Here is a 55,349-nt window from a genome sequence, read left to right as displayed (position 1 = left end):
CCACCGGGCGAATCCACGCGCAGCACGACCGCCTTGACGTCGTTGTCGTCGCGCGCGGCGCGCAGCAGGGCCGACGTCGATTCACCACCAATACGGCCGGCCGGCAGATCGCCGCCGCTGATCTCGCCGGACGCCACCACCACCGCGACCTGCGGACGCGAGTCGACCGGGTTGCGGCGTGCATCGAGCTGGGCCAGGTAGCCGCCGAAATCGATGCTGCGGAAGCCACCCTCGGCGTCTTCATCGGCCACGCCGCGGTCGATCATCAGATCCTCGAATTCCTCGCGGGTCTTCAGTGCGGTCACCAGCTTCTGCTGCAGGGCGAACTTGGCCAGGTCGCCACCGGCAGCGGCTACGCCTTCGGGCAGGGTGTCGATGCCAGCGGCCAGCTGTGCCGGATCCAGGCGACGCGCCTTGGCGATGTCACCCAGGTAACGCTGCCACACGTCGTTCATCCAGAACAGGTCGGCTTCCTTGGATGCCGGCGACGCTGCGTCCAGCACGTACGGTTCGGCCGCCGACTTGTACTCGCCCACCTTGAACAGGTGCACGTCCACGCCGAGCTTGTCCTGCAGGCCGGTGCGGAAGTACTGGCGATAGCGGCCGAGGCCTTCCAGCACCACCGAGCCCATCGGGTCCAGGTAGACCTCATCGGCCTGTGCGGCCAGCAGGTACTGCGACTGGCCCATGCTCTCGCTGAAGGCGACCAGCTGCTTGCCCGAAGCGCGCAGTTCCTGCAGCGCGGCGGCCACTTCCCGCAGCGAAGCGAAGCCGGACGGCTGCAGCTTGTCCAGCTCCAGCACCACCCGCTCGATCTTCTTGTCTTCGCGCGCGGTCTCGATCACCCGGATCAGGTCGCGCAGCTGCACTTCCTCGGCACCGTTGTCACCCACGGCCTTGGCCAGCGCGCGGCTGACCGGATCGGCGCTGTACTGCTCGACCAGGCGGCCTTCGGGCGCGATCACCAGGGTGGTGCGGTCCTGCAGCGACTTGCTGGCACCGGCGCCCATGCCCGCAGCGACGATGAACATCACCAGCACCAGCAGCAACAGGCCGAAGAACACCAGGTTGAGGATCAACCGGCGGGTGAAATTCATCACGTCCCACAGCCCGATGAAGAAGCTGGCGACAGGGTTGCGGTTCGCCGGGGGCAGCGGCGGCACGGGTTGGTTCATGGAGCACTCCGGATGGCTTCTTGCCGTGGTACCAGCATAGCCGGTGCCGTGTGAGGCGGCATCGGACACAAGTCAGGGGATCGCCGGTCACGGTTGCCCGCGACCGGGGGTGAAGTCAGGCCAGCGTGGACTGGCCGATGCGTCTGCTGCTGCGGCTCAGCCGCCAGCCCATCAGGATGGCCGCGGCGGTCAGGCCGACGATCAGGCCGATCCACATGCCCTGCGGACCCATGCCCAGGCCCAGGCCGAGACCGGCCCCCAGCGGCATGCCCAGGCCCCAATAGGCGAACATGGCGATGAACATCGGCACCCGGGTGTCCTTCAGGCCGCGCAGCGCGCCGGCCGACAGCACCTGGATGCCATCGGGGAACTGGAAGGTGGCCGCATACAACAGCAGGGTCGAAGCCAGCCCGGCCACCGCCAGGTCGTTGGTATAGACACCGACAATGGCATCGTGGCCGAACAGCAGCGCTGCCGCCGACAGGGTCTGCGTGCCCATGATGATGGCGTAGCCGGCCCAGGCCGCACGGCGCACGCCGAAACCATCGCCACGGCCCACCGCATGGCCGACACGCACGGTGGTGGCCTCGGCAACGCCCATCGGGATCATGAAGCACAGCTGCGCCACGTTGATCGCGATCTGGTGCGCGGCTGCTTCATTGGCGCCCAGGCGGCCGATCAGCAGCGCGGTAACGATGAACAACCCGCCTTCCATCAGCACGGTGATACCGATCGGCAGGCCGGTACGCAGCAGGTCCCAGATGGCCGACCAGCGCGGGCCCTCGAAGTGCGAGAACAGCTGCAGGTGGGCAAAGCGCTTGGTGAACCACAGGTAGGTGCCGAAGGCAATCGCCTGCAGCCACATCATCACCGCCGAGGCGATACCCAGGCCCTCGGCACCCATTTCCGGGAAACCGAGCTTGCCGTTGGCCAGCACGTAGCCCATCGGCGCCAGCACCAGCAGGCCACCGAAACCGAGCAGCATGGTCGGCAGCGTCCAGTGCATGCCCTCGCTCAGATAGCGCATGCAGAAGTACAGGGTCAGCGCCGGGCCGCCCCAGCGCACCGCATGCAGGAACGCGGTGGCGCCGGGCACGATGTCCGGCGCGATGCCGAAGGCCGGCAACAGCGGCGGCACCACGGTGAGGAAAGTGAACATGATCAGGCCCAGCCCCAGCGCCAGCCACAGCGCCTGCCGGAACAGCGGGCCGATCTCGCGTTCGCGCCCGGCGCCATGCAGCTGCGAGACCGATGCGGTGAGCGAGATCAGGGTGCCGATCGGGATCAGCATCGGCAGCCACAGCAGCGCGGTGCCGATGGTCACTGCGGCCAGCGTGGACGTTGCATGGTGGCCGGCAATGACGTTGTCGACGAAGGAGATCAGGCCGGTGGAGACATGCCCGAGCACAAGCGGCAGGGCAAGCAGACCGGTAGCGCCGACTTCCTTGCTGAAGCCGGGCGTGGAGGTTGCAGTAGACATAAGGTGCTTGACGCGAACTACGGTTGCGCGCGAAGGGCACAGGCACCGGGTTGCGGCCGGTCATCTTACGCGCGCTGGCCCGTCATTCCCATGACTGCCCCATAAAGGGGACGGCGGGGATCAAGTGGTATCCGGCACAGCCGGGCCGGAAGGGACTTGATCCCCTCCGTCTCCTTTTCGCTTACTGGCCGGCCTGGCGCTTGAGCCAGGTGTCACGCTCGGCCGCAGGCACCGCCAGGAATGCGCTGCGCACGCTGTCACGCTGCTGGGGCGGGGTGCGCTGGGAGACCAGGGCCAGCTGCGTCAGCTGCGCCGGGCTGAGCTGGCGCAGGACGGCCAACGCAGCGTCGCGCTGCTCAGGCGGCACGAAGCCGAACAGGCCATGCAGCTTGGGGAACTCAGCACCCAGCTGCGGACCCAACCGCCAGCCTTCACGGAACGCCTGGTCCTGCGCGAGGAACTGCGTGCGCAGGCGCTGCTGCTGGTCAGCCGGCAGGGCGGCAAAGCGCGCAGCCGCCTGACGGATGCGCTCACGCTCGCCTTCGGGCAGCGCTTTCCATGCCGCGTAGTCCGCGCGACGCTGGCGCTGTTGTGCCGGCGCCATCTGGGCGAAGGCAGCAGGCATGCCCGCAACATCCGTCGACGGTGTCGCCGGCGACGGCAAGGGCACGTTCAACGACGGCGGGGCGGCGGCCAAGCTCAGTGGCAGGGCCAGCAGCAGGGTGGCAAGAACGGGCTTATTCATCGGCTGCAGAGGTTTCCAGCGCGGCACCTACCGGCTCGGGGTGGGTCGGCTTGGGTTGGGATTCGTCCACGGGCAGCGGACCGCCCGCTGCGCTCCACGCGTGCATGTCCCCTTCGGCCAGCAACGGGTAATCGCGGTCGGCCAGCATGGCGGCATCGTCGGCGGCCAGCGCATCGGTACCGGCGGCAGGGCGGACATCGGTGGCCGGCAATGCTTCCACCGTGACCGGTCCCGCCTCGCCCACCACACCTTCGGGCAGTGGCGCGTCGCTGCCCAGGCGCTGGCCCTGCCAATGGCGCCAACCCAGCGCAGCGGCCAGCAGCACCACCACGGTGATCAACAGGATGACCGGGCCACGCCAGCGTGGCTTGGCATTGGGACGCCGCCGCTTACCCGCCGGAGCGGCGCGCTCATCGCGCTGCGGCGCACGCCAGCCCGGCGCCGGCGCTTGGCTGTTGGATGCTGGTGCAGCCGGTTGCTGCAGCTGCTGCAGGCGCTTGGCCGGCAGATCGCGGATGCGCAGCTGCACCTGTTCGGCCAGCGCGCGCCAGGCCGCGGCATCGGGCTGGCCATGGGCATCGCGGGGACAGGCTGCGGCCAGCAACCGCTGGTAGCCGTCCTCGTCGACATCCAGCACGCGGGTGGTGATGCCCTCGTCCAGGCTGCCACCGACCCGCAGCAGCAGCGCCAGCCGCGGCATCGGCTCCATCGCGCCCAGTGCGGCCAGGGCCGGCGGCCACTGCCCGGCCGCGGGCTCGCGCAGCGCCTGCCGCTGGCCCAGCAGTGTCCAGAAGCGGCCCGGCCACTGCGCCATGGGAAGGTCGCTGGCAACCGCAGCGAAGGCGCGCATCACCGCCACCAGTGTCTGCTCGGCACGGGCGGGGTCACCGCACTGCAGTTCGGCCACGACCAGGGCACGGCGCTCGACGCCACGCAGAAATGCCGACAGCGCGCCGGCCGCGGTCGAGGAAACAGGGGCGGGCACAGCCGTCATCGGTCACTCCAAAGGTCTGCCGGCATGATAGCGGCAGCCCATCGCTGCCCGGCAGGACTTGCGGCCCAAGGCACTTCGTGCTGCAGGTTGTGCACAGCACCAAGCGCCCGCCGGGCGATTACTTCATGAACCGGTGAATTCACCCTGTTTCAGCAATGTTTCACACGCATGTTATTGATTTAAAAGACATTTAAAGTATGGCTATTTTTTGACCAACCAGAGGACGAGGCAGTCGCTATCTGCCTCATGCGGTGTCGTGAGCGGCTAACGCACAGACTTATCCACAGAAGATGTGGATAAGACTGAATCTCCAATGGACACCGATATTTAGGTGACATTTATGATTCGCGCGGCGGCCATCGCCTGCTTCCTTCACACGCCATCCGCCCGCGCATGGGCCGTTACACTGCCCCGATGCTTGCCCCTGAATCCGGCCCTGTTCCGACCCTGCAGGTTGCCCTGCCCGTCCCCCTGCCGCGCTTGTTCGACTACCTGCCCCCGCAGGGCGTCGCCCCGGCCGAGGCGATCGGCTGCCGCCTGAAGGTGCCGTTCGGCAACCGTGAACTGATAGGTGTGGTGGCCGGCCATGGGCAGGCCGACGACAGCCAGGGCCTGCGCCAGGCCCAGGCGTGGTGCGACCCGTCCCCCTTGCTGCAGGGCGAGCTGTGGCAGAGCCTGCAATGGCTGGCGCGCTACACCCATGCACCATTGGGTGAAGTGCTGAGCTCGGCCTTGCCCGGCCCGCTGCGGCATGGCGAGCCTCTGGCCGATACCCACCACTGGGGTTGGCAGCTGACACCCGAAGGCCAGGCCCAGCGCGAAAAGCTGCGCGCCGGCAGTCGCCCGCGGCAACTGGCTGAACTGCTGGCCGATGCCGTGGTGGACGAACACGTGCTGGGCGCGCGGATGGACGACTGGCGCAGCGCCGCGCGCAGTCTGGCCAAGCGTGGCCTGGCAGAGCGCGTTGCATTGAGCGTGGCACCGCAGCATGCCCAGCCCCTGCCCGGCCCCACCCTCAACCCGGACCAGGCCGACGCCGTTGCGGCGGTCACCAGCGCCGAGGGCTTCCAGCCGTTCCTGCTGGACGGGGTGACCGGCAGCGGCAAGACCGAGGTCTACCTGCAGGCGATCATCCATTGCCTGGCCCAGGGCAAGCAGGCGCTGGTACTGGTACCGGAGATCGGCCTGACCCCGCAGACCCTGGCGCGCTTCCGCGGCCGGTTGGGCATTGCGGTCCACGCCCTGCATTCGGGCTTGAACGACAGCGAACGCGCGCGTACCTGGGCCGCCGCCTCGCGTGGCGAAGCGCGGGTGATCGTGGGGACACGTTCTGCGGTGTTCACGCCGTTGCCGCAGGCCGGCCTGCTGATCGTCGACGAAGAGCACGATGGCAGCTACAAGCAGCAGGATGGCATCCGCTACCACGCACGCGATTTCGCCCTGGTACGGGCCAAGGCACTGGGCATCCCGGTGCTGCTGGGCAGCGCCACACCGTCGCTGGAAACGCTGCACAACACCTATGCCGGCCGCTACACGCACCTGCGCCTGAAACAGCGGGCCGGTGATGCGCGCCCACCGCGCGTGCGCATCCTGGATGTACGCAAGCGGCCGCTGCGCGATGGCCTTTCCGCCGACGTGCTGGCCGGCATCGGCGAACACCTGCAGCGTGGCCAGCAGGTGCTGGTGTTCAAGAACCGGCGCGGCTATGCGCCGGTGCTGCTGTGCCACGACTGCGGCTGGACCGCACCGTGCAATCGCTGCGATGCACCGATGACCGTGCATGGCGGTGGCCGTCGCCTGCAATGCCATCACTGTGGTGCGCGGCAGCCGGCACCGTTGGCCTGCCCTGCGTGCGGCAGCCTGGCACTGCAGCCGCAGGGCATCGGTACCGAGCGGCTGGAAGAACATCTGGTCAGCGCATTCGCCGATTTCCCGGTGGTGCGCATCGATCGTGGCACCACCTCACGGCGCGATGCGCTGGAGCAGCAGCTGGCGAAGCTCGGCGATCAACCCGGCATCCTGGTGGGCACGCAGATCCTGGCCAAGGGCCACGACCTGCCCAAGCTGACCCTGGTGGTGGTGGTGGGTATCGACGAAGGTCTGTTCTCGGCAGACTTCCGCGCCAGCGAAAAACTGGCACAGCAGCTGATCCAGGTCGCCGGTCGAGCCGGTCGCGCGCGCGATCCGGGCGAGGTCTGGCTGCAGACCCATCACCCGGGGCATCCGTTGCTGGAAACGCTGGTCAATGGTGGTTACCACCCCTTCGCGCAGGCCGAGTTGAACCAGCGCCAGGCCGCAGGCTTCCCCCCCTTCGCACACCTTGCATTGATGCGTGCCGAAGCCCAGCAGGTGGAGCACGCCAATGCGTTCCTGCTGGCCGCGCGGCAGTTGCTGGGCGAGCAGACCGTGGTGGAAGCCTATGGACCGATGCCGGCACCGATGCCGCGCCGCGCCGGTTACCAGCGTACGCAGCTGCTGTTGTCGGCCAACCAGCGGCCGCCGCTGCATGGCGTGCTGGCGCAGCTGGTGCCGCAGCTGTATGCGCTGCCCGAAGCACGCAAGGTGCGCTGGTCGCTGGATGTGGATCCGACGGATCTGTACTGAGAACACGGGGACGGTCGCGCCGGGCCATGCCCGGCGCCCCCGTTGCGCTTACGTCATCGGTGACATCACGCCACGCTGGTACGCCGGGCGTTCGCGCAGCCGTTCATACCACGCCTGCAGATGCGGCAGGTCCGGGCGCTGGATCGGCAGTTCGAACCAGGCATAGATCAGCGAGCCCAGCGCGATGTCGCCCATCGCGAAGGTTTCGCCCGACAGCCAGGGCTGCGTGGCCAGTGCCGCGTTGGGCAGTGCCAGGTAGTCACCCGCGCGCACGATTGCCGCATTGATGCGCGCTTCATCGCGGTCGGCCGGCGCGGTGCGCATGATGCCCCAGATCAGTTCGGAGTACAGCGGCGCCATGCGCGAAGTGCTCCAGTCCATCCACTTCTCGGCCTGCGCACGTTCCATGGGATCCTCGGCGTACAGCGTACCCAGCGCGTAGCGGGCACTGAGGTAGCGCACGATCGTGTTCGATTCCCAAAGCGGCAGGCCGTGGTCTTCGATCACCGGAACCAACCCGTTCGGATTCATCGCCACATATTCCGGCGACTGCGTGCCACCGTGGCTGCCACCGACCTCGATGGACTCGTAGGGCAGGCCGATTTCTTCGGCACACCACAGCACTTTGCGGACGTTGCTGGAATTGCGACGGCCCCAGATCTTCAACATGCGGGTTTCCTTGCTGGCAATGCGAGCGGCAACGATACGCCTGATCGGGCGGGGCGTGTGCGTGCCGCTGCGTCGCGCTACCGGTTCTTCTTCGGCAGTGCGCGCACGTAGGACGATTTACCGTCCTTCTTCAGCTCGAACAAGCCGATCGCGGCCAGCAGATCGCTGAGCTTGCCGTAACCGTAGTTGCGCGGGTCGAACGAAGCCTGGTTGCCGATCTGGCTGCCGACCGGGCCAAGGTGCGACCAGCCATCCTCGCCTTCGGCCGAGGACACCGCACGCCGCAGCATCTTCACCAGCCGGGTGTCGCTGCGCATTTCCGCCCCGCTCTTGCGCGGGCGTGCATCGTCGCCGGCCACCTGCTCACTGGGTGCCTGCTCGCTGGAAGCCTGTTCGCTCGACGCCTGCTCGACATCCTGCACGCTGGCATGGGTCTGTCCCAGTGCTTCCAGGTAGGTGAATTTCGAACACGCATTGACGAATGGTTCCGGCGTCTTCTTCTCGCCGAAGCCATAGACCTTCACGCCGTCGGTCAGCAGGCGCATCACCATCGGGGTGAAGTCGGCATCGCTGGACACGATCGCGAACCCATCGAGGTTGCGCGCGTACAGCAGGTCCATCGCGTCGATCACCATCGCCATGTCCGAGGCGTTCTTGCCCTTGCTGTAGGCGAACTGCTGGATCGGCCGGATCGCGTATTCGTGCAGCACCGCCTCCCAGCCCTTCAAGCGGGGGCTCTTCCAGTTGCCGTAGGCACGCCGCACGTTGGCCACGCCATAGCGGGCCACTTCGGCCAGGACTTCGTCGATCTTCGAGGCCGGCGCGTTGTCGGCGTCGATCAACAGGGCGATGCGCTTTTCCGGTTCGCTCATGGGCTGCTCGCGGGTGGTTGCCTGAACCCGAGTATCGCCGATCCGGACACACGCTGACGTGACAACGACCGGCCATGCGAAGATGCCAGTCACTTTCCCCATGCCCCCCTGGAGTGAGTCGATGAGTCGTGATCGCGTCCCCCACCTGGTCGTTGTCGGCGGCGGTTTTGCCGGCCTGTGGGCTACCCGTGCGCTGGCCCGCGAACGCATACGCATCACCCTGGTCGACCGCCGCAACCACCACCTGTTCCAGCCGCTGCTGTACCAGGTGGCCACCGCTGGACTGTCTGCGCCGGATATCGCTGCGCCGCTGCGCCATATCCTCGGCCATCAGCGCAATGTGGAAGTGCGCCTTGGCGAAGTGGTGGCCATCGACAAGGACGCACGCCAGGTGCGCATGGCCGATGGCAGCGCGCTGGACTACGACAGCCTGCTGCTGGCCACCGGTGCGACCCATGCCTACTTCGGCAATGACCAGTGGGCCGACGATGCGCCCGGCCTGAAGACGCTGGACGATGCCATCGCGCTGCGCCGCAAGCTGCTGCTGGCCTTCGAGCGCGCCGAGGCCGAACCGGACCCGGCGAAGAAGGCCGCGTGGCTGAGTTTTGCCGTGGTCGGCGGCGGCCCCACCGGTGTGGAACTTGCCGGCACCCTGGCCGAAATCGCCCGGCACACGCTGCGCAATGAATTCCGGCATATCGATCCGGCCAGCGCCAAGGTACGGCTGGTCGAAGCCGGCCCGCGCGTGCTGTCCACCTTCCCCGAAGTGCTTTCGCTGAAGGCGCGCCGGCAGCTGGAAAAGCTGGGCGTGGAAGTGATGACCGGCACGCCGGTAAGCGATATCGACAGCCAGGGGTTCAAGCTGGGCGACCAGTTCGTGCCGGCGCGCACCGTGGTCTGGGCCGCCGGTGTAGCCGCCTCACCGCTGGCGCGAACACTGGATGTACCGCTGGACCGCGCCGGTCGCGTGCAGGTGCAACCCGACCTGACCCTGCCCGGCCATCCCGAACTGTTCGTGGCAGGCGACCTGGCCGCACTGAACCAGGCCAACGGCAAGCCGGTACCCGGCGTTGCGCCCGCCGCCAAGCAGATGGGCAAGTACGTGGCCGATACCCTGCGCGCACGCCTGCATGACAAGCCGGCACCGGGGCCGTTCAAGTACGCCGATTTCGGCAACCTGGCCACCATCGGCCGCATGGCCGCGATCGTGCATCTGGGCAGGCTGCAGCTGTCGGGCGTGCTGGCCTGGTGGTTCTGGCTGGCCGCGCACGTGTTCTTCCTGATCGGCTTCCGCAACCGCGTCGTGGTGCTGCTGAACTGGGCGGTGGCGTACTGGAGCTACCAGCGCAGCGCGCGCATCATTTTTGGTGATGATCAGGACGACCGGCGGCCGAAGCGGTAGGGTCCACGCGCGGCGTGCCCCTGTAGAGCCGAGCCCATGCTCGGCTTCTGCAATCCGAACGAAGTGCAGCCGAGCATGGGCTCGGCTCTACGGCACCTTCGGTTTCGGATACCACAGCGCGTTGACGATGACCCAGCGCTGGTCGAAGCGGCCCATGTGGAAGTAGTCGACGAACCACGGGGTTTCCAGCCGTACCGAGGCGGCGTTGCCGGTCACGTCCAGCACCGTGCAACGACGGTCCCATTGATCCTTCGGCGTTTTCAGCGCGCCCTGCCTGGTCAACGAGACCAGTTCCTCCTTCGACATCCGGCGCAGGCCCAGGCGCTCGTCGGGTGTATCGCCAAGCACCGCGCGCTTGGCCAGGTCCGGATGCAGGGAGCGGGCGACGCGCTGCGGGTCGGCTTCCAGCTGACCGTCGACGTAGTCGTGGCAGGTGGCTTCGATGGCCGCGATCGTGGCCGGGTCGGCAGCGGGGCTCGTTGCTGCGGATAGTGCGAGCAGCAGGGCAATCGTGGACATCCGGGTCTCCAGCTCTGGGCGCGGGGCGATCATCGCATGGGCCGGGTAGCCCATCCACGCATGGCGTGGATCTACAGAAGTGTTTCGGCTGGCGCCTGCAACCAGGCCAGCTTGCGTTCGCGCGGCTGCCGCTTGAGCTCCCATTCGGCGCGCGAGGCGGCGGAGCGGTCCGGGTACGCACGCACCGCCAGGATCCGCAGCGGCGGGCGGGACCGGGTGTAGCGCGCGCCCTTGCCGGCCAGGTGGGCGGCAAAGCGCGCCTCCACATCGGTGCTGATGCCCGCGTAATAGCTGCCGTCGCGGCATTCGAGCAGGTACAGGAACCAGGGAGCGGAGGGGCGGGCCATGGCCGGATTATGCCGTGCTGCACTGCAGCGGATATACTGGCGCCCGAATGCAGGAGAGAGGCGCCGCGCTGGCGCCCGCCGAAGGCGCAGGCTCCCATGATCGCTCAGGCCGGTGGGCTGGAATCCCACCAACCATGCATTCGACTCGCCGAGCTGGAGAGAGGTCACCGGGCATGCCCGGGACGATCCGCCGAAGGGGCACGCGGCCCATGCCGCTGAACTCTCAGGCAAAAGGACAGCGGGAGCGGCACCGGTCATCGTCATCCCGTCATTGCGCAGGCAGTGGCGGTATACGCGCATGGCCGGCCACACCGCGCCCGGAGCCTGTCCCATGTTGTTGTCCATCATCTACCTGATCGCCATTTCCGCCGAAGCCATGACCGGCGCCCTGTCCGCCGGCCGCCGCCGCATGGACCTGTTCGGCGTGGTCATGATCGCCTGTGTCACCGCACTTGGCGGTGGTTCGCTGCGCGACATCCTGCTCGGCCACTATCCGCTGGGCTGGGTGAAGCATCCCGAGTACCTGGGCTTCACCGTGTGTGCGGCGCTGATCGCCACCTGGGTCGCACGCTGGATGCACCACTTCCGCCGCACCTTCCTGGTGCTCGATGGCCTGGGCCTGATCGCCTTCACCCTGATCGGCTGCTCGATCGCGCGCGAGGCCGGACATGCGCTGCCGATCGTGCTGATTGCCGGCATGCTGACCGGCGCCTTCGGCGGCGTGCTGCGCGACATCCTCTGCAACGAGGTGCCGCTGATCTTCCAGAAAGAGCTGTACGCGATCATCTCACTGCTGACCGGCGCGGTGTATCTGCTGTTGCTGCATTGGGGCGTGGCCGATGCCACCGCGATCCTGTGCTGCCTGGGCGGCGGCTTCGCGCTGCGCCTGCTGGCGATCCATTACCGCTGGGAAATGCCGAAGTTCGTGTACCACGACGAGGTGCATTGAGCCATTGCGGATCGTGCGGTTGCCTGCCAGCGGCCGGCACTACCGTTTGCGCTGCATGACGTTGGTCATGCGGTAATCGCCGGCCTGATTGGCTACCATTGTCGCCCCGTCGCACGCGCGACGGCATCCAGCCACGCCGCGCCCGCGGCCCCGCCAGACACCCCCTCCCCCGCTGCCCGTGGCACATGCCGTGCCGACGGGCCCGCATGTCCCTGCCCGCGCAGGGCGCAGGATGCCGCATGTCTGTCGCCGAAAATTCCCGCTTCCGTCGCGCCCGCCCGTTGCTGGCGCTAGCCAGTCTCGCCCTCGTTGCCGCCCTGGCCGCGTGGCTGTGGCCGCGCACCGAGGTGGCCAGCAAGGGCGAAGGCAGCGGCAAGACGGTGCCGGTGCGCATCGCCCGGGCCAGCGCCGAGCCGCTGGTGCTGCGGTTGAAGGCGGTCGGTACGGTAACGCCCCTGCACAGCGTGGTGGTGCGCAGCCGCGTGGATGGCGAGCTGCTGCGCCTGCATTTCCAGGAAGGGCAGCAGGTGAAAGCGGGCGACCTGTTGGCGCAGATCGACCCTCGGCCGTATGAAGTGAAACTGGCGCAGGCACAAGGCACCCAGCAGCAGAACCTGGCTGAGCTGGAGAACGCCGAACGACAGCTGCAGCGCTACCGTGAACTGCAGCGCCAGAACTACGTTTCGGCACAGGAACTGAGCGACCAGCAGAGCAAGGTGCGGCAGCTGCAGGGACGCCGCCTCAGTGACCAGGCCACAGTAGACGAAGCCAAACTGCAGCTGCAGTACACCCGCATCGTCGCGCCTGTCAGTGGGCGCATCGGCCTGCGCCGCCTGGATGTGGGCAACTTGGTACATGCCAGCGATACCGAAGGCCTGGTGACGCTCGCGCAGACTGCACCGATCAGCGTGCTGTTCACCGTACCCGAGCCGGAACTGCCCGCGCTGCTCGAGGCCGTGCAGGCGCAGCCGGCGTTGGCAGTGGAAACCTGGGACCGCGAAGAACGCAGGCAGTTGGCCAACGGCACCCTGTCCAGCGTCGACAACCGCATCGACACCGCCACTGGCACGCTGAAGCTGCGTGCACAGTTCGACAATGCGGACCAGGGGCTGTTCCCCAACCAGTTCGTCAATGTGCGCCTGCAGCTGGGCACGCAACCGGCACTGCTGATTCCCGATGCCGCCGTGCAGTTCGGCAGCCAGGGCAATTACGTGCACATCGTCGACAAGGACAACAAGGCGCAACGCCGCAACGTGGTGCTCGGCCCTGCCGATGATGGACGCGTGGCCGTGCGCTCCGGCCTGGCGGCCGGCGACAAGGTGGTGATCGAAGGCATCGATGGACTGGAAGACGGCACCGCGGTGGAGATCATCAGCGAGGAGGCGGCAACCCGGGCCGGCGCATGAATCTCTCCCGCGCGTTCATCCTGCGCCCGGTCGCCACCACGCTGTTGATGGTGGCACTGCTGTTGTCGGGCATGCTGGCCTATCGACTGTTGCCGGTGGCCGCGCTGCCGCAGGTCGACTACCCGATCATCCAGATCACCACGCTGTATCCCGGCGCCAGTCCCGAACTGACCACGCGCACCATCACCGCACCGCTGGAACGCCAGCTCGGCCAGATTCCCGGCCTGAAGCAACTGTCGTCCACCAGTTCCGGGGGCGCCTCGGTGATCACCCTGCAGTTCGGGCTGGAGGTATCGCTGGGCGTGGCCGAACAGGATGTGCAGGCCGCCATCAACGCAGCGGGCAGCTTCCTGCCCGGCGATCTGCCGGTGCCGCCGGTGTACCGCAAGGTCAACCCGGCCGATACGCCGATCCTGACGCTGGCCGTGACCTCGCAGGGCCTCTCGCTGCCGCAGGTGCACGATCTGGTCGATACGCGCATCGCACAGCGCCTGGCGCAGCTGCCCGGCGTGGGCCTGGTCAGCCTGGCCGGTGGCCAGCGGCCCGCCGTGCGCATCCAGGTCAATCCCGCCGCGCTGGCCGCCAATGGCCTGGGCATGGACCACATCCGCACCGCGATCGCCGCCGCCAACGTCAACCTGCCCAAGGGCAGCTTCGATGGCCCGATCCGCGCGGTGATGCTCGATGCCAACGACCAGATGCGCAGCGTGGCCGAGTACCGCGCACTGGTGCTGGCCTGGCGCGAGGGCGCACCGCTGCGCCTGGGTGACGTGGCCACCATCAGCGACGGCGCCGAGAACCGGCAGCTGGCAGCATGGCGCGGCACCACCCCGGCGGTGCTGGTGAACATCCAGCGCCAACCCGGCGCGAATGTGATCGCCGTGGTCGAGCAGGTGCGCGCGCTGCTGCCGCAGTTGCAGGCCACCTTGCCGGCCGGCGTGCAGATGACCGTGCTCAGCGACCGCACCGAATCGATCCGCGCCTCGGTGCGCGGCGTGCAGAAGGAACTGGTGCTGGCCATCGCACTGGTGGTGCTGGTCACCTGGGTGTTCCTGCGCAACCTGCCGGCCACGCTGATCCCCAGCGTTGCAGTGCCGCTGTCGCTGGTCGGCACCTTCGCGGTGATGCTGCTGGCCGGCTATTCGCTCAACAACCTCACCCTGATGGCGCTGACCATCGCCACCGGTTTCGTGGTGGACGATGCGATCGTGATGCTGGAGAACATCGCCCGCCATCTGGAGGAAGGGGAAAGCCCACGCGACGCCGCACTGAAGGGCGCCAGTGAGATTGGTTTCACCCTGGTCTCGCTGACGGTCTCGTTGATCGCGGTACTGATCCCGCTGCTGTTCATGGCCGACCTGGTGGGCGCACTGTTCCACGAGTTCGCGGTAACGCTGGCGGTGGCGATCGGCATCTCGCTGCTGGTCTCGCTGACGCTGACGCCGATGCTGTGCGCGCGCTTCCTGAAGCCGCACGCCAGGCAGGCCGATGCAGCTGATGTCTTCGATCGCATCATTGCGCTCTACGACCGCCAGCTGCGCTGGGTGCTGCAACGGCAACCGCTGATGCTGTTGGCGACGGTGGCCACCCTCGCCCTGACCGTAGCGCTGTACTTCGCCGTGCCCAAGGGCTTCTTCCCGGTGCAGGATGCCGGCCTGGTGCAGGGCATCAGCGAGGCACCGCAGGCGATCTCGTTCCAGGCCATGCGCGAGCGCCAGCTGGCGTTGGCCAGCGCCATCGAGCAGGACCCGGCCGTGGCCAGCCTGTCGTCGTACATCGGCGTTGACGGCAACAACGCCACGCTCAACACCGGCCGCCTGCTGATCGAGCTGAAGCCACATGGCGAACGGGACAGCGCCGAGGTGGTGATGGCACGCCTGCAGCAGCGCGTGGCGAAGATTCCCGGCATCACCCTGTACCTGCAACCGGTGCAGGAACTGGGCATCGAAGACCGCATAAGCCGCAATCAATACCAGTTCACCCTGACCACGCCGGATCTGGAAACGCTGGAAACCTGGACACCGAAGCTGCTGCAGGCCCTGCGCCAGTCGCCTGCGTTGCGTGATGTCGCCAGCGATCTGCAGATGCAGGGTCGGCAGGCGCGCGTTGCAATCGACCGCGATGCGGCGGCGCGCCTGGGCGTAAGCGTGGAGGCCGTGGCCGATGCCCTGTACGACGCCTATGGGCAACGCCAGATTTCGACCATCTTCACCCAGGCCAGCCAGTACCGGGTGGTGCTGGAAGCCGATCCCACGCGCCAGCCGGGACCGGACGCCATCACCGTCCTACGCGTGCGCAACAGCGCCGGGCAGACCGTGCCGCTGGGTTCGGTAGCGCGGGTGGAAGTGGGCCCCTCTGCGCTGCTGCGCAATCATGTGGGCCAGTTCCCGGCGGCCACGCTGTCGTTCAACCTTGCCCCGGGCGCATCGCTGGGCGAAGCGGTGGATGCCGTGCACGCCGCGCGCGCGCAGGTGAACCTGCCGCAGAGCATCGAACTTCGCCTGCAGGGCGCGGCGGCGGCCTTCAGCAGCTCGCTGTCGTCCACCTTGTGGCTGATCCTGGCGGCCGTGGTGGTGATGTACATCGTGCTGGGCGTGCTGTACGAAAGCTTCATCCATCCCATCACCATCCTGTCCACCCTGCCATCGGCCACGGTCGGCGCGCTGGCTGCGCTGTGGGTCAGCGGACGCAGCCTGGATCTGATCGCCGTGATCGGCATCGTGCTGCTGATCGGGCTGGTGAAGAAGAACGCGATCATGATGATCGACTTCGCGCTGGACGCGCAGCGCACCCGCGGCATGACCCCGCGCGAGGCGATCCACCAAGCCGCGCTGCTGCGCTTCCGGCCGATCCTGATGACCACGCTGGCTGCACTGTTCGGCGCGGTGCCGCTGATGCTGGCCAGTGGTTCCGGCGCCGAGCTGCGGCAGCCGCTGGGCTGGGTGATGGTGGGCGGGCTGCTGGTCAGCCAGGTGCTGACCCTGTTCACCACACCGGTGATCTACCTGGCATTTGATCGCCTGCAGCGCGGTCGCGCAGCGGCAACGACCGCCGTAGATGAGGCCCGCGCGTGACCCCTGTCGCGCGCCTGGCGCAGGCCTGCGTGCAGCGCCCGGTGGCCACGATCCTGCTGGCGGTGGCACTGGTGCTGGCCGGCCTGCTGGCGCTGCGGCTGCTGCCGGTGGCGCCGCTGCCACAGGTGGACTACCCGGCCATTGAAGTCAGTGCCAGCCTGCCCGGCGCGTCGCCCGAATCGATGGCCGCCACCGTGGCCACTCCGCTGGAGCGCGCACTGGGCAGCCTGCCCGGTATCTCGCGCATCGACTCGGCCAGCACCCAGGGCCAGACCCAGATCGAACTGAAGTTCGTGCTGGGCCGCGATATCGACGAGGCCGCGCGCGAGGTCCAGGCCGCGATCAACCTCGCACGCGGCCAGTTGCCCAGTGGCATGCCGGGCATGCCGCAGTACCGCAAGGTGAATCCCTCGCAGGCGCCGATCCTGGCCTTGGCACTGACCTCGGACACGCTGTCACCGGGCCAGCTGTACGACCTGGCATCCACCGTGTTGGCGCAGAAGCTGTCGCAGGTGCCAGGCGTGGGCGAAGTGCAGGTGGGCGGCAGTGCCTTGCCGGCGGTGCGCGTGTCGCTGGATCCGAACGCCCTGAACCATGCCGGCCTGGCACTGGAAGATGTGGCACAGGCGATTGGACGCGCCAACGCGGTACGGCCGTTGGGCGCGGTGGGCGATGCGCGCCAGCAATGGCAGCTGAAAGCGCCGCTGCAGCTGCGCCAGGCCGCGCAGTACCGCGAGCTGGCGCTGAAGGTGAGCGACGACCGCACGCTGCGGCTGGGCGATGTCGCCGCAGTTACCGATGGCGTGGAGGACCGCTATTCCAGCGGCTTCCACAATGAACGCCCGGCCGTGCTGCTGATTGTCAGCCGCCAGCCCGGCGCCAACATCATCGCCACGGTCGATGCGATCCAGGCGCAGCTGCCGCAGCTGCATGCCTTGTTGCCGGGCACGGTGGACATGCGGCTGGTGATGGACCGCTCGCCGGTGATCCGCGCCACCCTGCACGAAGCCGAGCTGACCCTGCTGCTGGCGATCGTGCTGGTGGTGCTGGTGGTGCTCGGCTTCCTCGGCCACTGGCGTGCGGCCCTGGTACCCAGCGTGGCGATTCCGGTGGTGCTGTTCGGCACGCTGGCACTGATCGCGCTGATGGGCTTCTCGCTCAACACGCTTTCGTTGATGGCCCTGATCGTCGCCGCCGTGCTGGTGGTGGACGATGCCATCGTGGTGCTGGAGAACATTGCCCGCCATCGCGAACTCGGTGCCGACCGCTGGCAGGCGGCGGTGCGCGGTGCTGCGGAAGTGGGCGCGACACTGCTGTCGATGAACCTGGCGCTGGCAGTGGTGTTCATCTCCATCCTGTTCCTGGATGACTTCGTCGAGCGCCTGTTCCGCGAATTCTCGTTGACCCTGGTGGCGGCGATGGCGGTATCGGTGCTGGTGGCGTTGAGCCTGGTGCCGATGCTGTGCGCGCGCCTGTTCGTCGATGCCACGCAGACGCCTTCCCGCTGGCAGCGTGGCAGCAATGCGCTGTTCGAACGCGTGCGAGGTGCCTACCTGCGCACACTGCAGGCCAGCCTGCGTCATCTTCGTTGGCCGCTGCTGGCCTTCGTGGCGGTGATCGCACTCAACGCCTGGCTGTTCCAACAGGTGCCCAAGGGCATCGTGCCGCAGCAGGACACCGCGCAGCTGCGTGGCTTCGCCCGCGGTGACGACGGCCTGTCGTTCCAGGCGATGCAGCCCAAGATCGACGCCTACCGCACGCTGCTGCTGTCCGACCCGGCCATCGAGGACATCATTGGCTACATCGGCGGCAGCAACGGGGTGAACAATGCCTTCATCATGATCAAGATGAAGCCGCTGGCCGAGCGCAAAGTGTCCAGCCAGCAGGTGATCGACCGCCTGCGCGCGCGGCTGCCCAAGCTGCCCGGCGGCAACCTCTATCTGTGGGTGGACCAGGACATCCGCCTGGAGGGCGCTGGCAGCAGTGGCAAGTACGAGTTCCAGCTGCTGTCGGCCGATACCGCGCCGCTGCGCGAATGGGCGCCGAAGGTGGCTGCCGCCCTGCGTGGCCTGCCCGAACTGGTGGACGTGGAAGCGCAGGGCGAAGCCGGCATGCGCCAGGTGATGCTGGACATCGACCGCGAAGCCGCCGCACGCCACGGCGTGGATCTGCGCACCGTGGCCAACATGCTCAACAACTCCTTCAGCCAGCGCCAGGTGGCCACCCTCTACGACAGCCTCAACCAGTACCGGGTGGTCATGGAACTGGATCCCAGGCATACCCAGGATCCGGGCACGCTGGCACGCCTGCAGGTGATCGATGGCAGCGGCCAGCGCATTCCGCTGTCGAGCATCGCCAGCTGGCGCTACGGCATGGCACCGGACCGGGTGTACCACAGCGAGCAGTTCGCCTCGATCTGGATCGAGTTCGCGCTGGCGCCGGGCGTAGGGCTGGAGCAGGCCACGCAGGCGATCAACGGTGCGATGGCCAAACTGATGCTGCCGCGTTCGGTGCAGGGAAAACTGTCCGGTGAAGCCGGTGGCCTGGACCAGCTGCGCTCGCGCCAGCTGTGGCTGGTGCTGGGTGCCACGTTGGCGGTCTACCTGGTGCTGGGCATTCTCTACGAGAGCTTCCTGCAGCCGCTGGTGATCCTGTCCACCCTGCCCTCGGCCGGTATCGGTGCGTTGCTGGCGCTGTGGCTGTTCGGCAACGAACTGAACCTGATCGCGTTGCTGGGCTTGTTCCTGCTGGTCGGTGTGGTGATGAAGAACACGATCCTGCTGGTGGACTTCGCGCTGGCCGGCGAGCGGCATGGCCTGAGCCCGCATGAGGCGGTGATGGAAGCAGCACGATTGCGCCTGCGGCCGATCCTGATGACTTCGCTGGCGGCGCTGCTGGGCACGTTGCCGCTGATGCTGGCCAATGGCGAAGGCTGGGAGCTGCGGCAACCGCTGGGCATCGCCATTGTCGGCGGATTGCTGGTCAGCCAATGGCTGACGCTGTACACCACCCCGGCGATGTATCTGGCGTTGGCGAGGGTTCGGGCGAAGCGGTGAATTCGGAGATGCCATCCACGCATGGCGTGGATCTACTTTAGAGCCGAGCCATGCTCGGCCTGGATCGGTTGTCAGTGGCGTACGACAAACCCGCCTGACCGACCGCTGGTTGGCGCCTGCACTTCCTCATTGAAGGCTGCCTTGATGGCCTGGAGTGCCACATCACGGTCCATGCCCTGGCTGGTCGCCAGCGCGTCGGCCACGTGCTGGGCAACGTCGGCAAGGACGCGTCCCCAGGCACATTCTTCGCGGATACCGGGGCGATCCTCGTAGAGGCCCACTTTCAGCGATGTGTGCAGTCCGCGTTCGGCGATCCATACACGGATCATCTCGACGGAGGATTCGTCGCGTTGTGCAGCGTCAGGGACGATCAGTTCTTTCATGCCGGCAGCCGCAAGGACAGGGTGTCGCATTGTGGACCACATCCACGCATGGCGTGCGGGGCCATGTAGAGCCGAGCGATGCTCGACGCTACAGAAGAACGGCATTCACCACCCCGGCGATGTACCTGGCGCTGTCGCACATACGCAGCGCCAGGCGCATCGCCGGTGCGGACGGGTCGGCCTCCAACTCCGGCTGACCCTGATCGCGGCCGCACCCCCGCAGGTGCTGGCCGCCATCCACACGCGTGCCGCCCGCAGGCGGCTTGATTCACGCCGCTTCGGACACCTTCACTTCACGACGGGCGCGCACGGCCGCAGCCAGTCGCTCCAGCACCGTCACGGTGGTGTCCCAGTCGATGCAACCATCAGTGATGCTCTGCCCGTAGACCAGCGGCTGGCCCTCCACCAGTTCCTGGCGACCACCGACCAGATGGCTCTCGATCATCACACCGACAATGCGCTGTTCACCCTCTTCCATCTGCAGCGCGATGTCCTCGATCACCTGCGGCTGGTTGTCGGGGTTTTTCAGGCTGTTGGCGTGGCTGGCGTCGATCATCAGGCGCGTCGGCAGCTTGGCCTTGGCCAGCGCCTGGCAGGCATCGGCGACGCTGGCCGCATCGTAGTTGGGCTGCTTGCCGCCACGCAGGATCACGTGGCAATCCGGATTGCCGGTGGTCGACACGATGGCGGTGCCGCCCTGCTTGGTGACGGACAGGAAATGGTGCGGATTGGAGGCGGCGCCCACCGCATCGGCAGCGATCTTGACGTTGCCGTCGGTGCCGTTCTTGAAGCCCACCGGGCACGACAGGCCCGAGGCCAGCTCGCGGTGCACCTGGCTCTCGGTGGTACGCGCGCCGATGGCGCCCCAGGCGACCAGATCGGCGATGTACTGCGGTGAGATCACATCGAGGAATTCAACACCGGCCGGCAGACCGAGCTTGTTGATATCACGCAGCAGCCCGCGGGCGATGCGCAGGCCCTTGTCGATCTTGAAGCTGCCATCCAGGTCTGGATCGTTGATCAGGCCCTTCCAGCCCACCGTGGTACGCGGCTTTTCGAAGTACACGCGCATCACGATTTCCAGCTCACCGGCCAGCGCATCGCGCAATGGCTTCAAGCGCTGGGCGTACTCGATGGCGGCCTTGGGGTCATGGATCGAGCACGGGCCGACCACCACCGCCAGGCGGTCATCGCGCCCATGCAGGATCTGGTGCAACGCCGCGCGCGAGGCGCTGACGGTGTCGGAGGCTTCATCGTCGCAGGGCAGCATCGCCAGCAGCTGGGCAGGCGGTGTGAGCGGCTCGATGGTGCGGATGCGCAGGTCGTCGGTATGGGGGGGCATGGGGTAGATCTCCGGAACGATGGGGGGTCCCCAGCGTGGCGGCATGAAAAAAGCCGCCAGGTTCGCTGGCGGCTTTCGGGAATGCGTCTGAAGCTTTCTTCAGGGTGAGCGCAATCCTTCCTCCGCCAGTGGCTTCGGAAAGTAATACCAGTAAAAGCTGGTGTGGGCTGCGTTCATGGATCTATTGATAACACAGGGTTTTGCGACGTGCCAACTGTTTCATTCGCAACTGCGGGCGCGGTTCAGGGGACCTGCACTGCCTAACGCTTGCCGTGTACTTCCACATCCAGCAGCAGCGCCTCGTGGATATCGACCCAGCGCTCCACCACCCGGTCCAGTTCCTGCCTGGCCTCATCCAACTGCTCGGGGTTGAGCATGGAGCGGGCGGTATAGAGATCGGAGACCAGCCGCCGCAGGGTCGATTCCGGGATGGCCACCGACGGTTCCTCCTGCTCCGGCAACTGCAGCGCAGGGGTGTCACCAAGGGTTCCGTACAGCGTTACCTGGAGCTTGCTCTGCATGATCGGCAATCCTGCGCATGGACACGGGCAATGCACTGTTTACCGTGTCTGGGTGACAGGCGCATGTGCCGAGGCGTGATCGGCGCTGCCCCTTCCAGTGCCTGCCAGATCGGCCAGGTGCTGGGCCATGTTGTCCACCGCACCGATTGCGTTGGTGGTGGTGAAGTACGCATGCCAGCCGGTGGCGGCAATGCCGGCCACCAATGCATCGGCGTCCTCGCGACTGGCGCACTGCCAGACCGCGTAGAACTGCTCATCGCTGCCCTGCGGTACTCCCGTGGCGATGCGGCCCATGGCCATCGGCGTGATGCGGGCAGGATCGAACTGCTGCATACCCGCGCCGATGCGGGCGAAGAACGCCGTGCGTTGATCGAGCGGGAGTGCGCTCCAGGCAGGCGTGGCGGTATAGAGCTCGATGAGGGTGTGGGACATGAAGGTTCTTCCTTGGGGGTTGGTTGCTATCCGACGGGCATGGCCCGGCGCTATTGTGGGTGCAGCGAGCGCAGTGCGAGCTTGCGGATGCCGGCGTTGGCGGTGCCGCTGCGTTCCCGCTGCCAGCGGGCGCAGAGCGCGCGGACCCAGTCCGGCTGCGTCTTGCCGGCATCGTTGAGCCAGTTGCCGACCGAGTCCTGCACGTAGCGTTCGGGATCATCGGCCAGCGCCTCCAGCATGGGCAGTGCATGCTCCGGGCGCTGCTTGAACAGTGCGATATGCGTGGCCCATACACCGCGCGGACGCAGCGCCTCGCAGGCGAAGCGGCGCAGCATCGGCGATGCCTCCTGCAGCCACGGTTGCAGGCATTCCAGCGCCTGCATGGGTGCCGCAACGATGTCCGCGCGCAACGCCAGCCACGCCCATTCGCGCACGCCGAAGTGTGGGTCATCGGCAAGGGGGCGCATCGCCTGCAGCTTCGCTGCCAGAGATGTGGTGGCGTCACTGCCGATCAGGTAGCAGGCCCAACCACGCACGGTGTCGGAGCTGTGGTCCCGCCAACGCATGGGATTGCCCTGGCCTGCCTCGCGCAGCAACGCAGCGGCCAGGGCCATTCGCTGGGTAATGCCCTTGCCCGCAGCGTCGCGCATGCGTTGCAGCGCGTCCGGTCCAAGCGTGGGGGCTACCACCTGCAGCAGCGCAGCGAAGTCCACTGCAAGGCACTCGGCCAGATGCGTTGCGGCAACGCTGCCACCGTTGAGCGCACGCAGGCGTTCTGCAGCGATGGCACGGCTCATGCCGCAGTCTCACGCCCGGCATCGGTGTGCTGCCAGACCTTGAGCAGCAGCTGTGAAAGCTGCCGCTGCTCGCCCGCATCGAGCCCGTTGAACAGGCCACCTATCCACTGCGTGTGCTGGTCGAACAATGCCTCGGCCAGGCGCGCGCCCTTTGCGGTCAGCACGATCTGCAGGCGGCGGCCATCTTCGGTATCGCTGCGACGCTGCACCAGGCCTTCGCGCTGCAGGCCATCCAACAGGCCGCTGATGGTGGCGCGGGTGACCCCTGCACGCTCTGCCAGCTCATGCGGCGGCAGCGTACCGCCTGCACCGCGCAGCAGGAACAGCACGATGAAGCGGCCTTCGCTGAGACCGTGTGGCGCCAGCCGCGTGGCGCAGTCGCGATCGATCGACGCGGACAGCGAAAGCAGCTGGAAGCAGAGCCGCAGCGGCGCGACGGTGGCGTGGCCGCGTCGCTGCGCCTCTTCCAGCAACGCACTGTGCTTGGTCTCCAGCATCATCCATTTCCATATGATTAGGCGCCTAATCATATGCCATGGTTCAGGCCACGGCTACCAGTCCATTACTCTCGGTGCCGGCCCGGAATGCGAGGGAAACAACGGCAGCACTTCTTCGGCCAGCTCCTGCAGCACCTCCCCGGCGGGACGGTCGGCGAACTGGATGCCCAGCGCGGCGTGGTTGACGCCGGCGTGCTGCCACGCCTGCAGCAGGTCGATCAGCCCCTTGCGACCGGTGCGCAGGATGAAGCCACCACGCAGCGGCGTGCGTGGGTAGTCGGGGTCGTCCACCAGGTCGATCCAGTCGTTGGTCATGTGCGGACGGAAGCCGCCGTCCGGAATCAGCGCGCGCCAGGCCCGGATCTTCGCCGCAAGACGCTGCGGACCGGCATCGTCATGCGTGGACTCTGGATAGGTGAGCCAGCCGTCGGCATGCTCGCCGATCCATTCCAGCGGTTGGCGCGCGCCACCGGTGACGATCAGCGGAACGCGACCGCTGACCGTGGCCGGCAGCAGCTGCACGCCCTGCCCGGCCCAGGCATGCGTCATCCGGCCATCGCCGCCCGGCTGCAGCCAGCGGCGGATCTCGCCTACCGCACTGGTGAACCGTTCTCCGCGCGCAGCATGCTCCAAACCGTAGGCGGGAAATTCCAAGGGGCGATCGCCGGAGGCAACGCCCATCACCAGGCGCCCGCCGGACAGCTGATCCACCGAGGCGGCGGATTTTGCCAGGTCGATCGGATGGCGCAGCGGCAGCACCACGCTGCCGGTAGCCAGTGCCACGCGCTGCGTGCGCGCCGCCAGCCATGCAAGGTAGTTGAACGGATCGAACAGCTGGCCCGCATCGCCGAACATCGGGTCGTACAGCGGTACATCGCGCACCCACACCGCAGCGAAGCCGTGACGGTCGATGTCCTCGACCAACCTTGCCTGCCCCTGTAGTACGGCCATGTCGCCCTGGTAGAAGCGCAATGGCAGGTAGATACCCAGGGTCAGTGCATCGGCGCGGAACATGCGCTGGTAGCCCGGGTGCGTAGCAAAGGCCGGCGCCGATGCGCCCGGCATCGCAACAGATTCATTCATGTGCATCGCCTCCTTACGGGCCGGTGGCCGGTTCGGGCAGCTGCACACCGCGCTGTACCGCAGGGCGTGCGGCAACGCGCGCATGCCATGCGCTGAGATGGCGGTGCTGCGAGAAGTCGATGTCGATGATGCGGGCGATATGCAGCCAGCCGAAGTGCGCGATATCAGCGATGGAGTACTGGCCACCCGCCAGCCACTCACGCTCCTGCAGGCGCTGGTCGAGTACGGCGAACAGGTCGTCGCTCAGCCTGCGGTAACGCTCGAGTGCGACGGCGTCGGGGTGCTGTGCGAAGTGCTCGAAATGCACGCGCTGGCCCAGGATCGGGCCGACGCTGGCGGCATGGAACATCAACCAGGTCAGCGTCTCCCAGCGCGCAACCGCGTCGATGGGCAGCAGAGCGTTGGCCTGTTCGGCCAGATACATCAGGATCGCCGCCGATTCGAAGATGACGATGCCACGCGCACGATCCTCCAGCACCGGGATGCGGCCATGCGGGTTGAGCTGCAGGAAATCGGGATGGCGATGCTCGCCTTCGGTGATGCGGACGTGGTGCAGCCGATAGGGCAGGCCGAGTTCTTCCAGCGCGATGGTGGCCTTGAAGCCATTGGGCGAGCTGTCGGTGTACAGGTGCAGCGAAGGTTCGTTCACGAAAATTCCTGGACGGCAGGGAGCGACGGCACACGCCGGCCTTCAGGAAGCAAGACCGTGCGATGCGGAAACAGGCGCTGCAGCAGCCGTGCATGCAGTCTAGGAAGGACCGGCGCAGGAGAGAAACGATGCCTTCTGCCCGGGGAGTTGAGCGTGGCTCAACTTCAACGACGCGGCAGGACAGCACAGGGTGCGGCCGATATGCTGTTGCCGCGCGGCCGATGCCGGCGTCGTGACTGGAGAACGGAATGGGGGCGGTTTTGCCGTTGCTGGGCTTGCGGGCCTTTGTTGAAACCGGCCGCCATGGCAGCCTGACCGCCGCCGCCGAGGTGATGGGAGTGACCCCGGGTGCCATCAGCCTGCAGCTGCGGCAGCTGCAGGAGCGCCTGGGCGTGAGCCTGTTCGATCGCACCCGGCATGGCGTGGTGCTCAGCGCAGCCGGCGCACGCGTGCACCTGGAACTGCAGCAGGCGTTCGACCAGATTGCCCACAGCGTGCAGACACTGGAACGGTGGCAAACGCGGGGCACACTGCGCATCAGTGCTGCTCCCAGTTTCGCTGCGCAGTGGCTGGCACCCCGCCTGGGCGAGTTCAGCGCGCTGCACCCGCAGGTGGACGTGCAGCTCGATGCCCGTGCAGCGTTGGTCGACCTGCGCCGCGACGGCGTGGACATCGCGATTCGCCATGGATTGGGGTACTACCCCGGCCTGCAGGCAGAGCACCTGCTGGCACCGGTGCTGCTGCCGGTGGCCAGCCCGGCACTGCTGGCCACCGCACCTGCCATGGCCTCGGTGCAGGACTGCCTGCAGCTGCCCTTGCTGCAGGATGCCGACCGCAGTGACTGGCGGTTGTGGTTCCAGGCATTGGGCCTGCTGCCCGACGCGCGCCTGGAACGCGGGCCCGCATTCGATGACGACTTGCTGCTGATCCGCGCGGCAGTGGCCGGGCAAGGCATCGCGCTGGTGCGCGACATCCACGTGGCCGAGGAACTGGCCAGCGGCCGGCTGCAGGTGGTGATCGAGCAGCCATGGCCGCAGGCATTCGCCTACTACGCAGTGACCTGCGGCGATGATGTGGAGAATGCGGCGGTGCCCGCGTTTCTCGCTTGGTTGCGCACAGCGTTGGCGTCTTCGCGCGATGCGGAGCCGCCTTACGCGGAACATGGATAGAGGCCCCGCCCTGCGGCGATATTCACGCATGGCGTGGATCTACTGCGAGAAACGCGTGGCCCCGTAGATCCACGCCATGCGCGGATCGGGCCGGCACCCACAAAAAAACCCCGCCTTGCGGCGGGGTTTTTTGTATTACAGCAGCGCAGCGGACCTTAGAAGTCCATGCCGCCCATGCCACCCATGCCGCCCATGCCACCGGCGCCGCCCATGGCCGGCTCGTCCTTCTTCGGAGCTTCGGCAACCATGGCTTCGGTGGTGATCATCAGACCAGCGATCGAAGCAGCGTTCTGCAGCGCCGAACGGGTCACCTTGGTCGGGTCCAGGATGCCGAACTGCAGCATGTCACCGAACTCGCCGGTGGCGGCGTTGTAGCCGAAGCTGCCGGTGCCTTCCTTGACCTTGTTGACGATGACCGACGGCTCTTCGCCGGCGTTGGCGACGATCTCGCGCAGCGGGGCTTCCATCGCGCGCAGGGCAATCTGGATGCCGTGGTTCTGGTCTTCGTTGGCACCCTTCAGGCCAGCCAGGGCCGACACTGCACGCACCAGGGCAACGCCGCCGCCCGGGACCACGCCTTCTTCAACGGCTGCACGGGTCGCGTGCAGGGCGTCGTCGACGCGGTCCTTCTTTTCCTTCATTTCGATTTCGGTCGAAGCGCCGACCTTGATCACCGCAACGCCGCCGGCCAGCTTGGCCACGCGTTCCTGCAGCTTCTCGCGGTCGTAATCCGAGGAAGTGTCTTCGATCTGGGTCTTGATCTGCGCAACGCGCGAATCGACCGCAGCCTTGTCACCCACGCCATCGATGATGGTGGTGTTTTCCTTGGAGACCTGCACCTTCTTGGCGCGGCCGAGGTCCTTGATGGTGGCCTTTTCCAGCGACAGGCCCACTTCTTCGGAGATCACGGTGCCGCCGGTCAGCACGGCCATGTCTTCCAGCATCGCCTTGCGACGATCGCCGAAGCCCGGCGCCTTGACGGCCACGACCTTGACGATGCCGCGGATGGTGTTGACCACCAGGGTCGCCAGCGCTTCGCCTTCCACTTCTTCGGCGACGATCAGCAGCGGCTTGCCTGCCTTGGCGACGCCTTCCAGCACCGGCAGCAGGTCACGCACGTTGGAGATCTTCTTGTCGTGCAGCAGGATGTACGGGTCATCCAGGTCAGCGGTCTGCGACTGCTGGTTGTTGATGAAGTACGGGGACAGGTAGCCGCGGTCGAACTGCATGCCCTTGACCACGTCCAGCTCGTTGTCCAGGCCCGAGCCTTCTTCAACGGTGATCACGCCTTCCTTGCCGACTTCCTTCATCGCATTGGCGATGATCTGGCCGATCGACTCGTCCGAGTTGGCCGAGATCGTGCCGACCTGGGCGATCGCCTTGTCGTCAGCGGTCGGCTTGGAGATGTTCTTCAGCTCGGCGACGGCAGCCACGACGGCCTTGTCGATGCCGCGCTTGAGGTCCATCGGGTTCATGCCGGCGGCCACAGCCTTGGCGCCTTCGCGGATCAGGGCCTGGGCCAGCACGGTGGCGGTGGTGGTGCCGTCGCCAGCGTCGTCGTTGGTGCGGGAAGCAACTTCCTTCACCATCTGCGCGCCCATGTTCTCGAACTTGTCAGCCAGTTCGATTTCCTTGGCGACGGAGACGCCGTCCTTGGTGATGGTCGGGGCGCCGAAGCTCTTCTCGAGCACGACGTTGCGGCCCTTCGGGCCCAGGGTGGCCTTGACGGCATTGGCGAGAACGTTGACGCCGCGCACCATGCGCGAACGGGCGTCTTCACCGAAACGAATATCCTTGGCAGCCATGTGCAGTTACCTCATTGGTAGCGCCGGGCCATGCCCGGCAGCTGGGTGTTGGAATCAGGGGATGAAGCAGGTCGCGCTTACGCTCAGCCGATGACGGCGAGCACGTCGTCTTCGCGCAGGACCTTGTATTCGACGCCTTCGCTCTTGTACGAGCTGCCGGCGTACTGGCCGTAGATGACCTTGTCGCCGACCTTCAGCGAAGGAGCGCGCACGGTGCCGTTGTCCAGCGGCTTGCCCGGGCCCACGGCAACGACTTCACCCTTGGTGGACTTTTCCTTGGCGGAGTCCGGGATCAGAATGCCACCGGCGGAAACTTCGTCGGCTTCGATCGGCTTGACCACAACGCGGTCGTGCAGCGGCTTGATGCTCATGTGGGACCTCTTAAGTTATTGATTGGTCTGAAAAAGTCCGGCGATGTTAGCACTCGCACCAAGCGACTGCCAGCAACGCGCGTGAAAAAGCCCGACAGGTCGGGAGCACGACAGAGATGGAGCTGGCGCCGGGCCTTTCAAGGCCGCCCGGGCAAAAATTTTTGCGGCGACGGTTGCGCGCGGATCCACGCCTGGCAGCCGTGCCTTCACGCGGCTGGCGCGCGGCTCGCCCTTGGCGCGCCCTCGCTTTTAGTGACCGCCGTCTCAGTGTCAGATATCTGGCGTTCATTTACGACAAAGTGTCACTGGATCGGCCTTACGGTGGCCCGGCATTCCCAATCACAAGGAGTAGTCGATGCGATTGCTGTCCCCGCTCGCCGCCGCCTGCCTGCTGGCGCTGGCCGCCGCACCGGCCCAGGCCGAGGTCTTCATCAACGAACTGCACTACGACGACAGCACCGCTGCCGGTGACGTCGGCGAAGCCATCGAAGTGGTCGCCACCGCCGGCGAGGACCTGTCCGGCTACCGCCTTTACCTCTACAACGGCAGCAACCCGTCGGCTGCGACCGTCTACGCCAACAATGCCGTTCCCGCCGGCACCGCTGCCGGCTGCGGCAGCGCCACCCTGGCCGTGGTGACCTACCCCACCAACGGCCTGCAGAACGGTCCCAATGATGGCATTGCCCTGGTCGACGCCAGCGGCAAGGTGGTGCAGTTCCTCAGCTATGAAGGCGCGATCACCGCCTCCGGTGGCCCCGCCGCCGGCATGACCAGCCAGAACATCCCGGTTGCCGAGACCAACAGCACCGCCGCCGGTACCTCCCTGCAGCTGACCGGCAGTGGCAGCCAGTACACCCACTTCACCTGGGCCGAATCGGCCAGACAGACCTTCGGCAGCTGCAACAACAGCCAAACCTTCAGTGGCGGCGGCACCCCCGGCCCGAACACCCCGCCCTCGGTCTCCACCACCACCCCGGCGCAGGGCAGCAGCACGTTCCCGGCAGCGGCCGATCTGGAAGTGGTGTTCAGCGAGACCGTCAGCCTGGCCAGTGGCGCCTTCGCGCTCACCTGCGGCACCTCCGGCAGCGTCCCGCTGACCTGGCCTGCCAGCGGCAAGAGCGTGAAGCTTTCCACCAACACCGCGCTGGTGGCCGGTGAAGCCTGCCGCTTCGACATCCGCGCCGCGCGCATCGCCGATTCGCAGGGCGCCCGCCCGGCGGCCGACAGCCGCATCGCCTTTACCGTGGCCACCACCACCGGCAACCCGGACCCAGGCAACCCCGGCGGCCCGGCCGGTTACTACGCGAAGGTGAACACCTCCAGCCCCAGCCAGCTGCGCTGCTCGCTGCACGAGACGATCAAGGGTCACACCGCCTATCCCTACAGCGGCTCGGGCACCAGCACCTGGACCATCCTGGAGATCGCCGACGAGGATCCCAACAACGCCGGCAAGATCCTCGATGCCTACCGCAACCGCAGCTACACCAAGGTGACCGACCGCGCCGGCAGCGGCGGCGGCCTGAAGTACAACCGTGAGCACACCTGGCCGAACTCGCTGGGCTTTGCCAGCACCACCGGCGACAAGGGCCTGCCGTACGCCCCGTACACCGACACCCACATGCTCTACCTGACCGACGCACAGTGGAACGCCGACCGCGGCAACAAGCCGTTCGGCAAGTGCGACGCCAACTGCGGCGAGCGCGCCACCGAGGCCAACAACGGCCAGGGCGGTGGCAGCGGCGGTTACCCGGGCAATTCGAACTGGGTACGTACACCGGACGGCAACGGCGGCACCTTCGAGGTGTGGGGTGCGCGCAAGGGCGACATGGCGCGTGCGGTGCTGTACATGGCCATCCGCTATGAGGGCGGCAAGGATGCGGCTACCGGCCAGTCCGAGCCGGACCTGGAGCTGACCGACGACCGCAGCAAGATCGTCAAGACCAGCAGTTCGCCGGCCTACATGGGCCTGCTGTCGACGTTGATCGACTGGCACCTGGCCGACCCGCCGAGTGCTGCAGAGCGTGCCCGCAATGACGTGATCTACAGCTTCCAGGGCAACCGCAACCCGTTCATCGACCACCCCGAGTGGGCCACCCCGGGCCTGTTCACCTCCGCCAAGCCGGCCACCTGCCAGCTGGCCAACTGATCGCGCAACGCTGCGGTCCACTGCCGCCGCCGGGCCTTGTCCCGGCGGCGGCCCTATACTCGACGGTCATGTCGACCGTCGATCCCGTCCTGCTGTTGTTGACCACCTGCCCGGACCGGGCCAGTGCCGAGCGCATCGCGCACGCGCTGGTCGCCGAGCGACTGGCAGCGTGCGTCACCCGCCTGGACGGCGCGCAGTCGACCTACCGCTGGCAGGGCGAGGTCACCACCGACGCCGAACTGCAGTTGCTGGTGAAAACCACCGCGAGCCGCGTCGATGACGCAATCGCCCGGATCGTCGAACTGCATCCGTATGAACTCCCGGAGTGCATCGCGGTCGAAACCCGGGCCGGCCTGCCGGCGTATCTGGACTGGATCCGGGCACAGACCCGGGAGGACACTGATTGAAGACTCTGTTTGCGCGTGGCGCCGCCCTGTGCGCCCTGTTGTGGCTTTCACTGCCAGCCTTCGCGCTGGATGAGAAGGATCTGTTGCCGGTGGACCAGGCGTTCGCGCTGACCGCCAGTGCCCCCGAGCGGGGCCAGATCCAGCTGCGGTTCAAGATTGCCCCGGGCTATTACCTGTACCGGCACCGCACGACGGTGAAGGCCGACCCGGCGTTCAATGCCGCTGCACTGCAGATGCCGGCGGGCAAGAAGCACCACGACGATTTCTTCGGCGAGGTGGAAACCTACCGCGAGCGCCTGCAGGCCACCCTGCCTGGTGCACCCACCGATGCCGCCGGCACCATCAGCCTGGAAGTGCGTTACCAGGGCTGCGCCGACGCCGGCGTCTGCTACCCGCCGCAGAAGCGCGTGATCCAGGTCGCCCTGCCCGGTGCCGGTGGCACGCCAGCGGCCCTGCCAACTGCACGCGCCACCGGCACCAGTGCGTTCAACAACCCGCTGGCCGGCGCCGGTGGTGGGCTGCGCCTGCCAGGTACGAGCAACACCCAGGCATTGCCGCTGCCCTCGGAACAGGCCTTTGGCTTTGATGCCATCGCCAGTGATGGCAACACCCTGCTGCTGCGCTTCAGTCCGGCACCCGGCTATTACCTGTATCGCGACCGCACCTCGCTGAAGCTGGAAGGCAGTGCCGGCGTGCTGGCTGACAAGCCGCGCTGGCCGGCCGCGCAGTCGCATCGCGACGAGCACTTCGGTGATGTGGCGGTCTATTTCAACCAGGTGGAAGTGCCGGTGCCGCTGCGCCGCAGCCGCGCCGACGCGGTGGACAGCACGCTGGTGGTGACCTTCCAGGGTTGCCAGACCGATGGCATCTGCTACCCGCCGATGACGCGCCGGGTGAAACTGGCAATTCCGGCCGGCAAGGCCACCCCTTCCGGCACAGCACCGGCGGCGCGCGACGAGGTGATCCGCTCGCTGCCTGCCGCGGCTGTCGGCAGCACCCGCGAAGGTGCCAACGGTACGCCGCTGCGCCTGCTGCCAACCGTACCCAACGCCCCCGCGGCGGCTGAAAGCGCCGGCGTTGAGGGTGCAGGCAGCGACGCGTTCGCCGCTGATGCCCGGCAGGACAACGCGCTGCGCACCAAGGCACCGACCAGCGTGCCGAAGACCGACACCTCGCTGCTGTGGGTGCTGCTGCTGGCGCTGGGCGGTGGCCTGGTGCTGAACCTGATGCCGTGCGTGCTGCCGATCCTGTCGCTGAAGGTACTGAGCCTGGCCCAGAGCGGCGAAAGTGCCGAGCGCGCCCGCAGCCATGCCATGTGGTACACGCTGGGCGTGCTGGTGGCCTTTGCGGTGATCGGCGCGCTGATGGTCGGCCTGCGCATGCTCGGCAACGCGGTCGGCATCGGCTTCCAGCTGCAGCATCCCGGCGTGGTGGCGGCGTTGGCCTACATCATGTTCGCGGTGGGCCTGAGCCTGTCCGGCGTGTTCACCATGGGCGGCGGCATCGGCAATTTCGGCCAGTCGCTGGCCCGCCGCAGTGGCCCGGCCGGTGATTTCTTCACCGGTGTGCTGGCCTGTGTGGTCGGCAGCGCCTGCGTCGGCCCGTTCTTCGGCCCGGCGGTGGCCTATGCCTTCGTCGCCCCGCCAGTGGCGGCGATGCTGGTCTTCCTGTTCCTCGGCCTGGGCCTGGCGCTGCCGTTCCTGCTGATCGGCTTCGTGCCGGCGCTGGCCCGCCGCCTGCCCAAGCCCGGCCCGTGGATGGAAACGCTGAAGCACGTGCTGGCCTTCCCGATGTACGCGGCCGCGTTGTGGCTGTTGTGGGTGCTGGGCAAGCAGCGCGGTGTGGACGGCATGGCACTGGCGCTGGGTGGCCTGCTGCTGCTGACCGGCGGCCTGTGGCTGTTCGAACGCAGCCGCTGGCGCAGCCAGCGCGCAGCCGGGTTGCTGGGCGTGCTGCTGGCGATCGCCGCGCTGGTGCCGGTCTGGGGCGTCACCCAGTTGGCACCGCCGGCGCGCGCCGCACAGGCGAACAGCGAGAACGTGGTCGAGTATTCACCGCAGATGCTGGACCGCCTGCGCGCCGACAACCGTGTGGTGTTCGTCAACATGACCGCCGACTGGTGCGTGAGCTGCAAGGCCAACGAACGTGCGGTGCTGTCGCGCCCGGAGTTCAAGGAACTGCTCAAGCGCACCAACGCGGTGTACATGCGCGGTGACTACACCAACGTCGATCCGCAGATCACCGCGTTCCTGGATGAGCACAAGGCGGTAGGCGTGCCGCTGTATGTGGTGTACGGCCCCGGCGCGCCGCCGACGGTGCTGCCGACCCTGCTGACCCAGGCGCTGGTGGAAGAAGCCCTGCTGCGCACCGCGCGATGAAATGGCAACGGCCAGCGCTGCTGTGGACAGCAGTGCTGGCTGCCGGGCTTGGCCTGTGGGCCGGCAGCCGGCTGACGCCGGCGCCCGAGGCACCCGCACCCGCACCACCCTCGCCACCGATGCTGCGCCCCGGTGATGCATTGCCAGCATTGGTGCTGCCCGGCATCGACGGCCAGGTGCTGGATGTCCGCCAGCATTTCGCAGGGCGGCCGTTGCTGGTGAATGTATGGGCCAGCTGGTGCGGTCCATGCGTGGAAGAAATGCCCGAACTGGCGCGTTTTGCCGAGAAGCAGGGAACACGCGGCGTGCAGGTGCTGGGCCTGGCCCTGGACACCCCCGAAGACGTGCGCCGCTTCCTGCAGCGCGTGCCGGTGGACTACCCGATCGTGATCGAGACCCCGGGGCCACGCGATGCCAGCGTGCAGCTGGGCAATACGCAGGGCCTGCTGCCCTACAGCGTGCTGTTCGATGCGCAGGGGCGGCTGGTGAAAGCCAAGCTCGGACCGTTCGCCCACGGCGAGATCGACAGCTGGGTGAAGTGAGGTTTTCTGCAGGGCTGCGCCCTGCACCTGCAGAGGCCGGAGCCGAAGCCGGAGCCGGAGCAAGATCAAAGGCGACGCTGGTTTGCTGCTGGTTGGGCGGGGGGGGGGGGGGGGGGGGGGGGGGGGGGGGGGGCAGCGCAGCCGCCCGGCGAGGGGCGGGGGGGGGGCGCGGCGCGCCCCGCCCCGCGCCGCCCTCCTTGACCGCAGCCGCCCGCGACCGGGAGAATTGCGAGATTAATTCTCATTTGCTGTTACGCAGGATGCGGGCGGCAGCCTCGACGGCCCTCGATCCCGATGTTCAAGAACGTCCTGTTCCAACTGCACTGGCTGCTGGGCATCAGCGCGGGTGCCATCCTGGCCGTGATGGGCCTGAGCGGGGCGACCCTGTCGTTCGAGGATGAGCTGCTGCGCGCAGCCAACCCCGGCTTTGCCGCGATCGCCGAGCACCATGCCGACAACCAGCAGCCGCTGCCCCTGAGCGAGCTGGTGCCGTTGCTGCAGGCGAGCAACGAACGATCGCTGCAACGCCTACGGGTGGATGCCACCGGCCAACGCCCTTCGGTGGCCCGCTTTGCCGGTGGCAAGGACCACTGGGTGTATTTCGATCCGTACAGTGGCGAGCGCTTCAGCGCGCTGCGCGGGCAGGCGCTGTTCGATTTCGTGGAAGACCTGCACCGCCACCTGGTGGCCGGCGAGCGTGGCAAGTGGATCACCGGCAGCTGTGCGATCGCCCTGCTGTTCTTCACCTTGTCCGGGTTGTACCTGCGCTGGCCCCGGCGCTGGTGGCACTGGCGCAGCTGGCTGGCGGTGGAGTGGGCACGCACAGGCCGTGGCTTCCTCTGGAGCCTGCACTCGGTGATCGGCACCTGGGTACTGCTGATCTACCTGATGAGCGCACTGACCGGTCTGTGGTGGTCGTTCGACTGGTACCGCAACGGGCTGAACCAGGTGCTGGGTGTCGCACCGCCGGCCAAACACAAGGTCGCCATGGACGCGCGCCTGGACCTGCGCAGCATCGAGACCACACTGTACGCATTGCCGGGGGTGCGCCAGGGCTTCATCGACCTGCGCCTGCCTGAAAAGCCAGGGCAGGCACTGAACGTGCGGGTGATGTCAGGCGATCCTGCGCAGCGCGGCGGCCATCATGATCGCGCGCATGACCTGCTGCAGCTTGATCCCGCCAGTGGCGCGATTCTGGATGCGCGCCCGTATGCACGGCAGAACGCCGGCAGCCAGCTCGCCACCAGCATGTTCGCGCTGCACTCCGGCAGCTTCTTCGGCGTGCCCGGGCGCATCGTGGTGATGCTCAGCAGCCTGGGCATGAGCCTGTTCTTCATCACCGGCTGGCTGTTGTACCTGGACCGTCGGCGCGGCCAGCGCGCGGCGCGTGCACTGCGGGGGTCGCTTGCCGTGGATGCATCGCCGGCCGCAGGCAGGCCGTGGCTGGTGGTACATGCCAGCCAGAGCGGACTGGCCGAGCAGTTGGCCTGGCGCGCGGCAGCACAGCTGCAGGCAGCCGGCCATGCGGTGCAGGTGTTGCCGCTGGCACGGGTAACGTCCATGCAGCTGCAGACCACCTCCCAGGCCTTGTTCGTGCTCAGCACGTTCGGCGATGGCGAGCCACCGGACAGTGCACGCCGCAGCGCACGCCTCCTGCTGGCACAGCAGCCGGACCTGGGTGGACTCCGCTACGGCATGCTCGCACTGGGCGACCACCAGTACGCGCGGTACTGCGGGTTCGGCATCCAGATCGAGGACTGGCTTGCCAGCGCGGGCGCGCAGCCGCTGTTCTCGCGCATCGATGTCGATGCGGCCTCGGTGGCGGCGCTGCGCCAATGGCAGCTGCAGCTGGCGGTGCTGACCGGTATCAGCACCGACGACAGTGTGTTGCCGGCGGCCACGGTGATGCACGACTGGCGTCTGCTCGGCCGCACCCTGCTCAATGTCGGCAGCGTGGGAGGCGAGATCTGGCAGGTGCGCCTGGCGCCGCCAGCCGACATCGGCTGGCAGGCCGGCGACATCCTGCATGTCGCGCCCCGGCACGAGGCCGCGCATGCGGCCGCAGTGCTACGCGCGCACGGCCTGGATCCGCTGCAACCGGTGCTGGTCGATGGCGGCGCCAGGACCTTGCTGGAACTGGCCAGCGAGCGCGTGTTGCCCGATCCCGGCAATGCGCTTCCGGTGCAGGATGCCTGCCTGTGGCTGTCGGGCCTGTCGTCGCTGCCGGGGCGCGAGTACTCGATCGCATCATGCGGTGCCGATGGCGAAGTGGAGCTGGTGGTGCGCCTGGTGCACGACGCGCAAGGTCGCGCCGGCCTGGGCTCGGGATGGCTTTCATTGCACGCACCGGTAGGCGCGGCCATTGCCGCACGCGTGCATCGCAACCCGGGCTTCCATCGCCAGCGGGGCGCCCCCATGCTGCTGATCGGCAACGGCACCGGCATTGCCGGCCTGCGCAGCCTGCTGCGCGAGGCGGCACAACAGGGAGAGCATGGCCATTGGCTGCTGTTCGGCGAGCGCCAGCGTGCGCACGATTTCCTGTTTGCCGACGAGATCACCCGATGGCAGGCCGGCGGGCACTTGATGCGCGTGGACCTGGCATTCTCCCGCGATGCCGACGATGGCAGCTACGTGCAGCACCGGTTGCGCGCTGCCGCCGCTGAACTGCCGCTGTGGCTGGCACGGGGTGCGGTGATCCACGTGTGCGGATCACTGCATGGCATGGCGGAAGGCGTGGACCAGGTGCTGCGCGAGGCGCTGGGTGATGAAGCAGTGGAACTGCTGCTTGAGAACGGACGCTACCGGCGCGACGTGTACTGAGGTCGTACGCCGGGCAGGGCCCGGCGCCACCGTTTCATCACACAGCGGCATCCTGCACCTTCATCCCACACCGGCCGGCATGCTCACGCGGCCACGCGCGTGTGTTGCTCCGGTTGCAGGCGGAACAGCGCCACGGCCTCGGCCAGTGCCCTTACCTGGGCCTGCATCTGCGCGGTGGATGCACCCGCCTCCTCGACCAGGCTGGCGTTGCGTTGCGTACTGGCCTCCATCTGCACGACCGTCTGGTTCACCTGGGCGATGCCGGCATGCTGCTCCTGCGACGCGTCGCGGATGCCCGCCAGCAGCGCGGCCAACTGCTGCACGCTGCCGACGATTTCACCCATCGTGGTACCGGCCTGTTCGGCCTGTGCATTGCCCTGGCCAACACGCATCACCGAATCCTCGATCAGCCCCTTGATCTGCTTGGCCGCGTCCGCACTGCGCTGGGCCAGCAACCTCACTTCGGCGGCGACCACAGCGAAACTGCGCCCCTGCTCGCCGGCCCGTGCAGCCTCCACCGCCGCGTTCAGGGCCAGGATGTTGGTCTGGAAGGCGATTCCGTCGATCAGCTGGATGATGTCACCGATCCGCCGCGACGCGGCGCTGATGCCCTGCATGGTCGCCACCACCTGGCCGACCGCCGCACCGCCGCGCCCGGCAACCTGCGCGGCATCGCGCACCAGGCCATCAGCACGCCCGGCCGCATCGGCATTGCGGCCAACGGTGTCGGTCAGTTCGTGCATGGATGCTGCGGTCTCCTCCAGATTGGCGGCCTGCTGTTCGGTGCGCTGCGAGAGATCGTGGTGGCCGGCAACAATCCCGGCCACGCCGACATCCAGGTGTGCGGTGGCCTGCTGGATGCGGGTGACGATCTGTCCCAGCTGCGCGACGGTCGCGTTGGCGTCGTCGCGCATGCGTGCGAACACGCCCTGCAGATCGCCCTCCATGCGTACGCTCAGGTCACCGCGCGCCAGTGCGGCCAGCAACGCCTGCAGGTCCGCCAGGTTGGTCTCGAAGGTGGCCAACAGGCGGTTGATGCTGGTGGACAGCGTGCGCACGAAGCCCTGTTTTCCTTCCAGCACGATTCGCCCGTGCAGGTCACCGTGGGCAGCGGCATCGACCAGCGCAGCCACCTCGGTTTCGAGCAGGGTTTCCAGCGCGCGGCTGTGCCATTCCACGGCGACACCGAGGAACTGTTCGTCCTCGATGATGGCGTTTGAAATCAGCTGGTAGCGGGTGCCAGCGTGGACAATCTCACGCTCCCCGCGCTGGCGGATGCCGCTCAGGCCTGCCAACGCAGCATGCAGGCGAACGGCATCACTGCCGATCAGGGCATCGGCGGAAACATCGAGCAGCTGCAGCAGCGCCGGGTTGGCATAGGCCACCTGCCCTTCGGCGTCGACCACCATCAGGCCGGCCTGCGCGCTGTCCAGTGCCTGCCGTACACGGGCGTTGCCACGTGCCACCGCACGTTCGGTTTCAATACGGGCGCGCAGGCGCTGCTGCATGTCGACCAGGCGTTGCGCCAGTTGGCCGATTTCATCGTTGGCGTTATGCACGCGCAGCGTGGTGTCGAGCCGGTCGTCGGCGATGTCGCTGGCAAAGCGCAGGGTGTCCTGGATCGGTCGGCGCACCGCGCGCAGCACCAGCACCAGACTGGTGATGAGTACGCCCGCCACCAGCAGCACGGTCGCCACGAACAGCACGCTGGCCGCACGTGCACCCGCCTGCTGGCGTAGTTGCGCCTGTCCCAGCGCCGCCGCCTGGGCCTGCTGGAAGGCAGCCAGTGCCGGCCCGACCGCGGCGGCTGTATCAAGCAGCGACTGCGCCTCGACATCCAGGCCGACACGTGCGGCGGTGTAGCCCAGCAATGCGGCCTGGTAGGACTCCATGCCGCTGCGCAGACGCTCCTGTTCGTCCGCCGACAGGCCAGCCAATGCCAGATCGAAGGGCAGCTTCTCTTCGCTGGCACGGTCGGCATGGGTGGAATCACCATCGAGCAGCAGCAACGCCTCCTGGCGGCGCATCCGCTGCACGTGCAGGGCCAGCACCGGGCGCTCCAGCGCATCCACCTGCGCCTGCAGGGCGTCTGCAGCCTGCTGCAGCTGCGCAGCCAGGCCGGCTTCACCGCGCCCCATCTCATCCACCCGTTCAAAGAGCGCGGCAATGCCCTGCGAGAACGCATCGACAGTGCCGGTCATCGCCTGCAGCACCTTGCGCCGGCCTGCATCCATGGGCAATGCGCGCAGGGCCTGCAGATCCTGCTTCAGTGCCTGCTGGGCGGCCAGCAACCGGGTCCGGTCCGCATCATCGAAGCTGCGTGCATACTGGGTCTGCAGGCGCCGGGCCTCGGCCACCCGCGCAGCCAGCGAAGCGACCAGATCGCTGCCACGCTGGTAGCTGGCCTGGTCGCGTGCGGCCTGCACGTTGGCGTGGCTGGTCCAGGCGTGGACGGCAACGATGGCCATCAGGCCCAGGCCACAGACCAGCAGGGTCGCCTTGAGCTTGTCGGCGACACTGAGGCGATGGGGCTGCAGCCAGCGCAGCAGGCCAGTGGACAGCGCGCGCGGCCAGGACATGCGGGCGCGCAGGGACCGAAGGCGGGGAACAACGGTCGACATGACAGACTCCAGGCGGAAGGACGCACCTGTATCGGCCTGTAGCGCGGGAACTTTAGCGCCATCGGGAAACATTTCCGTTGAGCGGCGCAGTCGTCGCTTTTGTACCGGCAGAAGGCGACCGGGGCGTGACACCGGCGGGACGGACTTGACCTCAACCCCTGTTGCGGTTGCACAGTGGGCCTCCCCGCCTGCGATGACCGCCATGCCCATCGACGTCGACCGTTACCTGCAGCGCCTGCAGCTGGACGCCCCACCGCCGCTCACGCTGGCCGGATTGACCCTGCTGCAGCAGCGCCACAACGCCCTCCTGCCCTTCGAAACCCTGACCTCGCTGCTGCGCGACGCGGTGCCGATCGACCTGGAAAGCGTGCAGTTCAAGCTGCTGCATGCCCAGCGCGGCGGCTATTGCTTCGAACTCAACGGCGCATTCCTGGCCCTGCTGCAGGCCTTGGGCTTCAACGCGCAGCCACTGAGCGCACGCGTACTGCTGTCGGCCACCGATGGCGAGCTGACCGCGCGTACGCACCTGCTCATGCGCGTGCGCCTGCTGGACGACGACTGGCTGGTGGATACCGGCTTCGGCGGCCTGACCCCCACCATTCCGCTGCGGCTGCATGAGACCGCCGTGCAGGACACTCCGCATGAGCGCTATCGCCTGGCGCGACTGGACAATGGCGACTTCATGCTTGCCGCCGAAGCCGGGGATGACTGGCGCCCGCTGTACCGCTTCGACCTGCAGGCACCCGCGCCGATCGATAACGAGGTTGGAAACTGGTACGTGTGCACCCATCCGCAGTCGAGCTTTCCCGGCCAACTGCGTGCATCACTGACCGGCCCGGACTGGCGCCGCACCATCGGCAGCGGCAACTACACCGAGTACCGGCCCGGCCAGGCGCCGGACAGGCGTCCGCTGCGAGATGTGCAGGACGTGCGCGAGGTACTGCAGCAGCGCTTCGGCATGCGCCTGCCCGATGACCCAAGGCTGGACCCGGCGATCTCCGACTGGCTGCAGCGGTCGCAGACAGAAGCCCGATAGAGCAGGACCAGGCTCGACACTACGCAGGCATCGGCGCCTGCACGGCGATCCGGTTGCCTTCGCTGTCGCGGATCTCGGCCACCCGCCAGTCACCTGCCACGTCCGGGCCGAAGCAGAGCTCGGCGCCGGCCTGCAGGGCACGCTGCAGGCTGTCATCCAGGTCATCCACGCCCACATAGATGCGCGCGCCCTGCTCCGAAGGCAGATAGCTGTCACCCTGCACCAACGCCATGCTGGCGCCACCGGCCACATCATCGAAGGGCAGATAGGCCATCCGGCAATCATGCACGACCACCGGTGCATCGATCCTCACCTGCAGCCACCGCTGGTAGAAGGCAATGGCACGTGCCAGGTCGGTGACGGGGACTTCAACGTGCAGGATCGGATTCATGGGGTTCGGCCGAGGGGTATGCAGGGTGCAGGCATGGCGGCCATTCATGCCGCCACTGTGCCTGTGGTGCATGCGCGGCGCGAACACCGCGCACAGGGGACGGTGGCATGCTGGCCGCCCACCTGTGCCGGAGTGTCTCATGCCCCTGTCCGATCATCGCCATGCGCTGGCACCGTCTGGATTCCTGCGCGTTGCAATCAACCTGGGCAATCCGGTGCTGGCGCAGGGCGATGCCGATGCGCCACACGGCCCTTCGGTGGAACTGGCCACGGCCTTGGCGCAGCGGCTGGGTGTGCAGGCGCGCTTCAACTGCCACGACGCCGCCGCATCGGTGGTGGCGGCGGCCGCCACCGACGCGTGGGACCTGGCCTTCCTGGCGGTGGACCCGGCGCGCGCCGACCGTATCGCCTTCAGTGCGCCGTACGTTGAGATCGAAGGCACTTATCTGGTGCGCGATGACAGTGCGGCGCAGCAGGTTGCCGATCTTGACCGGGCCGGCCTGCGCATCGCAGTGGGACGCGGGGCGGCCTACGACCTGTTCCTCAGCCGTGATCTGCGACAGGCGACGATCGAGCGCGCCGATACCTCTGCAGCTGCGATCACGCTCTTCGATCAGCAGCGACTGGATGCAGCGGCCGGCGTACGCCAACCGCTGCAGGCCTGGGCACAAGCGCACCCGGGTCATCGCGTGCTGGACGATCGATTCACGGTGATACAGCAGGCCGTGGCGGCGCCTGCGGCACGCCCGGCGGCGGCGTTGCGGGCGCTGTTTGCCGAAGTGGAGGCGATCAAGCAGGGGCCGCTGCTGGAACAGGCCTTCGCACGCGCCGGGCAGGCGGTCACCCTGGTGCGGTGATGCGGGCCCACGCAGGCGCAGCGCCGGGCATCAGGTCGTGCGTGCTTCAGCCGGCGTCTGCCGCCTGCATGTGCCGCACGTGCTCGGTGGCCTGCGCATGCAGCCATTCGCGGAAGGCAAGGAAGCCCCGGTGGCGGGCCGAGCGCTGCGGGTAGACCAGCCAGTGCGGCCATGCGGTTTTCAGGCGACGGTCGGACAACGCAACCAGCTGGCCGGAATCGAGCAGCAGCCGCGCGCGCGTTACCCGGCCCAGGGCAACGCCCACGCCGTCCAGTGCGGCGCGATGGTGGGCTTCGGAGTCATCCAGCACCACCACGAACCGCGAGGGCGGGCGCTGCCCGATCAGCGCGAACCACGCCCCCCACGCACCATCCGGGTCACCCAGCAATGGCCATTGCGCCAACGGCACCCGATCGATGCCGCCCATGCGCTCGATCAATGCCGGGCTGGCCATGGGCAGCAGCCATTCGTCGAACAACGGTTCCACCACCAGCCCCGGCCATTGACCGGTGCCCAGCCGCAGCGCTGCGTCGAACTGCAGCTGCCGATCGAAGTCGATCAGCCGCTCGCTCGACTGCAGGTTGATTTCGATCTGCGGATGGGTGGCCACGAAGTTGCCGAGCCGCGGCACCAGCCACGCGCTGGCCATGGAAGGCACGGCGCTGATGGTGAGTACATGTTCGGGGCGTGCAGCGTAGGGCTGGAAGGCGTCGTTGATCGCATCCAGATGGGGACCCACCTGCTCCAGCAGCCGCTGCCCTTCCAGGGTCAGCGCGACTCCGCGCGCCTGCCGTATCAGCAGCGGCTGGCCCAGGCGCTCCTCCAGCTGGCGCATCTGGTGGCTGAGTGCGCTGACCGTCAGGTTCATCGATGCAGCGGCACGGGACAGGTTTCCAAGTCGCGCAGCAGCGATGAAACCCTGCAGGGCGTGCAGCGGTGGGCGTGACATAAGGCTTGAATTCATCTCAAGTCGACCTTGCGGAAATGTCGCTTTTTGCGCCCCCATGCTGCCCGTATCGTGCATTCCACTCAAGTGGAGGCGCGATCATGAACATCTTCAGCGGTCTGTTGTTCCTGCAGGGCCATGTGACCAATGTTGCCCTGGCGCAGCGGCTGGCCAGCCCGGTCCCCGCGGCCCCGGACACGCCGCAGGTGCCGCAGCCGGTCCCCAACTGCAAGCAGGCAACACCTGCCCCGTAGATGGCGCGACACAGCGCTTCAGTACCAGCGCTGCACATGCCCGGGCAGCCAGGGCATCGGGTCGATATCAAGCGCGAGATGGGCATCGAGGGCGTTGCGCAGCGCGGCACTGCCGCTTGCAGAACGAAGGCTCTCTTCTTCCGGCAGCTGCACTGCCGCCCAGTCATGCAGCCGGTCCAGGCGCTGGACCATCACGGCCTGCAGCCAGGGCCGCAGTGGATAGGTGCGGTACCCCTGCGCTGCCAGCCCGCGTACCGCCTCGGCCAATGCCGCGTTGGCACCACGTACCCACTCGGTATGGCCGCCGGCCGTGTCCTCGACCGTCATCGGGGCCGGCGCGCGGTGCAGTTTGAACGGACGCCTCAACTGCAGCTCCAGGTCACGTGCATCGCGCTCGGTTTCCGCTTCCACCAGCGCACCGGCGTGGAGATCGAAGAAGTCGAACCAGCGCCGGTGCAGGGCGCTGATCCGACCCAGCGGATCGCGCGAGAACCCGACCTTGGCGTAGTCCTCCCACGCACAGGGAAAGACATAGGCGAACACACGGCCGTCGATGCGGATATCAGGCTCCATTGCAGCAGCATGGCAGCACCGGCATGTGCTGCACGTGCATTGCGCGGATCCGGCCTCGGCGGTGATCACGATGGGCTATCCTCGCCCGGCCGTCAGTCGCTCCCTCCAGCACATGCCACCGTCTCCTGCCCCTTCATGGATCACCATCGATGCCCACACGCTGCAGATCCTGGCGTCACACGATGCCTATGTACGGCGCCCGCCGGCGTCGCTGACCAAGCTGATGACGGCCTACGTGGCCTGTGAAGCCGTCGCTGCAGGTGCACACGCCTGGGCCGATGCGATCGTCGTCGACGCGCGTGATGTGCAGGCGGTGGCCGACGATGAGACCCGCATGGGCCTGGTGCCCGGCGAGACCGTCACGCTGCGCAGATTGCTGGAAGGCCTGATGATTGTCTCCGGCAATGATGCCGCGCTCGCCCTGGCCCGCCACCTGGCGGGTTCGCAGGCGGCTTTCGCGCAACGCATGAACGACTGCGCGCGGGCACTCGATCTGCGCGATACCCACTTCATCTCGGTATCGGGCATCACCACGCCGGGCCACCACTCCACCGCGCGCGACATGGCGATGATGGCGGCCAGGCTGATCGGTCGCCATCCGGGCCTGTTGGCGATCACCGCCCAGCGCAGGTTCGTGCACGGTGCAGTGGACAAGGCCAACCAGAACGCCCTGCTGGGCGAGGATGGCGTGGACGGCCTGAAAACCGGCTACACGCAGGCAGCGGGTTTCTGCCTGGCGGCAACCGCGGGCAGGCACGCGCACGGCGACGCCTCGCTGAAGCGCCTGATCACCGTGGTGCTCGGTGCCGGATCGCGCGCGGCACGCGATGATCAGGTGCGCGCGGAACTGGCGGCAGGCTTCGCTGCGACGATGGAACACGCACCGCACGCGTGATGGGCGCGTCGTGCAGACAGCGCGGGCGAAGCGCTCTATAGTCCAGCGCCCTGCCGAGTACACCACCGATGGATCGACGCGCCCTGTGCTGGATGCTTGCCCTGTGCTGCGCACTGGGTGCGTTCCATGCCAACGCCGGCGAGCTCAACCGCGCCGAGAGCGAGTCACTGCGGCAGGACGTGCAGTCGTTGCTGTCCACCCTCACCCGTGGCGACGTGGATGCGATGATCGACCGCAGCCACGCCAGCGTGAAGCGCTTTGCCGGCGGCGATGCCGCGTATGCGAAGGCCGCGCGTGATGCGCTGAAGGTGCTTGATGACATGGGGGTGATCGTCATCAGCGATGAGGCCGGCACCCCGACCCGCACCTATGCCGCCGGCCCCGAAGAGGTGTGCTTCGTGCCGCGCACCACCGTGTTCACCGTCGACGGACAGACCGTGAAGAGTCTCACCTTCATGGTGGCCATCCGTCCGCGCGGCGGTTCGCCGTGGCGCTACATCGACGGTGCCGTGATGCAGGCGATGCCCGAGCTGCTGCGACAACTGCTGCCTGAGCTGGAGCCGGATGTGCCGCTGCCGCCAGTCGTCGTCGAACCGCAGTAAGGCGCTTGCGCTGCGCGCATCACGTACTGCGCCTGACCATGGAAACAATCACCCGCTGCAGTTCAGCTTCGGCGTCGGCCTGCTCGACCGCTGCGGCCGCAACCGCTTCGGACAGCGCTTCGGCTGCACCCAGGATGGCCCACAGCCCGCTGTTTGGCACGGCATCATCGGCTGCGAACGGGCCCAGCCACTGCGCGCACTTGTCGATGAATTCCTGCTGGTAGCGGCGGCGCACAGCCCGCAGTTCCGGCGAGCCTGCCAACGCCGCGAGGATGTCCTGGATCTCGCTGCCCTGCGATAGCACGCAATCGATGTAGCCCGATGCGATGGCCTGCGCGCGTTCCTTCAGCTTTGCCTTCGCGCTGGCAATGCGCTCATCGAAGACGACCGTCTGCCTCTGGTCGTAGTCTTCATACAGCGCGGCCAACAGGCCGTTGCGGGTCTGGAAATGATCGTAGGCAATCGGCTTGGTGACGCCGGCCGCTTCGGCCAGGCGCCCCAGTGTGAGCGCGTCGGTGCCCTCCTCACCCACCAGCGCCCACGCCACGGCCAACAGCTGGCGCGCACGTTGTTGGCGTGACAGGCGGCGGCGGACGGGCTCGCGCGTAACGGGTGTGGAAGACAAGCGGCAACCATCAGGGCAGGCGGCTTCCGATCTTACGTCCGATGTCCGCTGCCGTCTGCAGATGGGCCTCGGCCATGCCACTGTCGGCGTCCAGCAGCAGTGTCGAAGACAGTACCGGCGCGCCGCAGTAATCGAAGATGCCCTGGTCGATCTGTGTCTTCATTGCCGCACCATAGCCACGGCGGTCGATCATCTGCTGGCCAGCGCCGCCCAATGCCACCAGGTGTACCTGCAACCGCTGCAGCTTCTTTTCCACCTTGCCGTCAGCGCCTTCGTCATAGGCCCAGCCCTGGGTGAACACGCGGTCGATCCAGCCCTTCAGCACGGCAGGAAACGACCACCAGTACAACGGATAGACCAGCACCAGGGTATCGGCGGCGTCCAGGCGCGCGTGCTCGGCGGCCACGTCGGCCGGCACTCCCGCCGTGCGCCGGAACAGTGCGTGGTCGGCCCGGCTGAAGCGCGGGTCGAAGCCTTCGGCCATCAGGTCGGTGGTGGCAACCGTGTTGCCTGCATCGGCGTTGACGATGGCCTCGGCGATGCGCGCGGCAACGGCATGGGTAAGCGAGGTCGACTCGGGATGTGCCACGACGATCCGGGTATGCATGGTGGGGGCTCTGATGTTCATTAGTTACCAATAGTAACTAGCAGGACCACCGACACCAGCACCACGCATGGAACGCTGTCGCGCAGGGCATCGCGCCGGTGCGCGTCACAACCGCGCCTTCGCGCCGAAAGCACGCCGGGCTGCCACGGCCTTGATGCCCGCAGGCGGATGCTTGCCAGACCCACGCAGCATTCACCTGACAGCACACCATGCAAAGCCGCAACGAACGTTCCACCCCACTACCGCGCCTGCTCCTTGTGGAAGACCAGCTCGATCTGGCCGATCTGATGGAGCAGGCCCTGACCGACGAAGGAAATGAGATTGCCCATGCCAACAGCGTCTTCGAGGCGTTGGGCATGCTCGACAACGGCCACTTCGATGGCGCCGTGCTGGACGTGGAACTTCGCGACGGCGTGGTGTTTCCCGTAGCAGATCGCCTGCTCGAACTCGGCATCCCCTACCTGTTTGCTTCGGCGGTCTACGACCAGCTGGTTCCGGTCAGGCACCAGCGTGCGCCCTTCCTGGCCAAGCCTTTCCATGTGCAGGGCCTGCAGCGCGCGGTGCGCGAAGCGCTCGGCGGCATGCGCTGCTCCCCCGTGCCTCCCCGCCCGCCTGTACGCAACTAGGGCTTGAACATCCCGTTGAGCTCGGCGCCTGACGGGGTGCGGGGCAGCGCATCGAATGAGCCGCTGTCCAGCATCTGCGCGGCGGCCTGCAGGAAGCCGGCCCACGCACTGCGCGCCAGCGCGCCGCCGACACTGACCCGCCGTACCCCGAGGTTCGCCGCCTGCTGCATGCTCATCTGGCCCGGTGCGGCGATCAACAGGTTGACCGGCTTGCCGGCCGCGGCAGCCACCACCGCGCGGATCTGTTCGGCCGTGGCGATCCCCGGTGCGTACAGACAGTCGGCACCGGCCTGCGCATAGGCACGGATGCGCGCCAGCGTATCGTCCAGGTCGGGGCGCCCGACGAAGAAGTTCTCCGCTCGGCCCACCAGCATCACATCCTGGCCACTGGCGTCGATGGCAGTGCGTGCGGCCTTCAGGCGCGCGACGCTGTCCTCGATGCTGTACTGGGGCTGGTCCGCATTGCCGGTGGAATCCTCGATCGACAGGCCGGCCACGCCGGTGTCGACCGCCATCCGCACGCTCTGCTGCACCGCCTCGGGATCGGCACCGAAACCGTTCTCGAAATCGGCGTTCACCGGAAGATCGGTCGCCGCCACCATCGTGCGCAGATGGGCCAGGATTTCGGCACGACCCATCGTCCCATCCGCCTGCCCATGCGCCCAGGCATGGCCGGAACTGGTGGTGGCCAGCGCCTGCGCGCCCAGTCGCGCCAGCGCCACGGCACTGCCAACGTCCCAGGGATTGGGCAGCAGGAAGCAACCGGATGCATGAAGCGCCCTGAAGATGGCGCGGCGGTTGTGGATGGCGTGGGCGGTCATTGCGGACTCCTGGTCGATGCGCCGTCCCGACGGGCGATGGCGGTGGTTTTAGCGGGTGACGGGCGTGGGCGTGCCAGCGCCGGCAGGGGCTGTCTTCTGCAATCCCTGCAATACGGCCTTGTCCATCTTCGCTGCCACGCCAACACTGCGACCGGCCAGGTTGGCCACCTGGAACTGCACCGCCACGCCCAGTACCTGGGTCGCCTCGGACAACGTAAGGCCATAGGCCTGGCGCAGCCACTGCAGCATGCCCGAAGTGGCGATGCGCAGCGCGTCATCGCTTGATCCGCCCTGGCCCAGCGTCATGATCTGCGTTGTCGATTCAACACGCGGGGTATTGATCGCGTGCTGCTTCAGCAAGTTGACCGTCACCACCACATCCAGCGATGTTTCCAGCGCCCACTGCGTGGTTTCACCATCTCCCTGCAGCGCATGGCCATCGCCCAGGTACATCAGGGCACCGGGCTGCTGTACCGGCAGGTAGACCGTATTGCCTTCGACCGCCGCGTTGAAATCCATGTTGCCGCCGAAGTCGCCGGTGTCGCCGGTTGACTGCGGCGGGTAGCCGAAGCCGGGTGCCAGCGCCAGGCCGCCGAGCATCGGCCTCACCGGCACCTCGAAATGGCGCAGGCCAGCGCTGGCCCCCAGCGGGCGGGCAACGCCCTTGCTGCGGTCCAGCTGCCAGCGCACCGGCTTGCCCAGCCCGGTGGTTTCAGCCGCCACCCGCGGCGTCTTCAGGCGGCCCACTACCCCATCCAGGCTGTCGGCGTAGTCGCGGTTGAGCTTCAGCGAGGTCAGGGTGATCGCCAGCGTGTCGCCGGGCTCGGCGCCGACCACGAAGAACGGGCCGACCTGTGGATTGCCGAACAACGCGCGGGTGACACCCTTCTCGTCCACGCCACCGGAATCCAGTGTGCGGGTCTGCACCGAATCCCCCGGCCAGACCAGCAGAACCGGTGCGCGGTCTGCGCTGAAGGTATTGGAGTAGTCGCTGGGCATGAACACGTGCCGCTGTGGCGCGGCGGTGGTCCGCGCGGGCACCTTCCAGGCGCTGAAGGCGTGCACGGCGCGTGCCTCGCGGTTGTTGGTGTCCGGCTGTTCGCTCTGCCCCTGCATGTGCATTCCCTGCAGGCGGCCGTTGAACTGATAGCGCTGGCCCTGGCTGTCGGTTGCAACGAACGCCACCTGATCGCCCTTCATCGTGCCGGTTACCGGGTCGGCATCCAGCCGGCCTTCGATGCGCCCGTCCTGCACGTCCAGGTGCAGCGTCTGGTAGTTGTGGTTGCCCCACAGATCGGTGGCCACGATCCACTGGTCGGCGGCCAGGGCATCCAGGGGCAGCAGGGCCAGCAGCAGGGCAGGCAATCGAAGAGAGATGGGCACGGCAGGGACATCCATGAATGCCGACTCGGCAGGTAAGCGCAGTGTAGGAATGCGCTGGCAAGCTCCGCAGTGTCGAATGTAATGTGGCCTGGCGGCATCCCCCCGGCACCCACCCGCCCGTTGCCGAGGCGATACCGGCACTTTTCAAACAAACGATTTAAACACCACTAATTTCGCCGAACTGGACAGCATCCTCAGCTTCCGCCAGACTGCCGCCCTTTCCCGTCAATCGGATCCCATGGCGAAGCTGCTGGTCCTGCATGGCCCCAACCTCAACCTGCTCGGCACCCGCGAGCCGGAGGTCTACGGCCACACCACGCTGGCGGACATCGACCAGGCACTGGTCGCCCAGGCCGCCGATGCCGGTCACGCCGTGGAAAGCCTGCAGTCCAATGCCGAGCACGTGCTGGTGGACCGCGTGCAGGCCGCGCGCACTGACGGCACCGGCTTCATCCTGATCAATCCGGCCGCCTTCACCCATACATCGGTTGCCCTGCGCGATGCGCTGGCAGCGGTGGCGGTGCCGTTCATCGAGATCCACCTGTCCAACCCGCACACCCGCGAGCCCTTCCGCCAGCACAGCTATTTCAGCGACAAGGCGGTCGGTGTGGTCTGTGGCTTCGGTGCCGACAGCTATCGCTATGCGATGGATGCGGCCTTGGCCCGCGTGCAGGCTGCCGTCGCGTGATGAGCCTGTCGCGCGTCCTCGCCAGCGTCGTGCTGTGGGCCGCTGTGTGCGGCGGCGCCGCCGCGTTCGACCGCAAGGACGAAGGCATCGACTGCGCCCACCCGACCACCACGATGGAGAGCGACCTGTGCGCCTCGGACGTGGCCACCGCTGCCGACGCGGAACTCAACGTGGTGTACGCGCAGGCGCGCCGCCAGCTGCGCACGCCGGCCAACGGTGGCAGCTGCAGCTATTGCGGCAACGCCGAGCAGGAACTGGTGCTGGCCCAGCGCGCCTGGATCCAGCTGCGCGACCATGACTGCAATGCCGTGTATGCCCTCAACTCCGATGGCACCGCGCGCAACGGCGCACAGATGCGCTGCCTGATCACCCTCGCGCGCGACCGTACGCGGCAGCTGCGCGATTTCTACGAACTGCTTTGACCCGAGCGCAACGCGCTTCCCACCACACTGACATCCAGAACAAAGAGGCCACCATGGATCTCCGCAAAATCAAGAAGCTGATCGACCTGCTGGAAGAGTCGAACCTGGCTGAAATCGAAATCAAGGAAGGCGAAGAGTCGGTGCGCCTGTCGCGCGCACCGGTCGGCACCTTCGCGCAGATGGCCGCTCCGGCCGCACCGGTGTATGCCGCTCCGGCCGCCACCGCGCAGGCGATGCCGATGCAGTCGCCCACCGAAGCCTCCACCGGCGGCACTGCCAAGCCGGGCAACGCGCTGCCGGAAGGCCACGTGCTGCGTTCGCCGATGGTCGGCACCTTCTATGCCTCGGCCTCCCCGGACAAGCCGGCGTTCGTCAGCATCGGCCAGCAGGTCAAGGCCGGCGAGACCCTGGCGATCATCGAAGCGATGAAGATGTTCAACCCGATCGAAGCCGATGCGTCGGGCACCATCGTCGCCATCCTCGGCGAGAACGGCCAGCCGGTGGAATTCGACCAGCCGCTGTTCGTGATCGGCTAAGGGGCGGCTGCCATGCTCGACAAAGTCGTCATTGCCAACCGAGGGGAAATCGCGCTGCGCATCCTGCGCGCGTGCAATACCCTGGGTATCCGCACGGTGGCCGTGCATTCCACGGTCGACCGCAACCTCAAGCACGTGGCCATGGCCGATGAGTCGGTCTGCATCGGGCCGGCATCGTCGGCGGAAAGCTACCTCAACATCCCGGCCCTGATCGCCGCGGCCGAGGTTACCGATGCCCAGGCCATCCACCCGGGCTATGGCTTCCTCTCCGAGAACGCCAACTTCGCCGAGCGCGTGGAAGAATCCGGCTTCATCTTCATCGGCCCCAAGGCAGACACCATCCGCCTGATGGGCGACAAGGTGGAAGCCATCCGCGCGATGAAGTCTGCCGGTGTGCCCTGCGTGCCCGGTTCCGGCGGCCCGCTGGGCGAGGACATCGTCGCCAACACCAAGATCGCCCGTGAGATCGGTTACCCGGTCATCATCAAGGCCGCGGGCGGCGGCGGCGGCCGCGGCATGCGCGTGGTGCACGCCGAAGCCTCGCTGAAGACCTCCATCGAAACCACCAAGAGCGAGGCCAAGGCCGCGTTCGGCAATGGTGAGGTCTACATGGAAAAGTTCCTGGAGAATCCGCGCCACGTGGAGATCCAGGTGCTGGCCGACGGCCAGGGCAACGCGATCCACCTGGGTGAGCGTGACTGCTCGATGCAGCGTCGCCACCAGAAGGTGGTCGAGGAAGCACCGGCACCGGGCATCACCGCCGAACAGCGCGAGCAGATCGGCAAGGTATGCGTGGAAGCCTGCATCCGCATCGGCTATCGCGGCGCCGGCACGTTCGAGTTCCTGTACGAGGACGGCCGCTTCTACTTCATCGAAATGAACACCCGCATCCAGGTGGAGCATCCGGTCACCGAAATGGTCACCGGCATCGATCTGGTGGCCGAGCAGCTGAAGATCGCCGCTGGCCAGAAGCTGTCGATCAAGCAGAGCGACGTGGTGCTGACCGGCCATGCCATCGAATGCCGCATCAACGCCGAAGACGCTGAAACGTTCGTGCCGAGCCCGGGCACCATCACCGGCTTCCATCCGCCGGGCGGCCCCGGCGTGCGCGTGGACACCCACATCTACAGTGGTTACCGCGTGCCGTCGAACTACGACTCGATGATCGGCAAGCTGATCGTGCACGGCCCGGACCGCGAGACCGCCATCGCCCGCATGCGGGTGGCGCTGAGCGAGATGGTGGTCGATGGCATCAAGACCAACATCGCCCTGCAGCAGCGGATCATGCGCGACAAGGGCTTCCAGGCCGGTGGCCAGAACATCCACTACCTGGAAAAGCGTCTTGCCGAACGCAAGAGCAAGCCGATCGCGCTGACCTGATCTACAGCGCGGGCTGGACACGAAAAGGGCGGGGATTTTCCCCGCCCTTTTTCATTTGCGCATCCGCAATCCTGCGGTAGCGGCGGGCCATGCCCGGCGAAATGGCAACGAAGCGCGATGCCGCCGGGCATGGCCCGGCGCTACCTTCAGCGCGCGTCCGCCGCCGTCGCCGGAATCTGCGAGTTGGCCAGCGGGCGCACACCGTTGGGAGAGGTCGGATCGACAATCACCATGGTCTCGCTGGAACCATCGGGCCAGACCACCTGGAACGTGCTGCCGGCAGGCAGCGAGGAGAACGGCACGCCGCTCTGCGCACGGTACACGGCGGCAACCTGGCTGGCGCCGGCGCGGCGCACGTCTTCCTGCGCCTTCACCGAGGTCAGCTCCACCTTCGAAAGATGCCGGTAGCGATCCTCGTAGGTATCGATCATCAGCAGGCCAACGGCACCGGCCGAGTACGCCACGAACAGCACCACCCAGAACCAGAACTTGGCGCCATGCAGGAGTCGACGGTAGTTCATCGCCCGTTCCTCTTTCCAATCAATCGCTTGATCCATTCGTTCATTTTCCCCGCACCTTGCCGCGAAACCGCAGCGTCATACACAAAATCACGGAAGTCCTGCGTTCCATCCGGCGAACAGATCCCTCCGTTCGCACAAAAACTGTTGACCAGCACGCTGTCGGCCCCACAAGGAAGACCGAGATCGCAGGCCGCAACCCGCCACGCCAGTTCGCTCAGCTGCTCGCCGGCAACCAGACCGGCAAGCGCTTTGTCACCGGCCGCGCGCAGGCCCATGCCCGGCGCGATCGCCATGTAGGCCTCCGGGTCGCGCGAGGTACGCACGCGTTCAACCAGATCACGGCGGTACTGCTCGCTGTCCTGCAGCGGTTCGCCTTCGGCAAACAGCGACGCTTCGGCCGCCAGGTTGCCCTGCTGGGCGGCACGACGCCGCTCGCTGAGCACCAGCGCCGGCCCCAGCTTGTCGCCGGGTACGAAGCCGCCGCAGCGCTGCGCCACCCGCTCGCGGGCGTCCACCATCACCGGCGCCGCACTCAGGCCCAGGCCGGACAACACGTTGTTGTCCAGGCGGTAGCCACCCGGATCGACCGCGTACTGCGCGCAATAGTCGTAGACCCGGCTGAGCATCCAGCGCGCTTCGTGGTTGCCTTGATCGGCCTGCACGCGCAGGCGCTGCGCGTACGCATACAGATCGGTCTGGCCTTCGATGTCGGCGCGGATATCCAACGGCAGGCCCGATGGCAGCGCGGTGCCACGCTCGAATGCCGCCAGGCGCCGCGCCAGCGCTTCGGGTACCACCGGCGCCAACGCCGCGGGCGCATCCCCGGAAGACACGGTCATCGGCGCATCGACGCGCCCGTCCATGGCCCGGCTGTGGCCGTTGGCCCGATAGCCGGCCACGCCCAGCACGGCAACAGCCGGCAGGACGAGCAACCAGGTTTTCAGGGTCGGGGCGAAGGCCATCGGCAGCGGTCGGTGCTACGGCGCACAGGAAAGCGCCGAGTTTAGCAAGGCCCGTCGGGCCTGTCTGAATCGGCCTCGTTCATCTGCGGGCGGCATCTCAGGGAATACGGAGACGGCCCGATGGTCTAGCATGGCCCCCTTTCCCGCGATTGCCCCCACCGCCATGCCGTTCCTGGAACTGACCCTGCGTTGTACCGAAGCCACCCAGCCCCGCTACGAGAATGCGCTGGAGGACGTGGGCGCGCTCGCGGTGACCCTGCTTGATGCCGAAGCCGACACCAGCAACGAACAGGCCATCCTGGAACCGGGCGTGGGCGAAACCCCGTTGTGGGACACGCTGGTACTCAGCGCGCTGTTCCCGGCCGACAGCAACGCCTTGCTGCTGCTGGCCGCACTGGAAGCCTTCGACCCCGAACTGGACTGGAGCAACGGCAGCTTCCGCACCGTGGAAGACCAGGACTGGGAACGCGCGTGGCTGGACCAGTTCCAGCCGATGGACTTCGGCAGCCGCACCTGGATCGTGCCGTGGAACCACGAGCTGCCCGAAGCCGCACAGGCCGCCGATGCGGCAATCGTGCGCCTGGACCCCGGCCTTGCCTTTGGCTCGGGCACCCACCCGACCACCGCGCTGTGCCTGCGCTGGCTGGACCAGCTCGCCGCTGATGGACAGCTGCAGGGCCAGCGCGTGCTCGACTTCGGCTGTGGTTCGGGCATCCTCGCCCTTGCCGCGCTGAAGCTGGGCGCCGCCCAGGCGATCGGCGTCGACAACGATCCGCAGGCACTGATCGCCACCGCCGACAACGCCGAGCGCAATGGCGAGCAGGCCCGCATGCAGGTCTACCTGCCGCAGGACGAGCCGGTCGCCACCTATCCGATCGTGGTCGCCAACATCCTGGCGTCGGCGCTGGATGCGCTGGCCGAGCTGCTGGCCGCGCGCGTCGCTGCAGGCGGCCGCATCGCCCTGTCGGGCATCCTGCACGGGCAGGAAGAGGAACTGCTGCAGCGCTATGCGGCATGGTTCGACGACCTGCAGGCCACCCAGGATGGCGACTGGATGCGCATCACCGGCGTGCGCCGCGCCTGATCGTGGTTGAATGACCGCTGGATCCGAGCCCGCGCCCTGAGCATGTCCGAGCCGAACCCGCCGCGCCGCCCATTGGCCACGTTCCTGCGCACAGCGCCGGGGCGTGACGCCGCGCCTGATGACAGCGAAGCACGCGAACCGATGCCACTCGATGCAGCACCGCCAGTCGATGACATCGACGCGGTAGCCGACGTTGCGCCTGCGGCCGAGGCGCAGGCTGTCGACGATCCGCGCGTTGAAGCGATCGTGGATGCCACACCGTCCCTTGCTGCCGTGGCCACCGATGCGCCGAGCTTCCTGGGTGCGCGCCCACGTGCACGGCCCACCCCACGATGGCACTGGCTGCTGGTGGCAGGCCTGGCACTGCTGCTGGTTGTGCAGAGCGTGCTGGCCGATCGCGCACGACTGGCTGCCGATGCCGGTAACCGGCCATGGATCAGTGCCCTGTGCACGGTGCTGCGCTGCAGTCTGCCGGCCTGGCGCGAGCCCACCGCATTGACCATGACCAGCCGTGAGATCCGTCCGCTGCCCGGCCAGCCGGGTGTGCTGCAGATCCAGGCCAGCATCCGCAACGACGCGCGTTGGGCGCAGGCGTGGCCGGATCTGCGCCTGTCGCTGTCCGACGCCGATGGCCGTGCGATCGGCACCGGCGTGTTCGCACCGGCGCAGTATCTTGGCGAGAATCCCGGCACCGCCCCGCTGGAGCCGGGTCAAAGCGCACGCATCGCCTTCCGCGTGCAGGAACCGGCAGCCTCCACCGTCGCATTCACGTTCGAGTTCCTGTAGCCCTGTCAACGGCACTGGCGGCGGCCTGGTCGTGGCAGGCCGGGCACGCTCGCGCTAGACTGGCCCCCATCACCTCATCCGGTCCGGCGCCCCGCGTGCA

At 67.3% G+C, this 55,349-nt stretch carries 52 protein-coding genes and 2 riboswitches (1 of these 54 cut by a window edge); of the genes, 24 read left to right on the top strand and 28 right to left on the bottom strand.

The window, feature by feature from the left end; translation table 11 throughout:
* From sppA to ACVOLJ_RS03925, 4 genes are all read right to left on the bottom strand, one after another.
* On the bottom strand, positions 1-1,175 hold the 5' portion of the coding sequence (gene sppA / locus ACVOLJ_RS03940; RefSeq protein WP_475278467.1) for a signal peptide peptidase SppA. It extends 748 nt beyond the left edge of the window; only the first 1,175 of its 1,923 coding nucleotides appear in the window; the start codon lies at positions 1,173-1,175; its stop codon lies off the left edge, out of view.
* Between the two features lie 115 nt (positions 1,176-1,290).
* Complete coding sequence (locus ACVOLJ_RS03935; protein ID WP_475278468.1) at positions 1,291-2,655, bottom strand: MATE family efflux transporter; 1,365 nt, start codon at positions 2,653-2,655, stop codon at positions 1,291-1,293.
* Between the two features lie 181 nt (positions 2,656-2,836).
* Positions 2,837-3,400, bottom strand: a complete 564-nt coding sequence (locus tag ACVOLJ_RS03930) for a DUF3106 domain-containing protein (protein ID WP_475278469.1) — start codon at positions 3,398-3,400, stop codon at positions 2,837-2,839.
* Positions 3,393-4,394: a hypothetical protein gene (locus tag ACVOLJ_RS03925; protein ID WP_481563499.1), complete on the bottom strand. Its 1,002-nt coding sequence runs from the start codon at positions 4,392-4,394 to the stop codon at positions 3,393-3,395. The genes ACVOLJ_RS03930 and ACVOLJ_RS03925 overlap by 8 nt, the downstream gene beginning before the upstream one ends.
* 414 nt (positions 4,395-4,808) lie before the next feature.
* On the opposite strand from ACVOLJ_RS03925, the gene ACVOLJ_RS03920 reads away from it, so the two are divergent.
* The gene (locus tag ACVOLJ_RS03920) at positions 4,809-6,998 is read left to right on the top strand and encodes a primosomal protein N' (protein ID WP_475278694.1); all 2,190 of its coding nucleotides are present in this window, start codon (positions 4,809-4,811) and stop codon (positions 6,996-6,998) included.
* Positions 6,999-7,046: 48 nt separating this feature from the next.
* Here the strand turns inward: ACVOLJ_RS03920 and ACVOLJ_RS03915 are convergent, their stop codons facing one another.
* Positions 7,047-7,667 (bottom strand): glutathione S-transferase family protein, encoded by a 621-nt coding sequence (locus ACVOLJ_RS03915; protein ID WP_475278471.1) that lies wholly within the window; start codon positions 7,665-7,667, stop codon positions 7,047-7,049.
* Between the two features lie 77 nt (positions 7,668-7,744).
* Positions 7,745-8,539 (bottom strand): NYN domain-containing protein, encoded by a 795-nt coding sequence (locus tag ACVOLJ_RS03910; protein ID WP_475278472.1) that lies wholly within the window; start codon positions 8,537-8,539, stop codon positions 7,745-7,747.
* 121 nt (positions 8,540-8,660) lie between these two features.
* Here ACVOLJ_RS03910 and ACVOLJ_RS03905 point away from each other — a divergent pair, with 121 nt between their 5' ends.
* Positions 8,661-9,941, top strand: a complete 1,281-nt coding sequence (locus tag ACVOLJ_RS03905; protein WP_475278473.1) for an NAD(P)/FAD-dependent oxidoreductase — start codon at positions 8,661-8,663, stop codon at positions 9,939-9,941.
* A gap of 87 nt (positions 9,942-10,028) precedes the next feature.
* On the opposite strand, the gene ACVOLJ_RS03900 is transcribed toward ACVOLJ_RS03905, so the two are convergent.
* Together ACVOLJ_RS03900 and ACVOLJ_RS03895 are read right to left on the bottom strand one after the other, a co-directional pair.
* Positions 10,029-10,460: a nuclear transport factor 2 family protein gene (locus ACVOLJ_RS03900; RefSeq protein ID WP_475278474.1), complete on the bottom strand. Its 432-nt coding sequence runs from the start codon at positions 10,458-10,460 to the stop codon at positions 10,029-10,031.
* 71 nt (positions 10,461-10,531) lie between these two features.
* The gene (locus tag ACVOLJ_RS03895) at positions 10,532-10,807 is read right to left on the bottom strand and encodes a GIY-YIG nuclease family protein (RefSeq protein ID WP_475278475.1); all 276 of its coding nucleotides are present in this window, start codon (positions 10,805-10,807) and stop codon (positions 10,532-10,534) included.
* Between the two features lie 40 nt (positions 10,808-10,847).
* Positions 10,848-10,937, top strand: a riboswitch (glycine riboswitch).
* Between the two features lie 13 nt (positions 10,938-10,950).
* Positions 10,951-11,056: riboswitch (glycine riboswitch) on the top strand.
* 82 nt (positions 11,057-11,138) lie between these two features.
* On the opposite strand from ACVOLJ_RS03895, the gene ACVOLJ_RS03890 reads away from it, so the two are divergent.
* The 4 genes from ACVOLJ_RS03890 to ACVOLJ_RS03875 all read left to right on the top strand — a co-directional run bounded on the left by ACVOLJ_RS03890 (position 11,139) and on the right by ACVOLJ_RS03875 (position 19,292).
* A complete protein-coding gene (locus ACVOLJ_RS03890) occupies positions 11,139-11,756 on the top strand; it encodes a trimeric intracellular cation channel family protein (RefSeq protein WP_191077352.1) in 618 nt (205 codons plus the stop codon).
* 239 nt (positions 11,757-11,995) lie between these two features.
* Entirely contained in the window at positions 11,996-13,162 is a 1,167-nt protein-coding gene (locus ACVOLJ_RS03885) for an MdtA/MuxA family multidrug efflux RND transporter periplasmic adaptor subunit (protein ID WP_481563498.1), read from the top strand.
* The gene (locus ACVOLJ_RS03880; protein ID WP_481563497.1) at positions 13,159-16,236 is read left to right on the top strand and encodes a multidrug efflux RND transporter permease subunit; all 3,078 of its coding nucleotides are present in this window, start codon (positions 13,159-13,161) and stop codon (positions 16,234-16,236) included. Before ACVOLJ_RS03885 ends, ACVOLJ_RS03880 begins: the two co-directional genes overlap by 4 nt.
* The gene (locus ACVOLJ_RS03875; RefSeq protein ID WP_481563496.1) at positions 16,233-19,292 is read left to right on the top strand and encodes an efflux RND transporter permease subunit; all 3,060 of its coding nucleotides are present in this window, start codon (positions 16,233-16,235) and stop codon (positions 19,290-19,292) included. Before ACVOLJ_RS03880 ends, ACVOLJ_RS03875 begins: the two co-directional genes overlap by 4 nt.
* Positions 19,293-19,363: 71 nt before the next feature.
* Here ACVOLJ_RS03875 and ACVOLJ_RS03870 read toward each other — a convergent pair whose 3' ends face one another.
* The 8 genes from ACVOLJ_RS03870 to ACVOLJ_RS03835 form a co-directional block, all read right to left on the bottom strand.
* Positions 19,364-19,675, bottom strand: coding sequence for a DUF5076 domain-containing protein (locus ACVOLJ_RS03870; protein ID WP_481563495.1), 312 nt, complete (start codon positions 19,673-19,675; stop codon positions 19,364-19,366).
* Positions 19,676-19,943: 268 nt separating this feature from the next.
* Positions 19,944-21,017 (bottom strand): 3-deoxy-7-phosphoheptulonate synthase, encoded by a 1,074-nt coding sequence (locus ACVOLJ_RS03865; RefSeq protein WP_481563494.1) that lies wholly within the window; start codon positions 21,015-21,017, stop codon positions 19,944-19,946.
* A gap of 260 nt (positions 21,018-21,277) precedes the next feature.
* Positions 21,278-21,538 carry a hypothetical protein gene (locus tag ACVOLJ_RS03860; RefSeq protein WP_475278481.1) on the bottom strand — a complete coding sequence of 87 codons (261 nt, stop codon included), beginning with the start codon at positions 21,536-21,538 and terminating at the stop codon, positions 21,278-21,280.
* Positions 21,539-21,577: 39 nt separating this feature from the next.
* A complete protein-coding gene (locus tag ACVOLJ_RS03855) occupies positions 21,578-21,970 on the bottom strand; it encodes a DUF6616 family protein (RefSeq protein ID WP_481563493.1) in 393 nt (130 codons plus the stop codon).
* 50 nt (positions 21,971-22,020) lie between these two features.
* Positions 22,021-22,767 carry a DNA alkylation repair protein gene (locus ACVOLJ_RS03850; RefSeq protein ID WP_481563492.1) on the bottom strand — a complete coding sequence of 249 codons (747 nt, stop codon included), beginning with the start codon at positions 22,765-22,767 and terminating at the stop codon, positions 22,021-22,023.
* On the bottom strand, positions 22,764-23,264 hold the full coding sequence (locus ACVOLJ_RS03845) for a MarR family winged helix-turn-helix transcriptional regulator (protein ID WP_475278484.1): 501 nt from the start codon (positions 23,262-23,264) through the stop codon (positions 22,764-22,766). The genes ACVOLJ_RS03850 and ACVOLJ_RS03845 overlap by 4 nt, the downstream gene beginning before the upstream one ends.
* Positions 23,265-23,318: 54 nt before the next feature.
* Positions 23,319-24,347, bottom strand: coding sequence for an LLM class oxidoreductase (locus tag ACVOLJ_RS03840; protein ID WP_475278485.1), 1,029 nt, complete (start codon positions 24,345-24,347; stop codon positions 23,319-23,321).
* A gap of 13 nt (positions 24,348-24,360) precedes the next feature.
* A complete protein-coding gene (locus tag ACVOLJ_RS03835; RefSeq protein ID WP_475278486.1) occupies positions 24,361-24,996 on the bottom strand; it encodes a glutathione S-transferase family protein in 636 nt (211 codons plus the stop codon).
* A gap of 248 nt (positions 24,997-25,244) precedes the next feature.
* On the opposite strand from ACVOLJ_RS03835, the gene ACVOLJ_RS03830 reads away from it, so the two are divergent.
* Complete coding sequence (locus ACVOLJ_RS03830; protein WP_481563491.1) at positions 25,245-26,165, top strand: LysR substrate-binding domain-containing protein; 921 nt, start codon at positions 25,245-25,247, stop codon at positions 26,163-26,165.
* A gap of 155 nt (positions 26,166-26,320) precedes the next feature.
* Here the strand turns inward: ACVOLJ_RS03830 and groL are convergent, their stop codons facing one another.
* On the bottom strand, positions 26,321-27,970 hold the full coding sequence (gene groL / locus ACVOLJ_RS03825) for a chaperonin GroEL (protein ID WP_154354847.1): 1,650 nt from the start codon (positions 27,968-27,970) through the stop codon (positions 26,321-26,323).
* Positions 27,971-28,053: 83 nt separating this feature from the next.
* Complete coding sequence (locus ACVOLJ_RS03820; RefSeq protein WP_089237231.1) at positions 28,054-28,341, bottom strand: co-chaperone GroES; 288 nt, start codon at positions 28,339-28,341, stop codon at positions 28,054-28,056.
* A gap of 355 nt (positions 28,342-28,696) precedes the next feature.
* Here ACVOLJ_RS03820 and ACVOLJ_RS03815 point away from each other — a divergent pair, with 355 nt between their 5' ends.
* The 5 genes from ACVOLJ_RS03815 (at position 28,697) to ACVOLJ_RS03795 (ending at position 36,634) form a co-directional block, all read left to right on the top strand.
* Positions 28,697-30,487, top strand: a complete 1,791-nt coding sequence (locus ACVOLJ_RS03815; RefSeq protein WP_475278488.1) for an endonuclease — start codon at positions 28,697-28,699, stop codon at positions 30,485-30,487.
* 68 nt (positions 30,488-30,555) lie between these two features.
* Positions 30,556-30,894, top strand: coding sequence for a divalent-cation tolerance protein CutA (cutA, locus tag ACVOLJ_RS03810; RefSeq protein WP_481563490.1), 339 nt, complete (start codon positions 30,556-30,558; stop codon positions 30,892-30,894).
* Entirely contained in the window at positions 30,891-33,272 is a 2,382-nt protein-coding gene (locus ACVOLJ_RS03805; RefSeq protein WP_481563489.1) for a protein-disulfide reductase DsbD family protein, read from the top strand. Before cutA ends, ACVOLJ_RS03805 begins: the two co-directional genes overlap by 4 nt.
* Positions 33,269-33,814 carry a TlpA family protein disulfide reductase gene (locus ACVOLJ_RS03800; RefSeq protein WP_481563488.1) on the top strand — a complete coding sequence of 182 codons (546 nt, stop codon included), beginning with the start codon at positions 33,269-33,271 and terminating at the stop codon, positions 33,812-33,814. The genes ACVOLJ_RS03805 and ACVOLJ_RS03800 overlap by 4 nt, the downstream gene beginning before the upstream one ends.
* Before the next feature lie 294 nt (positions 33,815-34,108).
* Positions 34,109-36,634: a PepSY domain-containing protein gene (locus ACVOLJ_RS03795; RefSeq protein ID WP_481563487.1), complete on the top strand. Its 2,526-nt coding sequence runs from the start codon at positions 34,109-34,111 to the stop codon at positions 36,632-36,634.
* A gap of 83 nt (positions 36,635-36,717) precedes the next feature.
* Here the strand turns inward: ACVOLJ_RS03795 and ACVOLJ_RS03790 are convergent, their stop codons facing one another.
* Entirely contained in the window at positions 36,718-39,255 is a 2,538-nt protein-coding gene (locus ACVOLJ_RS03790; RefSeq protein WP_481563486.1) for a methyl-accepting chemotaxis protein, read from the bottom strand.
* 202 nt (positions 39,256-39,457) lie between these two features.
* Between ACVOLJ_RS03790 and ACVOLJ_RS03785 the strand changes: the two genes are divergently transcribed.
* Positions 39,458-40,291, top strand: coding sequence for an arylamine N-acetyltransferase family protein (locus ACVOLJ_RS03785; RefSeq protein ID WP_475278494.1), 834 nt, complete (start codon positions 39,458-39,460; stop codon positions 40,289-40,291).
* A gap of 19 nt (positions 40,292-40,310) precedes the next feature.
* On the opposite strand, the gene ACVOLJ_RS03780 is transcribed toward ACVOLJ_RS03785, so the two are convergent.
* The gene (locus ACVOLJ_RS03780) at positions 40,311-40,682 is read right to left on the bottom strand and encodes a VOC family protein (protein ID WP_481563485.1); all 372 of its coding nucleotides are present in this window, start codon (positions 40,680-40,682) and stop codon (positions 40,311-40,313) included.
* 139 nt (positions 40,683-40,821) lie between these two features.
* Between ACVOLJ_RS03780 and ACVOLJ_RS03775 the strand changes: the two genes are divergently transcribed.
* Positions 40,822-41,538, top strand: a complete 717-nt coding sequence (locus ACVOLJ_RS03775) for a transporter substrate-binding domain-containing protein (protein ID WP_481563484.1) — start codon at positions 40,822-40,824, stop codon at positions 41,536-41,538.
* A gap of 46 nt (positions 41,539-41,584) precedes the next feature.
* Here the strand turns inward: ACVOLJ_RS03775 and ACVOLJ_RS03770 are convergent, their stop codons facing one another.
* A complete protein-coding gene (locus tag ACVOLJ_RS03770) occupies positions 41,585-42,487 on the bottom strand; it encodes a LysR substrate-binding domain-containing protein (protein WP_475278497.1) in 903 nt (300 codons plus the stop codon).
* Between the two features lie 98 nt (positions 42,488-42,585).
* Here ACVOLJ_RS03770 and ACVOLJ_RS03765 point away from each other — a divergent pair, with 98 nt between their 5' ends.
* Positions 42,586-42,738, top strand: a complete 153-nt coding sequence (locus tag ACVOLJ_RS03765; protein WP_481563483.1) for a hypothetical protein — start codon at positions 42,586-42,588, stop codon at positions 42,736-42,738.
* Between the two features lie 18 nt (positions 42,739-42,756).
* On the opposite strand, the gene ACVOLJ_RS03760 is transcribed toward ACVOLJ_RS03765, so the two are convergent.
* Positions 42,757-43,311: a GIY-YIG nuclease family protein gene (locus ACVOLJ_RS03760; protein WP_481563482.1), complete on the bottom strand. Its 555-nt coding sequence runs from the start codon at positions 43,309-43,311 to the stop codon at positions 42,757-42,759.
* Between the two features lie 112 nt (positions 43,312-43,423).
* Here ACVOLJ_RS03760 and ACVOLJ_RS03755 point away from each other — a divergent pair, with 112 nt between their 5' ends.
* Together ACVOLJ_RS03755 and ACVOLJ_RS03750 are read left to right on the top strand one after the other, a co-directional pair.
* Positions 43,424-44,206 carry a D-alanyl-D-alanine carboxypeptidase family protein gene (locus ACVOLJ_RS03755; protein ID WP_481563481.1) on the top strand — a complete coding sequence of 261 codons (783 nt, stop codon included), beginning with the start codon at positions 43,424-43,426 and terminating at the stop codon, positions 44,204-44,206.
* A gap of 68 nt (positions 44,207-44,274) precedes the next feature.
* Positions 44,275-44,808: a hypothetical protein gene (locus ACVOLJ_RS03750; RefSeq protein ID WP_475278501.1), complete on the top strand. Its 534-nt coding sequence runs from the start codon at positions 44,275-44,277 to the stop codon at positions 44,806-44,808.
* Between the two features lie 19 nt (positions 44,809-44,827).
* Here the strand turns inward: ACVOLJ_RS03750 and ACVOLJ_RS03745 are convergent, their stop codons facing one another.
* Entirely contained in the window at positions 44,828-45,391 is a 564-nt protein-coding gene (locus ACVOLJ_RS03745) for a TetR/AcrR family transcriptional regulator (protein ID WP_481563503.1), read from the bottom strand.
* 52 nt (positions 45,392-45,443) lie between these two features.
* Entirely contained in the window at positions 45,444-46,040 is a 597-nt protein-coding gene (locus ACVOLJ_RS03740) for an NAD(P)H-dependent oxidoreductase (protein WP_481563480.1), read from the bottom strand.
* Positions 46,041-46,249: 209 nt separating this feature from the next.
* Between ACVOLJ_RS03740 and ACVOLJ_RS03735 the strand changes: the two genes are divergently transcribed.
* A complete protein-coding gene (locus ACVOLJ_RS03735; RefSeq protein ID WP_481563479.1) occupies positions 46,250-46,666 on the top strand; it encodes a response regulator in 417 nt (138 codons plus the stop codon).
* On the opposite strand, the gene ACVOLJ_RS03730 is transcribed toward ACVOLJ_RS03735, so the two are convergent.
* Both ACVOLJ_RS03730 and ACVOLJ_RS03725 read right to left on the bottom strand, forming a co-directional pair.
* A complete protein-coding gene (locus ACVOLJ_RS03730) occupies positions 46,663-47,487 on the bottom strand; it encodes an isocitrate lyase/PEP mutase family protein (RefSeq protein WP_481563478.1) in 825 nt (274 codons plus the stop codon). The two genes, ACVOLJ_RS03735 and ACVOLJ_RS03730, sit on opposite strands and share 4 nt — an antisense overlap.
* A 48-nt stretch (positions 47,488-47,535) precedes the next feature.
* Positions 47,536-48,870 (bottom strand): acetamidase/formamidase family protein, encoded by a 1,335-nt coding sequence (locus ACVOLJ_RS03725; protein WP_481563477.1) that lies wholly within the window; start codon positions 48,868-48,870, stop codon positions 47,536-47,538.
* A gap of 238 nt (positions 48,871-49,108) precedes the next feature.
* On the opposite strand from ACVOLJ_RS03725, the gene aroQ reads away from it, so the two are divergent.
* Genes aroQ through accC form a run of 4 tightly spaced genes read left to right on the top strand, consistent with a single transcriptional unit; the run spans position 49,109 to position 51,896 of the window.
* A complete protein-coding gene (gene aroQ / locus ACVOLJ_RS03720; protein ID WP_475278506.1) occupies positions 49,109-49,558 on the top strand; it encodes a type II 3-dehydroquinate dehydratase in 450 nt (149 codons plus the stop codon).
* A complete protein-coding gene (locus ACVOLJ_RS03715; protein ID WP_475278507.1) occupies positions 49,558-49,980 on the top strand; it encodes a lysozyme inhibitor LprI family protein in 423 nt (140 codons plus the stop codon). Before aroQ ends, ACVOLJ_RS03715 begins: the two co-directional genes overlap by 1 nt.
* A gap of 53 nt (positions 49,981-50,033) precedes the next feature.
* Positions 50,034-50,516: an acetyl-CoA carboxylase biotin carboxyl carrier protein gene (accB, locus tag ACVOLJ_RS03710; protein ID WP_475278508.1), complete on the top strand. Its 483-nt coding sequence runs from the start codon at positions 50,034-50,036 to the stop codon at positions 50,514-50,516.
* 12 nt (positions 50,517-50,528) lie between these two features.
* Complete coding sequence (gene accC / locus ACVOLJ_RS03705) at positions 50,529-51,896, top strand: acetyl-CoA carboxylase biotin carboxylase subunit (RefSeq protein WP_475278509.1); 1,368 nt, start codon at positions 50,529-50,531, stop codon at positions 51,894-51,896.
* A 146-nt stretch (positions 51,897-52,042) separates the two neighbouring features.
* Here the strand turns inward: accC and ACVOLJ_RS03700 are convergent, their stop codons facing one another.
* Both ACVOLJ_RS03700 and ACVOLJ_RS03695 read right to left on the bottom strand, forming a co-directional pair.
* Complete coding sequence (locus tag ACVOLJ_RS03700) at positions 52,043-52,417, bottom strand: hypothetical protein (protein ID WP_481563476.1); 375 nt, start codon at positions 52,415-52,417, stop codon at positions 52,043-52,045.
* A complete protein-coding gene (locus ACVOLJ_RS03695; protein ID WP_475278511.1) occupies positions 52,414-53,379 on the bottom strand; it encodes a hypothetical protein in 966 nt (321 codons plus the stop codon). Before ACVOLJ_RS03695 ends, ACVOLJ_RS03700 begins: the two co-directional genes overlap by 4 nt.
* Before the next feature lie 163 nt (positions 53,380-53,542).
* Here ACVOLJ_RS03695 and prmA point away from each other — a divergent pair, with 163 nt between their 5' ends.
* Positions 53,543-54,463: a 50S ribosomal protein L11 methyltransferase gene (prmA, locus tag ACVOLJ_RS03690; RefSeq protein WP_481563502.1), complete on the top strand. Its 921-nt coding sequence runs from the start codon at positions 53,543-53,545 to the stop codon at positions 54,461-54,463.
* 42 nt (positions 54,464-54,505) lie between these two features.
* On the top strand, positions 54,506-55,249 hold the full coding sequence (locus tag ACVOLJ_RS03685; protein ID WP_481563475.1) for a DUF3426 domain-containing protein: 744 nt from the start codon (positions 54,506-54,508) through the stop codon (positions 55,247-55,249).
* The last annotated feature ends 100 nt before the right edge of the window (positions 55,250-55,349 follow it).

The organism is Stenotrophomonas sp. STEN046 (genome assembly GCF_056759755.1).
The sequence above is the reverse complement of the archived record's forward strand: the minus strand, read 5'-3'. Positions and strand labels throughout refer to the sequence as shown.

Bases quoted from the DNA above. Each gene is read 5' to 3' on its own strand.
- ACVOLJ_RS03935 (WP_475278468.1), bottom strand. From the start codon at position 2,655: ATGTCTACTGCAACCTCCACGCCCGGCTTCAGCAAGGAAGTCGGCGCT.
- ACVOLJ_RS03930 (WP_475278469.1), bottom strand. From the start codon at position 3,400: ATGAATAAGCCCGTTCTTGCCACCCTGCTGCTGGCCCTGCCACTGAGC.
- ACVOLJ_RS03925 (WP_481563499.1), bottom strand. From the start codon at position 4,394: ATGACGGCTGTGCCCGCCCCTGTTTCCTCGACCGCGGCCGGCGCGCTG.
- ACVOLJ_RS03920 (WP_475278694.1), top strand. From the start codon at position 4,809: ATGCTTGCCCCTGAATCCGGCCCTGTTCCGACCCTGCAGGTTGCCCTG.
- ACVOLJ_RS03915 (WP_475278471.1), bottom strand. From the start codon at position 7,667: ATGTTGAAGATCTGGGGCCGTCGCAATTCCAGCAACGTCCGCAAAGTG.
- ACVOLJ_RS03910 (WP_475278472.1), bottom strand. From the start codon at position 8,539: ATGAGCGAACCGGAAAAGCGCATCGCCCTGTTGATCGACGCCGACAAC.
- ACVOLJ_RS03905 (WP_475278473.1), top strand. From the start codon at position 8,661: ATGAGTCGTGATCGCGTCCCCCACCTGGTCGTTGTCGGCGGCGGTTTT.
- ACVOLJ_RS03900 (WP_475278474.1), bottom strand. From the start codon at position 10,460: ATGTCCACGATTGCCCTGCTGCTCGCACTATCCGCAGCAACGAGCCCC.
- ACVOLJ_RS03895 (WP_475278475.1), bottom strand. From the start codon at position 10,807: ATGGCCCGCCCCTCCGCTCCCTGGTTCCTGTACCTGCTCGAATGCCGC.
- ACVOLJ_RS03890 (WP_191077352.1), top strand. From the start codon at position 11,139: ATGTTGTTGTCCATCATCTACCTGATCGCCATTTCCGCCGAAGCCATG.
- ACVOLJ_RS03885 (WP_481563498.1), top strand. From the start codon at position 11,996: ATGTCTGTCGCCGAAAATTCCCGCTTCCGTCGCGCCCGCCCGTTGCTG.
- ACVOLJ_RS03880 (WP_481563497.1), top strand. From the start codon at position 13,159: ATGAATCTCTCCCGCGCGTTCATCCTGCGCCCGGTCGCCACCACGCTG.
- ACVOLJ_RS03870 (WP_481563495.1), bottom strand. From the start codon at position 19,675: ATGAAAGAACTGATCGTCCCTGACGCTGCACAACGCGACGAATCCTCC.
- ACVOLJ_RS03865 (WP_481563494.1), bottom strand. From the start codon at position 21,017: ATGCCCCCCCATACCGACGACCTGCGCATCCGCACCATCGAGCCGCTC.
- ACVOLJ_RS03860 (WP_475278481.1), bottom strand. From the start codon at position 21,538: ATGCAGAGCAAGCTCCAGGTAACGCTGTACGGAACCCTTGGTGACACC.
- ACVOLJ_RS03855 (WP_481563493.1), bottom strand. From the start codon at position 21,970: ATGTCCCACACCCTCATCGAGCTCTATACCGCCACGCCTGCCTGGAGC.
- ACVOLJ_RS03850 (WP_481563492.1), bottom strand. From the start codon at position 22,767: ATGAGCCGTGCCATCGCTGCAGAACGCCTGCGTGCGCTCAACGGTGGC.
- ACVOLJ_RS03845 (WP_475278484.1), bottom strand. From the start codon at position 23,264: ATGCTGGAGACCAAGCACAGTGCGTTGCTGGAAGAGGCGCAGCGACGC.
- ACVOLJ_RS03840 (WP_475278485.1), bottom strand. From the start codon at position 24,347: ATGAATGAATCTGTTGCGATGCCGGGCGCATCGGCGCCGGCCTTTGCT.
- ACVOLJ_RS03830 (WP_481563491.1), top strand. From the start codon at position 25,245: ATGGGGGCGGTTTTGCCGTTGCTGGGCTTGCGGGCCTTTGTTGAAACC.
- groL (WP_154354847.1), bottom strand. From the start codon at position 27,970: ATGGCTGCCAAGGATATTCGTTTCGGTGAAGACGCCCGTTCGCGCATG.
- ACVOLJ_RS03820 (WP_089237231.1), bottom strand. From the start codon at position 28,341: ATGAGCATCAAGCCGCTGCACGACCGCGTTGTGGTCAAGCCGATCGAA.
- ACVOLJ_RS03815 (WP_475278488.1), top strand. From the start codon at position 28,697: ATGCGATTGCTGTCCCCGCTCGCCGCCGCCTGCCTGCTGGCGCTGGCC.
- cutA (WP_481563490.1), top strand. From the start codon at position 30,556: ATGTCGACCGTCGATCCCGTCCTGCTGTTGTTGACCACCTGCCCGGAC.
- ACVOLJ_RS03800 (WP_481563488.1), top strand. From the start codon at position 33,269: ATGAAATGGCAACGGCCAGCGCTGCTGTGGACAGCAGTGCTGGCTGCC.
- ACVOLJ_RS03795 (WP_481563487.1), top strand. From the start codon at position 34,109: ATGTTCAAGAACGTCCTGTTCCAACTGCACTGGCTGCTGGGCATCAGC.
- ACVOLJ_RS03790 (WP_481563486.1), bottom strand. From the start codon at position 39,255: ATGTCGACCGTTGTTCCCCGCCTTCGGTCCCTGCGCGCCCGCATGTCC.
- ACVOLJ_RS03785 (WP_475278494.1), top strand. From the start codon at position 39,458: ATGCCCATCGACGTCGACCGTTACCTGCAGCGCCTGCAGCTGGACGCC.
- ACVOLJ_RS03780 (WP_481563485.1), bottom strand. From the start codon at position 40,682: ATGAATCCGATCCTGCACGTTGAAGTCCCCGTCACCGACCTGGCACGT.
- ACVOLJ_RS03775 (WP_481563484.1), top strand. From the start codon at position 40,822: ATGCCCCTGTCCGATCATCGCCATGCGCTGGCACCGTCTGGATTCCTG.
- ACVOLJ_RS03770 (WP_475278497.1), bottom strand. From the start codon at position 42,487: ATGTCACGCCCACCGCTGCACGCCCTGCAGGGTTTCATCGCTGCTGCG.
- ACVOLJ_RS03765 (WP_481563483.1), top strand. From the start codon at position 42,586: ATGAACATCTTCAGCGGTCTGTTGTTCCTGCAGGGCCATGTGACCAAT.
- ACVOLJ_RS03760 (WP_481563482.1), bottom strand. From the start codon at position 43,311: ATGGAGCCTGATATCCGCATCGACGGCCGTGTGTTCGCCTATGTCTTT.
- ACVOLJ_RS03755 (WP_481563481.1), top strand. From the start codon at position 43,424: ATGCCACCGTCTCCTGCCCCTTCATGGATCACCATCGATGCCCACACG.
- ACVOLJ_RS03750 (WP_475278501.1), top strand. From the start codon at position 44,275: ATGGATCGACGCGCCCTGTGCTGGATGCTTGCCCTGTGCTGCGCACTG.
- ACVOLJ_RS03740 (WP_481563480.1), bottom strand. From the start codon at position 46,040: ATGCATACCCGGATCGTCGTGGCACATCCCGAGTCGACCTCGCTTACC.
- ACVOLJ_RS03735 (WP_481563479.1), top strand. From the start codon at position 46,250: ATGCAAAGCCGCAACGAACGTTCCACCCCACTACCGCGCCTGCTCCTT.
- ACVOLJ_RS03730 (WP_481563478.1), bottom strand. From the start codon at position 47,487: ATGACCGCCCACGCCATCCACAACCGCCGCGCCATCTTCAGGGCGCTT.
- aroQ (WP_475278506.1), top strand. From the start codon at position 49,109: ATGGCGAAGCTGCTGGTCCTGCATGGCCCCAACCTCAACCTGCTCGGC.
- ACVOLJ_RS03715 (WP_475278507.1), top strand. From the start codon at position 49,558: ATGAGCCTGTCGCGCGTCCTCGCCAGCGTCGTGCTGTGGGCCGCTGTG.
- accB (WP_475278508.1), top strand. From the start codon at position 50,034: ATGGATCTCCGCAAAATCAAGAAGCTGATCGACCTGCTGGAAGAGTCG.
- accC (WP_475278509.1), top strand. From the start codon at position 50,529: ATGCTCGACAAAGTCGTCATTGCCAACCGAGGGGAAATCGCGCTGCGC.
- ACVOLJ_RS03700 (WP_481563476.1), bottom strand. From the start codon at position 52,417: ATGAACTACCGTCGACTCCTGCATGGCGCCAAGTTCTGGTTCTGGGTG.
- ACVOLJ_RS03695 (WP_475278511.1), bottom strand. From the start codon at position 53,379: ATGGCCTTCGCCCCGACCCTGAAAACCTGGTTGCTCGTCCTGCCGGCT.
- prmA (WP_481563502.1), top strand. From the start codon at position 53,543: ATGCCGTTCCTGGAACTGACCCTGCGTTGTACCGAAGCCACCCAGCCC.
- ACVOLJ_RS03685 (WP_481563475.1), top strand. From the start codon at position 54,506: ATGTCCGAGCCGAACCCGCCGCGCCGCCCATTGGCCACGTTCCTGCGC.